The following is a 57671-nucleotide window of genomic DNA, read 5'->3' on the forward strand; positions in this document are numbered from 1 at the left end:
AATATCATTAGCTTTAAATGGAATGAGCCCGATAAAATATCGAGCTCATATCAATAATTAATTTTTTAACCGTCCAACTTTTTGGGGGCTGTCCAAAAATGCCTCCTTTTTTTATACATAAAACATTATTCAGAGAACTTCTAAGATTCTAGCAAATCATATAATATTTTGTTTCCTATCCATTTATCTAATTTTTTATCATCATCTAAAACAGAAGCAAAGCTAATTTTACACTGATGTTCTACTCCATCAAATTGGTTATTGTGATAAAGTTTAAATGGACTCGATGCACCATCACCTGGATACAGCAACATTACTTTACTCGTGTTCCAAAAACGAGCATAGGTGTACATTTGTCTTAAATCTTCTATAGATGGTTGACTGTTTTTTGGTTTCTTCCATTTGGTATCAATAATAATGGTCTCCTCTCCTTTTTGAATTACAATATCTGGTCTGATAGTCCTATAAGTTCCCCAGAACTTTTTAGATGCTTGTCCTTTTACTATAATTTCGGATCCTCTACATGTTTTCTTTAACATAGTTAAAACATATTCTTCCCAAAGAATGTTCATGTCAAATAATAACGCTAACATCTTTTCTTTACCTGATTTTATGTCTGGAGAATAGTTCAATAATATTAAACGAGCTAATTCTAATGCCTTGGTGTAAGCGATTGTTTTCCTATTTAAGCTTACATTGTTTAGAATCTTCTCATTTATTTGTATTCTAGAAACTGTTGGGAAATTCATTTTGATACGCTTACAAGCATCACTTAAACGAGTTCCTTTGGTAAATTGATCTACCACACACAAAGCTTCGTTTAGTACTTGATGTAGTTGATGATTGGTATCATATACTTGATGTGTGGTGTAAAAACGTTCTTTATGAACTAAATTATGACGTAAGTTCCCAGCAAATTCTAATTTTCCTTTGAGTACCGTACTGTTAGAGGTGTTTTTTCTATACTGTTTTACCAAACCACTGTGAATTAAGAACTGTAGTTCCTTTAAGTATATTTCAAAATAAATTTCTAATAAGTTTAAATTTTGTCTATTTACATTGGCTGCTCCTGTGCTTTCTACTTTTAAACGACCTGTGGTTTTTAGCATTTGCAACAATACCTCTCTCCACAAGTTTTCTTCTTTATTTTTATCTACTTTGGGAAGTATTTCTATGGTTAAATCTTCTACCTGAATGATCCCTACGAATTGTTTTAACTTAATTCCTTTGGCAATTCCATCAAAATATTTGTTGTCATGAAATTCATTGAACCTTAATAAGGCATCTAGTTTCTCTTGATTCATGTATTGATGAGTCAAGGTTAAACGATCATGTTCAAATAAGGTTATTTGTTTCATTAGGCCAATAATTTAGCTATTGCCTCTTTAAAATCAATTTCATCAAAAGGGATGATTTCATATGACTGGCTTACTAAACTTTCTCTGCCTTGGTATTCAAAACTAGAGAAGATGGCATCATCGTTCTCTACAATTTTGACAAAACCTTCTCCTAAGACCAATCCTATTTTACCATCATCTCCATAAAAATATTCTTGTAACAATGGAATGATACAGTCTTTAAAGGTGGTTTTTAATTCCTCAAGGGAAGTAACATTTATAAAATAAGAATGACCTATGGTATGATCTCTATTTATCAATGCCTCTACTCTTTTGTTAATCTTTTCTAAAAGTTCTGAAAGATTGATATCTTCTATTATTTTGTCTTTTAAAAGTAATGTATTAGGCATCATTTCTTCAAACACAAATCTACGTCTTAAAGCCGTATCTAAAGCTTCTACCGAACGATCTGCTGTGTTCATGGTACCAATAATATGTAGGTTGTTAGGCACTCCAAAAGTTTCTTTGCTGTAAGGAAGTGTTACCGTTAAGGCTTCTTTGTTTCCTAAACGTTTGCTAGGTTCTAATAACGTAATAAGTTCTCCAAATATAGCGGATACATTTCCTCTGTTGATTTCATCAATAATTAGTACTATTGGTTTTGCTGTAGCATCTTTATAATTTTCAAAATGAAAATTATTTACCATTTGTTTTTTATCATGATAAGATGTAATGTTAGGCTCAGTAGTATTTGTTTGAATCATCAAATCTCTAACCTTATTTAATACCGCCCAAAAAACAGTTGCATTACAACCTCCAATATAATTAGTGATTTCTTTGTGCAGGTTGTCTAACTCATTTAATTCACCAATATTTTGATGTAATTTTAATAATCGAGTTTCAGAAACTGTGTATAAAGTTTTTCCGTTTTGATGTCTTAAACGAATATTTCCTTGGTCTGTAATATTTTCTACAACAACTGTATTTCCATTTTTTATAATCAACTCTACTGATTCATTATTTGAAAAACTAACTTCTATATTTTCTAATAATTGTTTGTACGCTTGAGTAAAACTATAAGTTTCTTTTACTTGAGTACTATTAGATTGTTTTACAAACTCATAAGATGCTTGGTAACTTAATTTTTTAAATAGTCCATCTTCAATTTTATAAATTACCTGATTTTCATCAGTTGTTTCTGGTTTTATTCCTTCTACAAAATCTTCATAAGCCATGGATTGATGAAAAGTGGTAAATACAATTTGTCCTTGGTTTATCAATTCATCATATCTTTCTTTTAAAGTTTTTCTGCCTTCTTTGGAGGTATCATCTATGATAAATGAAGGATCTGCTATTGAAACCGCTTTGTTAATGGTATTGTAGGTTTTACCTGTTCCTGGAGGTCCGTAAAGGATTTGGTTAAGTGGATGCCCATAATCTACTGGTAATTTACCTGAGAAAAAAGCAACAAAATACTTTAATCCTTTTCCTTTATGTTCAAAGGATCTAGATGATAATTTTTCATATTCTTTGAATTTTAAGTTCGAAAAATATTTAAAATCCTCTACCTCAAAATATTCTTTTACTTTATGTTTTGTTAGTATTAACTTTAAATTATTTGCATAAATATTAATTGTAGTTTTACTTAAATCATTTAATTCTAAATAAGTTAAATACTCCTGATATAACGAATCTATTTGTTCCGTTTTATTCCTAACCATACTCTTGTTAAATTTTTCTTTTAAAAAAATAAAGTAATTATTTTTACCCATTATTGCTTTAGGTCTTCCATTCCCTTTTTTATTATTATAGTCATAAAAAGCCTTATTTTCAACTTCCAAATCACCATATAGCAATACTTTCAGAAAATCTATTTTTTTATTAAAATTTTCTTTTGACACTTCAAACAAATCAATTTCAGAAAAGTAACTATTAATTTCTTTTAGTTTTTCTAAAACACCATCTAATTCGTCACCATAATAATCTTTATAAGTTTTTGGTCCATTTTTTAATAACCACCTAGCAAATTCTTGTTTTATATCAACGGTAGATGAATTCATTTTATTAAAATAATCTAACACTTGCCATGGGTATGAAATCAAATCCATTTTGTTTGTGTGAGTTATATTTTTTTGAAAATAATTAGCCATTGTATGGCTATCATGGAACCAATTTCCTGTATAATTTTCTATAGGTTCTTCAATATTTTCTTTTAGATAACTAAAAAGTTTCTTTAAATCTTTTTGACTTACTACCGTACTTAATAAATTAGGCTGTAAGCCTGCTAACATCCTAAATGTAGCAGCTTTTCTATCTTGACTAGTGTATTTATTTATAGTCTCTTTTAGTTTTTGATAAGCTTCCCAACTTGGTACAAATTGATTCTCTGCAACAACTTTTAATAAATAAGAAATTTGACCCCAATTATTTTTGATAGCTTCTTTTTCTAAATTGGTAAAATATCCTTGTTGCAAGGATGAAACACATTGATTGTTAGATTTTTCAAAAAACTCCATAAAAACATCATTATCCCAATCTTTATATTCTGCTTTTGTAATGGCTTCTGTAATAAATTTAGGAACAAAATTCTTATAGGCATTTATCCAGTCATTCCACACCTCTATTTTACCTATAACATCTACTAATTTCATTTTTTTCTATAGCTTTTTTATATAAAAACGGTTCAAGTGTTGATACTGAAACAAGATCAGAATACAAGAACTGACATTTACAAGTCCCCTTTAAAAGCTTGGTCTAACAAACTACTTTTTAAGGATTTTAAATGAGTTAGTTTTCTTTGAATTGAAGCTTCAAGCTCTTTTGTTTTTTCTTGAATTTTAACAATTCTTTTAATTTGTCTTTTTTGAACTGATAGGTCTGGGACAGGTATTAACCATTCTTCTAAAAAAGATCTCGGAACTCTTTTTAATCCACCTGCTCCAGTCATGTTTTCTTTTCCTGTAATCCTAAATTGCTCTGTTAAAACAGCAAAATAAATCCATTCTGGTAATACAGTTTCTTTAGGTCTTAAAACATGATATTCTGATGAACCAAACCCTATTCCATTCATTAAATCTTTTGCTAACCCTGCTTTACCATTTTCAAAACAAGGTGTTACTTTTGCTAAAATGATATCTCCATCAGCAAAATAAGTGTAACCTTTGTAGACTTCATTTATTTTTTTTAATTCATTTGGAACAAAATTAATATTATGTTCATTTAAATCTTTCATTGGTAAAAATGAAACATCTATAGTATCTTCTAAATTTCTAACTTCTGATTTTTTAGGCCCAATAAAACAAACTTCTTTAAGCGTTTTATCTCCTTTAGAATATATTTCATCCAACACTGACCCCATTAACGCTTGGGTATGTTGTATGTTTTCTTGTAACAGTGCTATGGCCTTGTCTATGTTGGTAAACAAACCATCTAATTTGGCTACAATGCGTTGTTGTTCTAAATGGTTCGTCGGAAATGACATTTTTACTTCCCTTATTTCTTTCAAATGTAGATTAGGAACACCGACACCTTTCAACCTATTATTAAACTGTTTTTTTGCATTCGGTGAGTTTATGAAATATAGTAAATACTCTGGTATAACTTCTCCTTTAGTTCTCAACCACGCAAGACTAACATAGATATTAAAAGGTACATCTCTATCAACCATTGCTGCAACTCCCGTAGTTCCATTTTTAGCTAACAAAATATCTCCAATTTTTGGTGCAATACGTTTTTGAAATTCTATATATTGCTTTTCGTCAACATATCTAACATTCTGCCAGTCTATTTTTTGAGATGTAACATTTTTAGAAGATAAAAATATATATCCCTTCTCAAAATAGGTTGGAGTTTGATGTGTTCCATCTGTTATTCTCTCACAAATATCTTGTAATCTTTTTTCTTTCCACTTACCCATCAATCAAGCTTTCTATTTGGTTCATTAATGTGTTTATGGCAGCATCGTTTTGTTTGATGGCTTTTAGCAGCTCTTTAGGCGTTTGGTGCACTACCTCTACTACTTTGTGTGGGTTTTTGGCGCTAAGGTCGTAGTCTTTTATGTCTGCTATATTTACTGTCCAGTTATAGCTTACTTCTACTCCGCTCTGTGACTCTTTTAATTTGGCATTGGTAGCATTGCGTTCTTTTGGGTGGTGAAACAGGTGTACAAACTCTTGTAAGTGCTCGTAAGCAATGGGTTTGTTTTTGGTGAGTTTGTAAGGAGGTGTAACATCGTAGTACCAAATATTGTTAGTGGCTCCGTTTCTATCAAAATAAATAATATTGGTTTTTACTCCACTATAAGGCAAAAAGACTCCTGCTGGTAAACTTACAATGGTGTGCACATTAAAGTTTTCTAACAAGGTTTGTTTTACCTTGGTAAATGCATTGTTGGTTTGGAACAAAACTCCCTCTGGCACTACAATGGCTGCACGTCCTTCTAATTTTAGCATTTTCATAAAATGCTGCATGAATAGAATTTCTGTAGCATTGCTTTCTACCGGAAAGTTTTGTTGTATTTGCTTTTTTTCTTTTCCTCCAAAAGGTGGATTTGCCAAAATTACATTGTGTCTATCCTTTTCTTGATAATCTCGTATGTTTTGGGTTAAAGTATTTCCTTTAAAAACGTTAGGACTTTCTATCCCATGAAGAATCATGTTCATCATTCCCATTACATACCCTAAACTGGTTTTTTCTTGCCCAAAAAAAGTATGGTTTTGAATGGTTTCCCAATCTTTTGCGGATAGATTTTCTTTTTTAGTTCCTGCTGTTAAAAAATCAAAGGCTTCTACCAAAAAACCACCCGAACCTACCGCTCCATCATAAATGGTATCTCCTACCTTAATGTGCGTTGTTTCTACCATGGCTTTTATAATGGCTCTTGGAGTGTAGAACTCTCCAGAGTTTCCACCATCAGACCCCATGCTTTTTAGTAGGTTTTCATAAACTTGAGATAACTCAAACAATTCATCATTGCTCTGAAAATCTAACTTATCAATAATATCTAATACTTCACGTAAAGTATGTCCACTAGCAATACGGTTGTCTAAATATTCAAAAATAGCCCCTATTTTATAGGTCAACGTTTTAGGATCGTTGGTGGTACTTTTAAAAGCTTTTAAATAAGGAAACAAGGTATTGTTGACAAAATCTATTAAATCACTTCCTGTTAAAGCTCTTTTTACATCTAATACTCCGTTTTCATCTTTAGGACAAGCCCATTGTTGCCAACGTAAATCTTTACGTAACACATGTGTGTATTCTGTCCCTTCTAAAAAAGCTTCATCGGCTTTGTTGTCTTCGTAATCGTTTAAGAACTTTAAAAATAGCACCCAAGAAATTTGTTCTGTGTAGTGCATGGCACCAGAAATTCCATCATCTCTACGGAGAATGTCCGTAATTCTATCTATATTATTTTGTATGCTCATTTATATATGGTCTCTTAGGTAATTGTACATTAATTCTATATCATTTGAAATCTCATCAACAGGGATTTCTTCAATCATTAAATCTAATTTTTCTTCATCAAAACCTCCATCTTTATATAATGGGTGTATTAATGTCTTACTGTCTAATTCTCTAATATCAGTGAAATCATCGAGATTATTATTTCTAGGAAAAGTAATGTGTCTAAATTGATCTTCTAACTCCTGTAACTTTTCAAAATAATTCAACATGGATGGAGATATTAAATAATTTTCTATTTCACGACGTTTCCAACTTAAAAGGTGACATGTTGTTGCATTTGCAACTCCTGCTACTTTAAATTTTTTGACATCCTTAAACTCATTATGAATTCTAACTCTTAAATCATTATTAACCTGACTTATTGGTAAGTCATCTTTATCACAAATTAAAAATAGATCTTCAGTTAATGAATTACTTGGTGCATTCGCTTTAAAATCTTCTACAAAACGTAGTTTTCCCTTACCAAAAACCTCTTCCGTAGTTTTAAAACTAGATGTTCTCTTTATGGGTATGATTTGATTAAATATTACATTAACTTGTTCTCCTATTTTTTTAAAGGCTAGTTTTCTAAAAATCAACCAATCTACATGATCATCGATTAAGGCTATTTTTTTTATTCTAGAAGCAACATTAAATTCATATGAATTTTTACCTACTATATTTGATAAACGTTTAGATAATTCTATAATTGTTAAATCAGCTTCAATTTTACCGTTTTCTATTAACTTAATGCTTTCTATTTCATTCTGAAGTATTGAATCAGAAATATGAGTAGTCGCAATAATTTTACCTGAAGCAGCTTTTAAAACAGTCCATAATTTTTCTATATTTTCATAATACAAATGAGAATCTATTTCATCAAATAGAAAAATAGTATTTTCTGAATCAAAAAGATCTAATATGGCATATGTGGATAATAATTGATATTCACCATCACTTAAAGAACTGAATTCTAAATTATTTTTAAACTTTAAACTGCATTCTTCTAATTCTGTATTAGAAGTCCATCCATTAGTTGCTAAAGCCCAAAATGTAAAAATTTTATTTATATTCTTATGAGTAAATACATCATATGCTTTTTCTGAATCAAATTTAAGCCAACGTTTTACTAGATTTGTATTGTTAGAAAAATCAAAATCAATATTGAATGTGGAAATTATTTTTTCAATGGTTTCATGAAAGCTTGTTTTTCTTAATTGATCTTCATTAAATACATACCCCTCTTCTTCTTGATCTGTATGTTCTTCTTCCTCAATTTCTTTTTTTATTTTATCTACATAATATTTTCTTATTCTAAATCTAAAATCTAGTTTCGATGAAATATCGTCACCCAAAACATCATCTATATCTATATAATTCTTTTCTACAAGATATTTTCTTACCAATCCATTAGGTTTAAAAATTGTTGACCAAAACACCAACATTCTTACCCAATTAGCATCAAAATAAAAAGAATTGATAGATGATTCCTCTCTTTCATTTAAATATCTTCTATTTATTTTTTTGTGATGATTAAAAAGTGATGAAAACAATTCATTTTGTCCAGATGAAAAACAAATTACTTTAAGAGTTTCATCTTCAATATATTTTTGAAATATTGCTTCTAATATTGAAGATTTCCCACAACCATTTTGACCAATAAATGTTATTAAACCATTTGTTAAGTCTAATGATTGTTCCGCTTCAGATAATTTACTTTTAAAATTTATAGTCATAATTATCCCGCTTTGTATATATTTTCTTGTAGCCTATAGTAGGCATTTAATAAAGTTTTCATGTCTCCAAAAGCCGTTTTGGCATCTTTGGGTGTTCCTAATTTTAGTTTTACCAAATCACCTAATTTATCACGTTGTAATTCCTCACTACCATACGCTTCGTAATGTTTTAGAACAAACTCTAAGAACTCACGTGCTTTTAAGTTTTTATAAATATTAAATAACTGAGGTTCTCCTTTTACGAATGCTACACGTTGTTTGCGTGTCATTAATTCGGAAGAAAAAGAAATATGAGATAATACATCAAAGATATCACATTCAGGAGAAGCAATCATGTTTCTTAAATCATTTAATTGTTCGTTGTCAAAACCTAGATCTGCTAATTTTATCAATAAATCAGCTCTGGTATCTGGATTAGACCATATTTCTCGTAAATGATTTTCATCTTTGTAAATGGCAGGTAACTCCCCTATTAATTTTTCTAAAAATTCACGAGCAGTTAAAGGTTTTCCGTGTTCATCTATGTAACGAGTATCAATATCTGTTACTCTTAATTGTCGACCATTAGAAAGTTCTACTATTAATTTTTCTTTACGTACATAATCTTCTTCTGGTTCATTTGTTTTGGGTTTACGAAGTGGTTTTTGTATTTTTTCTCCTCCCGTTCCTTCAGTATCTATTTCTTCAGGTTCACCATCCCAATCTTTATCGTAAAACAAATTGGTTGCCCCAACAAAATCTATAATATTAAAAAAATCTTTTCCATCAAACACACGTGTCCCACGACCAATGATTTGTTTGAACTCTACCATAGAACCAATGGGTGAGGTTAATACAATATTGCGTACATTTCTAGCATCAACACCTGTAGTTAACATTTTAGAAGAAGTTAAAATTACAGGAATGTCTTTATCATTGTCTTGAAAAGCCTCTAGCAACTCTCTTCCATTTTTTCCTTCATCACTGGTTATACGCACACAGTAATTAGTATCTACTACTTTTTTATGCTTATTGATGTAATCTCTTAGGTCTAAGGCATGGTCTTGATTGGCACAAAACACAATGGTTTTTTCCATTTTACCAATTTGCTGTAAAATGGTTTTTGCTACCAATTCAATTCTGTTTTTAAGTGTAATACTTTTGTTAAAATCTTTGATTTCGTACCTATCCTTGGTTACTTCTCCTTGTATGATTTTACTATCGTTAGTGTGTATGTATTCATCAATATTTGTGGTAATACGTTGTACTTTATAAGGAGTTAAAAATCCATCTTGAATCCCATCTTTTAGGGAATATTCGTAAATAGGTTTTCCAAAGTATTTATACGTATCTACATTGTCTTCACGTTTTGGAGTTGCTGTTAAACCTAGATGAATTGCAGGACTAAAATGATCTAAAATAGCTCTCCAGGAACCTTCTTCATTAGCAGAACCTCTGTGACATTCATCAATAATTATGATATCGAAAAAATCACTTGGATATTCTTTATAATAGCCACCAATGTCTTCGCGCTCTGCAATGGCTTGGTATATAGCAAAAAAGATAAAAGCATTGGTAGGTACTATTCCGTTACGTTTTTTAACTTCTTCACCATCAATTTTAATGACATCATTTTCATACGGATTAAACGTATTGATTGCTTGATCTGCCAATACATTTCTGTCTGCTAAAAAGAGTACACGAGGTCTTCGGTTTTCTCCTTCTATATTCCATTTAGCTGTTAATAATTTATGTACTATTTGAAATGAAATAAAGGTTTTCCCTGTTCCTGTAGCTAAGGTTAATAAAATTCTATTTTGGCCATCTGCAATGCTTTCCATTACTTTATTTACTGCAATTTCTTGGTAATAACGTGGTCCAAAATTCCCTGTTAATAGAAACGGAATGTTGTGTAATTGTTCTTTTAGTTTGTTCTTAGTTCCAAAAAGACGGTTATACAATTCTTTAGGTGTTGGAAAATTATCTATATAATCTCCTTTTCCTTTACTTCTATCAAATTCGTATATGCGTTTACCATTGGTTGCATATACAAAGTTTATTTTTAACTTTTCTGCATAGTCAAGTGCTTGCTGTAAACCTTTGGTTGGATGATCTCCTAGTTTTTTAGCCTCTACAATGGCCAAATTTGTATTATTGTACTTGAGTAAGTAATCTAAAAACAGTCGTTTTCCTCTTTTATTTCCTAACAGTTTTCTACCATCTGTAAAATAGTATTCTCTTACTATATGGATAGGTTCCCATTGACTCTCAACAAGTTTAGGATCGATGAAATTCGCTCTCGTATCAGATTCTGAAATATTTTTCTTACCCATTTAGCAATTCTTGGATTTAAGATATAAATATACAAAGACACTTTCTAAATTATTTTCATTTATTGATATTTGTTTTCATTTGTGTAGTTAGAGTACCCTTTTAAAAGATTAATACTGTATCATCTCAATTTGTTTTGCTCTATCTTCAATTACTTTTTTTAACTGCTCTTTTTTAACTATTGTTAAAAAACTATTATCTATCAACTCATTCCATTTTTCCATTCCTTTTTCTATACGCTTAAATAAGTTACTGATAGCTTTAGTGGGGATATGAGCTTTATTCATTGCAGTTTCAAAATCACTTCTATTTAATTTTCTTTTTTTTCCATTTAAATTTAAAGCTAATTCTTCTTCGTCTTCAGGAATTAGAAGATTTACAGCTACCATATCATACACAGGAGTTAATTGATAATTTTGTTGATCTAAAGCTATTACCGAAAAATTCTTTAAATGCATATCATTGTTTCCTATTAAAAAAGAAACTAATACTTGCTCATAAAATTTAACGACATGAATTAATGGGTTTTGCGTATAAGCTATAATTCCTTTTGCTATTTGCTCGTAAGATCCTTTATACTTATGCTCTGTAAGTCTATCTGTAAACTGACAGGCATCTTCCATAGGAAACTTAATATATCCTAATCCTCTATCAATCCTTCTTGTTAAATAAGCTAACGTACCATCTTTTAAAGGAATTAATAAAAAGGGAACGGTAGCAATACCACAAGCTTTAGCCAATAACATAGATAAAGCCTCAATTTCGGGCATTTGAGGATACAAATGGAAAGGTGGTTTTAAAATAAATTTTCCATTCAAAGCTCCTACGATAGTTAGTCTAGATTCTTTTTGTTCTTTTATAAACCCTAAAGATAATTTAGGCTGTACACCAGTTACAATGACTCTTTGAGCAACATTTTGTTTCGCTAGATCTTCAATCTCTGAAACTTCATAATTTAAATTAAATACAGATTCATCTTCTAGCCAAAACTCTTTTAAACATTTTTTATGGTAATTAGCAATTCCAGTATTTGGTTCTATTTTCTTTAAACAAGCTAAACAAATCATAAGTCAACAGGAATTATACTTATATTACCTATACAGTCTCTACAAGTGGTTAATAGCAAGCCCATTCTATCTCTAGGGTTTAATTTCCAATTTTTATGAGCGATTTCTAATAGCCAACCTTCAGGTATAAGTCCATCAAAAAAAGAAAACATATATCTACTTTCAAAAGGTTTAGATTGCAAAGGAAGTGTTAGACTAACAGCTTTTGCTGAGTCATTTTTTAGATAATCTGCATCATAACAAAACACATAACCATCTTCGTTTTCAATTAACATCCCTGCTAGTTGATTATGAACCCATACTTCTCCTTGTCTCATCGCTTATAGATTTGATAGTTAATGTATGACCAAAAAACAATAATACTTGATTGATTTTATCAGTCATTAAATTAGGTTTTCCTTGTTCTAGTTCTCGTAAAAAACGTAAACCAACTCCTGTTATATCTGCTAATTCAACTTGAGTTAAGTTTGCTTTTTTGCGGCTCTCTCTTACAAACAAAGCAATGTCATTATTTCTATTTCGCTCCTCCATAATTATACCTTTATGGGTGCAATATACTAAAATAAAACATAAATACACCCAATAGGGTATAAACTATAAAGTAAATTATATTTTATACCTTTTAGGGTATGAAACATGATTAGAAAAATACACGTTAACTAGTTATACTCTAATATTATCTATAGTAATTCATCATCATTTATCGCTAATTCTATCTAATAACTTCTTGAAGTTTTCATAGATCTGACCCTCCATCATTTTGGAATTGTATTGAATATTTAAATATTCAATAATAACACTTATATCATTAGATTTAACAATCCTTCCATTGTACTTTACAAAAGGACCATCTGTTTCTGTTAAAATTTTTTCTTTGGGAATACGACTTATTATCTTTTGTCCATTAATAGATTTTATCATCGATGTATTAATTGAAAAATAATACCCTGACTCTACTATTTCATCAATTAATTTTAATCCACCAGTATACCAATGAAATATTGCATTCTTTATTTTATGCTTTCTAAGCATCATAAGCACCTCTTTTTCAGCTTTTCTAGAATGTATACTTAATATCTTTTGTTTACTTGAAACAACCTGTAAAATCTTTTCAAAACTATCTAATTGAATATTTTTTGTATTTATACCATCTTTTGAGAAATCTAATCCAACTTCTCCTATATATGAAGTATAATCAAGATACTTCATAAACAGAGGTAGTTCCTGAAAATGGTTTGAAGCCAATAGAGGATGTAAACCTAAAGCTAATCTTATTTTTTTTAGATTTTTGACATGAGGGTATCCCATCTTAAAATGACTAGGCAAATTGGTCATTCCTATAGTTAGGATACCATCTCTTTCCAAATCATTTATTAATGATTTTGGGTTAGGATACAAATCTACATGGCAGTGAGTATCTATAATCATAAACCTGATTTAACTATTATCTGATTATTTCCATAGACTCTAACGTATTCTTTTAGTTCTAATCTTGTACGCATTACTAAGTCAGTATACTTATCTAACTTATTCATATCACAAACACCACTAACTATTAATTCATTTTGAATTTCTTTTTTAGAAAATGATTCATTTAAAAAACTTAAAAGAGCCGCAATATCTTGCCCTTTCTTCTTCTTAAAATCAAGATTATTTATATCATTCCCATATGATGTTTTATCATTAAAACCAATAACAGAAGCTCTTCTATATACACAAGGCATACATACACCACAATGAGTTCCAGAGAAATCCCAATGAGCACGATGCCCTCTTTTACCACAGGAATTTGAAGTATCTAATAAATTAAAAAGACTATCTTGGTCTTTACATTTTAAAACCATCTCTCCTTTTGTACAAAACTCATATGGATTGAATATAGAAATATCAAAATCTAATTTACTCCAAATAAAATTTAATACAGAAAGTACTCTAGGATGGGTGGTTCTTGTACTACATGCACTTCTTCTAGAGGAACTTAAAGGAAAATTTAAGGAAACTGACCCATTTTCTGGAACGACAATACTTGATACTTTTTTTGACTGTGCAATAAGGAATGACATACCACTAAATAATAATGATCGACTTCTTAATGTTGTCTCAGTTTTTCTTATAGATGATCTCTCAAGAGACACATTAATAGAAGGAACATGTACATATTGTTTTCCATAAATAGGATTAATCATTTTTAATAAATCCTCCTGATCTTTTTTAGGACCTCCCATTTTCCTATCATAGTGAGAAACTAATAATATTCTTTCATTAGTTTTTGATTTTAGGTGATCCAGAGCACCAATTAACGAATCTAAACCTCCCGAAAATAAGTTCACATGAGTAAAATCACCTTCATACTCTTTTTCTAACGATAGCTTGGGAAAAGAAAATTTATTATAATAAAAACTTACTCTCCAATAATCACCTGTTAAAAAAGACAGCATCTTTTCAATATCTAACTTGATTAATTCCCATAATTTTACATTTGATACTGGTATACTTATTTCAAAATCTCTTGACCAACCATCTACTGAATTTTTCCTTCTTTCAATAAACCTATCAATACCATAGACTGATGCCGAAAAAAAGAAAAAATCGACAGCTAAATCAGACGATAAATTCACAAAAGACAGCAAAGTATTAAAATCAATTTCAACATCAGCACACTCTACCTTATTTTGCACTATTCCTTTGAGTTCTAATCTCACTATTTGATTCTCCTGTTTTTTTTGTTTTTTTATTACCTCAAATGAAGGTCTACCAACTTCTATTCTAGTCATCATTGCTAATAATATTGATTATTGATTCAAAAATATTTTCTATTTCTCTATGCCCTTCTTTTCCACTCCAATCAATATTCTTAACTGATTTTTGTGTATTTAAAATTTCAATCCTACCTAAAATATCTTCTTTTATTATTGAAAAAGTCTCCATACTTATGCTTTTCCCTTTTTGCTGGTCAATTTTTTCAACAAATCGTTGTGATAAATGTTCAAATATGTAAAACCCAAAAAACCTACATAAAACATTCTCTAAAAGATTATTATCAACTACGTTCTTAATATAATCTTCAAATTTTTCAACATCGTCTCCTGTTTCTTCAATTATTTCATCAAAAACTTCACAGCTAGCTTTACTTGCAGCTACTTCATCCATACCTGAACTATCATCTGACATATACATCAAAAGATGATTGATAATATCATCTACAGACTTTCCTACTAATGAGCCAAAACCTATATTATTTAATTCTCTTTCTACTCCATGCTGAGATACTCCAGAAAAAAAACTTGAAATTTTAATTGCTGATTTTCTTCCCCCTTTTCCAAAAGATTTTGAGCGACCACTTATAATAGAAGATTTACCTCCACCAGTTCTAATCAAATTATCAAATGTAGATTGTAAATGCTTCTCTCTTCTTTTTATAATTTTAACAAATTGCTTAGATTCATTTTCAAGAATCTCAGGTGTCTTCTCATCTTCAACATGAGAGTCTAATTTAGATTCATCCTCAACTGTTTTAGCAAGACCCGTAATAGCTCTACTTAAACTTCCCCAATTAGGCTCTCCAGTTACTCCTGGTATAATTCGTTGTGTTGTCCCCATTAATTATTATTGGTTTAATTGTTTGTAAATTTTGGAATCCTTATCAAATAAATTAAGTATAATCTCAACATTACTATTATTTTTAATAGCTAGTTTAATCTGATTACCTATACTAAAAGGTATTTTTGAATTATCAACGTTTTTTATCAGTCTTGAATAATATTCAATAGATTCCTGTACATCTAGAGACATGAATTCAATAAATATCTTATGTACATTAGTTTTTTCTGGATGTTTAGACAATTCTTTAACTAACAATGTATATAACGACTCTAAATCAACAGGAGACAACTTATCTTTAATCTCGGTATTTATAGTATTAGATAATATTTTACCTGACCCATGAGTTATTAACTTTTTAAACAATAAACGAATATGTGCTGGTATTAATGACGCTCCACTAATTGTACCTGATAGTTGATCTCTAGATATCCAAAAGTAATCTCTCAAATCAACTTCTGATAACTTTGGTTCTGTTTTTAACCACATTAACATTTTAGATGTTGCCCAATCAGCTGAATATTTAGTTCTTAAGATTTCAATATTGGATTTTTCCGACAACTCTTCTAATTCTTGTAACTCTTTTGGTTCTCCTTGCTGACTTACTTGCCATTCATAAATTTTCCTAAACAAACCAGGAACTGAATATTCTAAAACCATCAATTTTGCTAAAATATCAATCCTAAAATCATTTATTTTTGCAATTTTAACAAGTCTATTTCTTAAAGTAAAAGTGTTTAAAAATCTTTTTATTTGTCTTGGGTTTCCATTCAAACCTTCAGTTATTATAGATGATAATGAAGCAATAAGGGTAATACTCCCTCTTAATTTTTCATATTTAGCTTCATTAATAACATTCTTTAAATCTCCAAATCCATATGTCCCATATCTATTTCCTTCTCTATAAGTATAAAAATTTGATAAAACTTTTTGAAAATCATCTCCTAATTCTTTTTTACAAAAGAGTAAAGTCATGTATGTTTCAACTTCATTATCTGACAAACGGGGAAGGTTATAAGGAACCTGAATAAGTTTTTCTAAATAATCATTAACTATTCGTTTATTTCTACTATTCGGATCATCTGATAATTCAATTCTGTCTGTTTTATACCTATATTCTATAGCATGTCTGACAATTCGAGGATCTGCACCAATAATAAAAGCTGTTTTCTCTACATTTAAAAAAAGTTTAATAGCCTCTAAATTTTCTATAATTCTTTCAGGTGTACATCTATCTAAGTCATCTATAATAACAACTAGTTTTTTAATTTTAGAATCCCTAATAAGCTCACTAAAACCATCTCTAAACTCCCTTACAAGCATAGATTTCTCTTCTGGTTCTTCATCTTTAATAATTGATTTTAAAAAATTTTCAGAATCCTCTCCTTTTAATTTTTCTAAGATAATAGACGAATCTAAACCTCCCAATTTATTCGCTAAATAAGGAATAAGCGAAGTACCTCCAGTAGAATAAGCTGATGCTATTGGTAATGCTACATTTTTGAAACCTAAACCCAAAACTCGCATCCAATCAACAGACTTAAGTAATTTTCTAGCTTTTATTTTAACTTCAGGAACAAATCTTTCGTTATCTTCGAAAGCTTTAACTATAGACTCTAATAATGCTGCTTTTGCATCATCATAGCCTTCAAACAGCCAACCATTAAAATATAGTACAAATGTTTCATCTTCTAACTTATCTAACTCTTCTTTGGTTATTTTAAGTATACTAGATTTCCCACTTCCCCAATCACCAAAAACACCTATTGTTATTGGTAATAATAAATCATCTTTAATAACTTCTGTTATTAATTCAGCATGTACTTTAAATCCTAGTAAATCTTCTGAGGTTTCATTATCTGACCACATATAGCTTTTTTTTCTAAAAATAGAGAAAACTTATTTATACAAATGTAGGTTACATAGCTTTTTTTAACTTTAGTAATAAATACTTTTACTTATTTATAACATCGACTAGCTTTATGAGTTATAGCTTGAAGTATCAATTACAAATTAAATCGATTTGTTAAATAGAATTTAACACCAATAAATAACTACAGCTATACTACACCAACAACTACACAAAACAACTACTAAACAGAGTGTTAACACTTACTGTATTGGTAAGTAAGCGTATCTAACAAAGGAGAACAAAAGAGCTTGTTAGTAGTTTTGGTACAGAAATAGTACAGCTCTACTCTGTTTGTTTATAGAATGGTATCCATTAATTATTATTTAGGGTTCATCAATTTAAAAAAATCATTTCTTATTGCTGTATCTTTAAAAACTCCAGCATATTCAATTGTGGTTGTTTTAGATGTTTTGTCATTAATACCTCTAGTAGATACACACAAATGCTCTGCTTCTACAACAACAATTACATTATCTGTTTCTAAAACTTTTTTTAGTTCACTAAATATTTGCATACTCATACGTTCTTGTACCTGAGGTCTTTTTGCATAATAATCTACCACCCTATTAATTTTAGAAAGTCCTATTACTTTTCCGCTTGATACATAACCTATATGGGCTTTTCCTACAATAGGCAAAAAATGATGCTCACATGATGAGTTAAAAGTAATATCACTTTCTACTAACATTTTATTATAATCATATTTGTTGTCAAATACAGATAGCTTAGGTTTGTTTACAGGATTTAATCCCATAAATAATTCTTTTACATACATTTTGGCTACTCTGTAGGGAGTTCCTTTTAAACTATCATCTGTTAAATCCAAACCTAATTCTTCCATAATTTTATGAAAGTGTTCTTGAATAACCTTTATTTTTTCCTCATCCGATTTCTTAAACGCATCGGGTCTTAAAGGTGTTTTTAAAGATGTCATTTGATGGTTATCTCCCATCTGTTCAAATTTATTATTTTCCATTTTTATTATTTTATTATTTTATTAATCAATTAGTTGTGCTTTGCAATCTGTTAAAATGTAATTAAAATGTTCAACGTTATCTGCATTTAATTGCAGTGTACCTGTAACCATTAATAGATCATCTGTTTTAAACTTAGCAACAGTTGTACTTTGTAACTCTATGGCAGTTTCAGGGCCACCACCTCCACAAAAAAAACACGAAGACATAGGCCCTTTTGATAAAACATATAACTTCCCTTTGGGATCTACATCTAAAAAATAGCCCTTTATACTTACTTGCTTTCCTTCTAAACTTTTTACAGAAACAGAAAAATGAGGATATAAAAAGGTTTCTTTATACACTGAAAAATATTTTTCTGTATATTTTATTTTTGATAAATCTTGCCAGGTAATCTTTTGTTGTCCGTAGTTAACAAAACAAATACCTAGAGTAAAAAAGAAGATGATTTTATTTTTCATGACTCAAAATAGTTGAAATATTCATTTTTATAATAGGATAAATCACAAGTAAAACAGAAGTAATAACTACGGTAAATATTAATCCCCCAACTTGTAAATAAGCTCTAAAAGAAAGTGCTTGTAAAATGTTTTGTTGGTCAAAAACATCTATTAGGTTAAACATAAAATAAAGTCCCCCTTTTGTTAAAATTACCCCCAATACAAAGGCTATAAAAACAATTATAAAAGCTTCGTAAGCCACCATTTTTAACAATTGAAAATTGCTAGCTCCATAGGTTCTAAAAAGAGCTAAATAAACAGAATGCTCTTTGATCATTTTATAAATACTCATAAAAATAATGATACTAGATACTAGAAAAATAATATAGGCTATGATAGAAATAACAGTAAAACCAATGCCTGTATACTCATATAATTTATCCAATTCGTATTTTGGCAATGCAGCTTGTAAATTGGTGTTTTTATTTACTTTCTTAGGCATTGTTAAGAATCCTAAAGGAGATTTAAAAGCAATTAACAAAGAGGTTATTTCTCTAATTTCTTTAGCATTCTGTTTTTCTTCTTTATGGTAATGATGAACATCCCATATCGTTTCTAAGTCTGTTACAATTAACCTATCTATTACTTTGTTAGCCTGTTTGTAAACTCCCACAACAGTTAACGGTTCTGTATGAACCTCAAGCTCATTTTCCATTAGTCCATGAGAACTTAAAAAAGTATCTCCTAATTTAAGTCCTAATTGTTTAGCTACATGGTACCCAAGTACAACTTCCATAGTCTTGTTTGCTTGTCTACCTTTTTCTAATTGTGCTTTGTATAAACTAGAGAATTGTTTGGTAGTTCCTATAATTCTATAACCTTTGTAATTATCTCCATAAGAAATAGGAATTGCTGTTTTTACAAGTGGACTTTCACTAATTTTTTTAGCATTATTATATAAAATATTTCCAGTAGGATTGTCTATATGTAATACTGATGACAGTACCAATTGTAACGGACTTCCTTTGGCTCCAACCACCATATCAATTTCTTGAACATTGTTTGTTATTTGATATTGAAATGTTTTTTTTAGTTGCTGAATTCCTAAAAGAAGCATCATACTTAATGCCAACGTAAAAATGCTAACCAATGTGTAGCCTTGTTTACTTTTTATATTTTGTACACTTATCTTCCAAATGGTCATAACAAAATGGTATTAGATAATAAAGATTTTACTCTTTGATCATGCGTAATTACAATAAGATTGGCCTTAGATTGTACTGCTTGTTTTTGCAACAATTTTACAACTACATTACAATTCTCATCATCTAAACTAGATGTAGGTTCATCTGCCAAAATAATTTTAGGATTGTGAATTACAGCTAGTGCAATACCTAATCTTTGTAGTTGGCCTTGACTAAGCTCATTTATTTTACATTTTTTGTATTCCATTAATCCTAATTCCTTTAACAAATCATCTATCTTTTTATTATTGATGATTTGCTTACTAAAAAAAAGACGAGCTTGTAAGTTTTGTAAAACCGTTAAAGATTGTACAGCATGATTGTTTTGAAATACAAGCCCTATATTTTGACCTCTAAACAAATCTAATTTTTGATGAGATAAAGAATTGATACAAACATCATCAATCATTACCTTTCCGTTAGTGGGGCTTAATAAACCTGCTAACAAGTGTAAAAAAGTTGTTTTTCCTACTCCCGATTTTCCTAAAACAAGTAAATTTTCCTGTTGCTTTAAATAGATGTTTGGGAACTTAAAAACATGTTCCTTTTTTGGATAATGAAACGTAAGATTGCTTGTTTGTATCATTTTAACTATTATTAAGGTTACACTGATCTAAACTATAGGCCACTGGTCTTTTTGAGGGAATAATTCCTTTTTCCACAACAATATCTCATCATCTGTAAGTAAGCATCTGTTTAATTGATGTATCATGTCTTGTTTATCCAAATTTTGTCCAATAAACACCAACTCTATTTTTCTGTCTCCAAACGCAGAATCCCAATTGCTTTCTATTTGATTTCTATTCTCATGAAATACAGCATGATTTATTCGATCACCATAAGACATAGATGCCCACCAAACTCCTGCAGAATCTGCCTTACAAGAACCACCTGCTGAACTCCAAACCAAAGCTTGATTAGATCTGGATGCCAACCAAAACAAACCTTTACTTCGTATAATATTTTGAGGAAAATTGGTGTTTAAATACCTTAAAAAACGATCTGGATGAAATGGTTTTTTACTTCTAAAAACTAGAGAACTTATATCGTATTCTTCTGTTTCTGGAGTATGTTCGTTTTCAAGTTCTTTAATCCACCCTGCAGAAGACTCAGCTTTGTCATAGTCAAACAAACCTGTATTTAACACGTTCTCTAGCTCTACTTTAGATTCTTTGGCTGTAATAATTTTAGCTTCTGGATTTAATTTGTGAACAATGGCTGTAAGTTCACTTAACTGTTCTACTGTTACCAAATCCATTTTATTTATAATAATAACATTGGCAAATTCTATTTGATCAGTTAATAAATTTACAATCGTTCTATCGTCTCCTTCTATATCTGTTAAAGATCTTGTTGCCAAATAATCAGAACTAGAAAAATCTTTTAAAAAATTAAAGGCATCTACCACCGTAACCATGGTATCTACATAACTAAACCTGCTTAAATCTATTTTACCATCTTCACTTTCAAACGTAAAAGTTTGGGCTACAGGAATGGGTTCACTAATTCCCGTACTCTCTATTAACAAATAGTCAAATTTGTTTTGAGAAGCTAATTTTTCTACCTCAACCATTAAATCTTCACGCAACGTACAACAAATACATCCATTAGACATTTCTACTAACTTTTCTTCGGTTCTAGAAAGTGTGTTTTCATTTTCTATGAATTGAGCATCTATATTCACTTCACTCATATCATTTACAATTACAGCGACTTTTAAGCCCTGTTTGTTATGTAAAATATGATTTAACAAAGTGGTTTTTCCTGCTCCTAGAAAACCACTTAATACGGTTACAGGTAATTTTTTCATCTTAGTTTTATTCAATAATTTTTATATCTATAGAAGTTCTGCTTTGCCATCCTGTGGCATCTGTTACAGAATACGCACAGTGATAATCACCTGTATCTATATCATTTGGAATTGTAATTGGAATGTTAATTTCATAACTAGTTAACTCCCCTTCTATAGCGTAATTTTCAATAATCAACAATGGATTTATAGCTTGTTTTATTTCTTCTAAATCACATTCTGTTACTTGATCGTCATGAGTGTGATGATCAAAATTGTGATGGATATTTAAACTATAAGAAGCTAGTTCTTTATTATCGGTAACTTTTGCTTTAAAAGAATACGTTTCGCCTCTGGAAAGTTGAGCACAACCTTGAGGAAACCCCTGTTCGTAATTAACTGTAATGCTTGGTTTTTCTTCATCTTTATCAATACTATTATCATTGGTACAGGAGATAATGAGTAACGTAAACCCTAAAAAATACTTTAATACTGATTTCATGTTGTAAGAATTAAACCGCATAGCCTATGCTACTATGCGGTATGATGATTTTTAATTAAGCAGCAGTAACATCAATATGAGTTTCATATTCTTTGATATTACCATCTTCATCTTCTACAGTAAACGTAATATGATATTCTCCTGCAGGTGCCGTAGCAGGAACGTCTATATGTTTATGGAATTCTACTTCTGTTTCTTCGTGGTATCCATCTAAGTATTCTTCTTCAAAATCCCATTCTACTTCACCTTCAGCCACAGTTAATCCGTGAGCGTGAATATCTACAGTAATATTATGTATTCCGTTAACGGCATTTATCATAAATTCTGCATGAAAGTCATCTCCTCTAGTAACAGAACTGTCTATTGAAACTTCACTTATATGTATATGTTCAATTAGAATATGTCCCTCTACCTCTGCTTTATTACCATTTTCATCAGTAACCACTAATTCCACATGATACTCTCCTGCTGGAGCAGTATCAGGAATATCTATATGCTCATGAAATCCTGGGTTTAGAACTAAATATTTCTCATCTTTAAATACTTTTTCAAAATCCCATTCTTCTTCTCCATCACCTGGCACTGCCTCGTGTGAATGAATACTAAGTGAAATACTTGCTATTTTTACATCTGAAATAATTGCTGCTTCTAAATGCATGTCTGATCCTATAAACGCATAAGCTTCCGTTTCTTTTTCTTCATGATCAGGGTCTCCACCCTCGTCATGATGACCTTCTCCATATTCAAAACTAGAAATAACTGGACCTACTAGTTCAATACTGTCATCATCCTTGTTACAAGATTGAAAAGTCAATGCTAAAAAAGCAATAATGGCTAAAAATTTAAATTTTGTTTTCATGATTTTTATTTTATAATTAATTGATAATACTTAATGGGATGGATAGCTTGACTGCTTCATTCTCTCCAGATTCTTTTACATATATATTTAACCAATAGTCTCCTACAGGAAGTTCTGTATCTACATCCATGTGATAATGAACGTGAGGTTTGTTTTGATTTTCATAAAGACTTTTTGGAAGTACTATAACAATAGTATCCCAATCACCAACAGCTACGTTTTGTCCTTCTCTCCATTCTTCAAACCACAGTTCGTATTTTACTTCACTAACCGTATTGGCTCCTGCATCAAATTCAAACTCGGTATGTAATTCATCACTACCATATTCAACTTGGTTGTTGTTCCCTAGTTTTACTTCTGAGAATTTTTTAACAATTTCAAATTGTTTGGTAATAGAACTTGTCGAATTATCTTCCTCTACTATTGTAATTTTTAAACTATACACACCTTTTGCAGGTCTTACTTTTGGAAACAATTCGTTTTCAGGATCAAAAAACACATGGTAATGTATATGAGAATTTAACTGTCCTGCATAGTAATCTTCATCAACTAAATGGTTAGAGACTTGCCATTTTACCTCTCCTGTATTGGGTTCTTCTACATTTACAGGATTGATGTCATAATAAATTTTGGTCACCTTTCTTTCCCCCGTATAATCAAACTGCGTGTGTAAGTCTGGATTAAATTGCGGAACTTTAAAATCGGTATTTCCTATTTCTATATTTTCAAACTTTTCTTGATTTAGATCCACATTCTCATCAATGTTGTTATCATCACTACTACAAGACTGTAAAGACAATCCTAAAAAAACAATGAGGGCTAAAAATTTAAATTTTGGTTTCATTCTACTTGTTTTCATTTTGTTAATTTGATTATTGATTATTTTTAAAAAGGCATGGTTAAGGATAGTGATAGATTTCTACCTGCTTCTGGCACATCTATCAATCGGTAAAAACTGGTATGATTAAAGTATTTGGTATTAAATATATTATTCAGCTTGATACGTATGTCTATAGGATTGTTGTTTTGAAATACATCTACTTTAGATAGAAAAGACATATTTAAAACCTGAAAACCTTCTGTTTTTTCTTCTGGAGGCACTATTTCTTCCTGAGCTGCTGTAATTCTATAAGAGGCTATAATTTGAGGGTTCTTAAAAAAGAAGACATTTTTAAATTGATAATTTGCCGAAAACAACGCAGACAATGGAGGAGCAAATGGTAAGGTAAATCCTTCTTTAGCACCACTGGTTTGTCTAGAATACACGTATTCTACTGATGCATCTAATTGTAAAAATTTAAAGATTGAAGTACTAGCTTTAAACTCTCCTCCTATTCTAAAAACTTTACTTTGTGTAAACTCATAAATCTGTAAGGTTTCAAAATAATTGGATGTAGGATTTAGATAAATATAGTTTTGAAATATATTTACAAACGGACTCACTCCAACACTAAAATATTTTGTGGTATGATCAATAGCTACATCTAATTGATAGGAGATTTCTGCATCTAAATTTAGATTCCCTTTTTCATAACGATACATGTGATAGTTTACACCATTAGAGGTTAATTCATTAGACAAAGGCATTCTAAAACTTCTACCAATATTTATTTTATAGGTAGTGTTGTTTTGAAGATAACTAACCCCTAAAGAAGCACTTAAACTTTTAAAATTTAAATTTTTATTTTGTGCTCTTTGTAAATATACCTCAGATGTAGAACCATTATTGTTTGCAACCGTTGATGGAAACCAATCGTAATAAGCATTGGTGTTTAACCAAACATAATCGTAACGAAAACCTGCTAAGAGGTGTAAATTAGAGTTCATTTCAAATTGATCATATCCAAAAACCCCCGCAGTAAAACGATGGTACGCGGGTATTAAAAATCCCCATCCACCAATATGATTATCTTGATGTTCTAGATTGGCCCCAAGTACCATGTGATGTTGATTATTGAACTCAAAAGCATCTCTTACATTTAAAGAATAAGTGCTTTTATCAAATAATCTTTCTTTGGTAGTAGATGGTTTTGGCATATAACCATGGGGTACAGGTTCTGAATGTTCTTCTCTTTGATTGTTTTGATAGCCTACATCTACATAAAAAGTGTGGTTCTCTTTTTCTATAGTAGTATTGTTGGTTATTTTAAAATGATTTACTTTATGAAAAGGCAAATCAATATCTCTACTAGAACCATCATAATCTATAGTAGATGTTCTTACTTCTAAACCATGAGCATTGGCAAAAAAACCGTTTTTTGCATTTACGTTACTAAACACAGTTTCTGATTTTATGTGGTTTGAAACATAGCCAATACCTATACTTGCATCTGCTTCTTTACCTGCTGTATTTCTTAAATTATTGTTGTGTAAATTAAAAATGTAATTTTCGTACTTAATTTTATCTGTGGGTACTTTGTAATCGCCATAATCTCTGTAAGTAATTCGTCCACGGTAAAACCATTTATCCTTTCTAGAGGTTATTCCTGCAGAAACTCCTAATAAATCATTGTTACTTTCTCCTAATAAATTAACCTCTCCACTAAAAGAATTTTGCAACGGAATTTTATTGGGTTGAATGTTTACAACACCCGCAATAGCATCAGACCCATATAACAAAGATGCAGGACCTTTAATAATTTGTATATGCTCTATACCGTATTGATCTATTTCCAATCCATGGTCGTTCCCCCATTGTTGTGCTTCGTGTTTTATTCCGTTTTGTACTACTGCTACTCTGTTAAACCCTAAACCTCTAATGACTGGCTTAGACTGACCTGACCCAATAGTTATAGTACTTACTCCAGGAATTTTACTCAAAGTCTGCATCAAACTATTTTCTCTGTTTCCTTCTAAAAATTCTTTAGAAACAATTTGAGAAACCATAGGATTTTCTTTTTGTATTCGCTCTTTTGATTTTGCCAAAACTTGAACTTCGTCTAAATTTGTAGAAGTCTGTTTTAAATAAATCTTAATGAAATCTTTATTTTCATCTGCACGAACAGTAACCATTTTACAAGCATAACCCAAACAACACACTTTAAAAGAACAAGATTCTTTGTTTGTATTGTTAATCATAAACTCGCCATTTGTAGATGATATAGACCATAAATTTTCACCAATAATATTAGCTCCTACTATGGGATCTAATGTATTTGCACTTACCACAACTCCCTTTACTTGAAAAGAATTTTGTGCATACGAAATTGAGTATAGACTAATAAATAGCCATACACTCAGTATTTTATAAAACATAATGAGCTATTATAAATTTTTAAAATAATGTCCCATAAAAGGGATGACTCTAAAACTTATACATGAAAAGATTAAGAAACTAAAACATTAATTTCTTTAAAGACTGATTTTATAACCATTCATTTTAAATATTGAATTAACAAATCAACATGTATAAGCTATTTATAATAAAAAAGGTGGGGGTCTAGAAAAAAGTTGATTTGTATTTAACCTACTTAAAACAGCAAAATGATAATTATTAACAACCTTATCAATATTAAAATTCTCAATATTATATAATCGAAAAATCAAAAAGTACAAATTTTTAAATCAAAACGTGCATTTTTTCCAAAGATAACAATACATTTTAAACTGCTTTAAATAGTCTTTTAAAGCAGTTTAAAACAAACTTAAACATTCAGACTGAATCTAACACTATCTCCTCTTAGAAGCCTCTTTGTATTGGTTAGATTATTCTCATATATGTGTACATTAGCCAACATCAGCGTTATGTTGTTTAAAGGCAAGCCTATTTTACGACTTATAAGCCACAAATGATAAATATCTGAAGGCAAACCTAGACTAGCATCAGAACTACGTAAATAAGCCGTAATAGACAGCCCTCCATTGTTTATTTGGAACTGTATCAAGCTCACACAGGGTTGCTGATTAGTTTCTACTCCATTTTCGCCTAGGAACAAAACGTAATTCTTAGAACTTCTTAATTCATCATTAATTTTATCAATGAGTTCCGGGAGTTTTTCAAAATATTTTGGATATGAATTTTTAAGCCTTTCCCCGCAGTAATTCCACCAACTTATACCAGCTTCGTTGTACTCCTCAACTCGCTCAACTCCTAGAGTAAACAAATCTAGTTCTTGTTTTAATTTATTTCTTGCTATTGCATGATCTTCAAACACTTCTAACAAATCTCCTTTTTGAAGTTCTAATATTTGATTTAAAAGATACTTTATTGCACCTTTTTTATTTGTTTGCAACTCTCCTTTAGTCACAATTTCACTAAGTAGTTTATGATATTTATTCATATTTTAAGTTTATATTTGTTATTCCTACGTTTAATGCATAAAAGCCCACAAGCACTTGAAGACTTTTAGTCCTCCAGTAGCCTGTGGGCTCTGTGTTTATATAAGCGTAGGAACTTTTTATTTACAGCTGGAGGACTTTTATTCACTCCAATTGATTTTCAAATTACTTAATCAACCAATAAATCGGTGTTGAAATTCTTAGTAATGCGTAACGTATTTGTGCTACTCTTTCGTGCTTTATTTTTCCGAATCTGATAAGATTATTACAATATTGCTTATCATACGTTTTCTTAGCTTTAAACCAACTTTTACCCGAATAACTAGGTAGATAAACTAAATACTGATAATCATGTAGCATTGCCGAAACCTCTAGCTTAGGAATGTCGTAAACATCTTTTACAATGGTTGCTCCATCATATGCTGTTGGATGCTCTATGAAATAATCATAAGCTGATAAAAAAAGTGAAATTTCATTTTTATGAAATTTCTTAATTTCTAGCAATCGTTTTAATACAAAGTATTTTGCTTCTAACCTTTGAAATCTTTGTGTTAATCCCTCAAAGTGTTGCTTTTTAAAAAAATCGTTTTTACTCCAAAACATAGCTTAACTAATTACATATTTAATATATTCTCCTACGGTTGTATCTACTGTTCCTTCTACAATCTTATTTAACACGTCATTTAACAAATCTGTATCAGTTTCAGAATCTATTGCGTTAATTAATGCTGTAGCATCTCCTGTGGCTTTCCAATCCTCAATTAAATCTTTATAAGCTGTATAAAACTTAGTGTACATAATTGGATTTGATGCCTGCATTTTACTTTCCGCATTAGAACGTTCTTTTTTTAAAAATTCCTTTGATGCTCTGGATACATAGTTTACTACTTCATGAGCATCATTATGTACAGGCTCTAATTCATGTTTGTAAAAATCTGTAGCTTTTTGTTTTATAGGATTTCCGTTTTCATTGTAATACAGAATTTTTTTACTAGTACCTATAAAAACATTTTCAACCTCTTTGTAGGTAGCATAGTGCTTCTGATAAAAAATAGTAACTACCTCTTTATTTTTAAAGGTTCTCTTTTTATACTCTTTAACTCCTTTAGGATTTATAAAAGGCTCGTGTTCCATTAAAAAACCTAATTGGTCAAATGGGATAGATTCTACATTTGGATAAATATTTAATAGCCAATTTGCTTTTTCTGATATGATTTTTTCTAAGTATGTTTTCATTATATTATTTACTGAATTATTCGTATTTCTAAAATTTCAATTTTTAAATTACCAGTATTAACACGTATAAATAATTCATCCTGAATACTTTCAGGTAAAGTGCTTAGAATGACAAAACTTTCTGTTTTATGTGATATAATACCATTCGATCTTTCTATGTAAAAACTTTCATTGTAAGGTGATCTGAAAGATGTATTATTTAAACCTATACCTAACCCTCCTCTAACATCTAAATATACTTCAGAGATATCATCTATTGTTACTAGTCTAATAGCATCAGAAACTCTAGTTGGGGCAGAAGCCTCATATTGAGAAGTAAAAACTTGAAATTTAAGTCTAAAATCAGTAGACGCAGGTAATGGTATACCAGATATATTATACTTATAATTAGTGTTTTCAGAAATAGGTGATATAACTCCATCTTTAGTGATATCACCAATACCCGAAATATGTTCCCAATCCCCAGCAGGAATATCAGTAGTTAACCCCGCTTTAGGTATATAAATATCTCCATAACTAACAGTAAAAGCATTGGAAAATATACGTGTTGCACCGTTGTGAAGTAATAACCAATACACGTTATTTATTTCAGTTGTTCCGTCTAATTCAAACGCATCTGTACCATGGGTTGCTGTGTCATGAATATTAACCCCTGTTATATTCACTTCCATAGAACTATCATTAATAAAAGTTAAGGAGTTTACTTGTAGTTCTCTTATTACTTTAGTTTCATCATGGATAGGTAGTCCATTTGCATCTAACAAAGGTTCTTGGGAATATCTAACAAAACGAGCCAACATATTTTCGACTGGCTCTTTAAAAAATGCCCCGTTGATAGTAATAGTTCTACTTTGTGTAGGTGGTACAGATAAAGGTGATAAATTATTAAAATATGGTTTTGGATAAGAACTAAAACCTGCTCCTTCAACAATATCTACAATGTTTTCACTTGTTAACTGTACTGGTAATGTAGAACCTACAACTCTCCAACAAAATTTACTTGCATCGTTTTTAAAGATGATTACAGACATATTTCTATCGGTAAATACAATTTTACTATCGGTTAAAGAATTATATTCTAAATTTTCGGGGGCTCCTGTAAATCTAATTTCTGTGTTTAAAGCTTCTGTAGTAATTTCTACTTCAAATAAGTCTTCTGTAATATTTGTCTCATCAATAGTTACAAAAAGGGTAGCCTCCGTTATGGTTACAATTTTGTTGTGGTGTGCATTGGTAATATCTTCTCCTGCTGAATTGGTAGCGGTGGTAACGGTGGTTGTTCGTTTTGCTTGTTTACCATTAACTAAAGTTTTTAATACCTTTCCCTGTGCTGCGGATAATGCTTCTGTTGTGCTATCAGAAGTTAGCGTGTTGTTTACTGTTGTACTAGCTCCAACCTCTGTCCAATTACTTAAATTTGTTTGATCTTGTCCGTTCCATTTATAATGTGTTTCCGTTTCTAAAACTCCAACAATTATTAAAGGATAGCATTTGTCTAAAGTTTTTAAGTCATTTAAAAACTCAACAATTTCAGAATCATCAAGCGGTTGAGATGCTTGACGTTTTACACCTGTAGGGAATTCAAACCCACCACTATATACTTTTCCCATAATTAACTAATTCCAAAGTTTATACTTGCATTCACTGTTTGTCTAGTAACATATAAATACATATTTGTTGTTGTGTTATCTGCTAATTTTACAACTACTGTTTTCTTTAAAAAGAAGGCTGTTGTACTATTAAAATCGCCAACGGTTAAAGCAAAGCTAGTTCCGTTATCTTTTAAAGTTGCATTGCTTTTGGTAGATAGAAATGCTACGTGCTTATTATTTACTGTAGCTGCATAATTTTGAGTAGCACTAGAACTTATTGTTTTTGTTAAAGTTGATAAAGTTGTGTACTCGTAATCTGTAGGTTCTTGAGCATCTAATTGACCTCTGTATTGAGGGACGTACGCTGTAATACTTTTTGTAATACTAAGCATTGTTGTATTAGCCTTAGCAGTTTCAATACTAGCAACTGTATTTGTTCCTCCTTTGTTGTCGGTATAGGTAGTTGTACCCGCATTGTTGTAAACTTCAAATGTATAAACATTGCTACCTGCAGTTAATGAGTATGCTGGGATAGATTTTTGTACGCTGTTAGATCCTGGAGCATTGTCATCAATCACCGTGCTATTATCGGGAGCTTTTACAACAACTCTATTTAAGTTTCCTGTTAAATTTCCTGCAGTAGATCCGTCTCCGTTTTTAATTTGTCCTGGAGAAAAAATAATATCAACTAAAGCATCTGTATAACTGGTACCTGCTTCTTTTGTAGCGGTGTCCATGTTGTTAACTGTCAAACTACGATTGGAACTTATAAAAGCTAAAATAGTAGATACAAACGCTTGATCTAATATTGAACTAAATTCACGCTCTTTCAAAGTTGCAATATCTGTACCTACAGGAATGTTACCTACAGGACTAGTTGTTAAGATTCCATCTGCAATGGTGGTGGTGTATTTACCCGTAGCACCCCCATGTAACTCTTCGTCTTCTATATGGTTTTGAAAAGCTTCAGCATCAGCTTTAGAACTAAGAAGGTTATCAATGCCTTCTACTTCAGCAACAGGCACTTTATCTTCCTTATGTCTAAAAGACGAAAAAGATTGTGCAAATTGGCTTTGTGTTGGTTTTAAACCTGTTTTAAACCAATTTAAAATTGTGGTTAAATTTGCCATAATTATTATTTAGCTTATTGTTCTTTTAATCCAAAGTCCAACCCTATAAGGTTGTAAGTTGTTATGAGATTCGTTATTCCCTATTTCTTCAATAGGATACCTATCTATATCCCTACTATTTCCATTATGATACCCATCATCTTGATCTATATAACCAGTACCATCTTGTGCTGATTCAGTTTTAAACTTAACACCTTTTGACCATTTCCATTTAGGGGTGTGCTTAGGTAATTGCCCAACCGTTAAACTTTGTGTTTTAGACCCTCCAGTAGCGTTTAAGGTGTTAAAATTAGAATCTCCTACTTGTTGACCTACTGGCACTAATCCTCTCATTGTAGTGTCTTCTTCCCACCCGTCTGGTATCGATGCCAATGTTCCTCTCCACCAAACAGAACCTAATCCACTATTAAAAACTGCATTCGTTTTCTCTAACTCATCCATTCTGGACATTAGTGTTAAAATAGGATCTATTCTTTTAAAGTCTGCCCAATCAATACTATTGGTAGTATTTCCAAAAGTGGCATATCTTGTATAGTAAACAGGTTTAGTTACTAAATCTGCAAATTCAACATTTTGAACATCTTCTTTAATGTAAATTTTAGATTGTAGTGTTCCTCCTTTAAACGATATTAGTTCATCGTTTAAATAAATATAACCATCACTAACATTACTCCCTACAACGGTACAGCCACTAACAATGACTTTATCACCCATGGCTTTTCCATAAGCATTAAAAATACTATAGGCTTTTTGAACCTCTAGCAATGTTTCCGTTTCCAATGGAAAACCTCCTATTTGCTGAAAATTAATATGATTCATAATCCAACTACTTTAAATCTTTTAACATCTTGTTTATATTCATTCACTAAAGCTTCAATAGCATAGTTGTTTTCTGTAATTATAGAGCTTGGTGCATATACAATAAAATCAACTCCTGTATCGGCATAATCAGACCTACTATGAAGCGTTAACTTTCCTAAATACTTAGGGTTTTGTTCTACTCTTGTGTATATATAAGTTCGGTCATATTGATTCCCATCCGCTATTTGTATTCTGCGTTGAGTGCTATCAAACCTATCATTCAAAACTTTCCTTAAATAACAAACCTGTCCACTGTGTTCAAGGTTATATAACCTAGCATCTCTGTTAATTATCCAATCATTATATATAGTTTTTATAGGCTCTAAAGAAACAGAGACAAAAACCATAAATACTTTTTTTTGTAAAAACGGAGGTGTTATTAATTTTAGCAGCTTATCAAAGTCAATATTATACCACATAGTTAATTCCATTAAAATCAGGAGTAGCAAAATAACCGCTCTCTAATACTTTTTTCACTTCAATTTCCTGAGGGGGACCATAACCATTAATCTCTGGAACTATATAACTAGATCTAACTAATTTTCTATGTGCAATTTCAACACCTTCAACTGCTTGAATTTTATTATCTAAATCTTCCAACACAAGTTCACCATCAAATGAAAACTCTCTTTTAAATTCCTCTATTGCATCCTCTACAGGCTTTCTACCTGTTTTACTACTTACTCCAGAAACATCTAAAACCAATGGATTTATGTAAATATCATAGTCTAAATAAAGAATATCAGGCAATGAGTTTACAACAGAGATTCTATTTCCTGCAAATTTGATTTCTTTAAAATATGCCTCAATAGAAGGAATGGTGTCTAAAGGAACTGGTGCTAATTCTTCATTCTCTTCACCTGCAATTTTTACAACGATTGTTCCTGGTTTCTCACCATCATTTACCGAAGCATTTTTTATAATCATAGAAGCCGTAATTTGGTCCTGTGTTGCACCGGTATTATCAAAAACATCAGAATCTGTTACTAAGTCAAAACCATGTTGATACTGCAAAGCCATCGTTCGGTACCAGGTTAATCTACCTCGTTTTTGATCTCTAAGCTTTTCTGTCATTTCTTTTTCATGCTGATCAAATAAAAGCCCCATTAAATAAATAGGATAGGCGATCACATCAAATAAAATATTTTCAAAACTCACCAAAGAAAACTCATCTTCAAAAGTCTTACCTTCTGTTAAACCATATAATGTTTTTACCACATTATAGCTCACAAACTTGGTGGTCATTTCTAATTTTATGTCTTTTAAACTCTTTGCCATTATCTTACTATAAATGTGGATCCTATTTCCATTTCTCCAATTCCAAAATCATCTGATTCTTCTTGCTGGGCTACACTAATAGCTGTTGCAGGTTCATCATGTGATTTAAAAAAGCTTACAACTCCCGTTTTAGTAATTGTACTTGCTTTGTATTCTGTTTTTAAAACAGCATCATCGGTTACACTTACATTATTTAACAAAGCCATTTCTAAGGCATTTTCATAACTCCCTGTTAATTGAGTTACTTTATCTAAAAAAGACTGTCCTTGTTTTACTTTACTCATAATGTGCTTCAATTTTTACACTACCAACACTATATAGATCCAACTCCGTTATCTTTAATCCATCCTTAGAAAATTGCTCCCTAATTTCGTGTCTGTAATCCAATAAGTCAGAATCTAAAGTGATATCTCCAATACCAACACCAAGAGTTGGATTTGCTTTAAAATCATTAGGATGAGCTATTAAAATCAAAGCCTTGTTTTGTTGTAGTGTATCTCCAATTACAATTCCTTGAATTATTTTACCATTAGCATCCCTTACTGGTTGTATTTTTACATCCATTAATTCACCGTTACTATCGGTGTTGTCTACTAATTGTATTGCTATATCTTTCATATCAACTTAAATTACCTACAAAAGTTCCTGTAACCGTACCCTGTGGTGTTATCAAACCTGATGTATAATTTATTTTAGCAGTTTTTATATATGCATCCATTAAATTGGCAAACCTTTCTGCAAATTCATCATCTGCGTTTTCCTCTCTGGTTCGCATATCTGTAAACAAAGCCTTAAAATCTTCTTTTAACTGTACTTTATCTAATGCCATTTTAAACTACTTTAAAAGCTTTTTAAAATTATTTTCAAAAAGCGTTAATGATTGTATTGTTGGAGGTAGTGGAGTTCCTGAAGGACCTACACCAGTACTTACTGTTATTTTACTTATTAGCTCTTTTAATTCTCCAAATAGATCAAGCAAAGAAGTGTCATTGTTTTTAACAGAAACTTTACCATCAGAACCATCTACCAAGAACTCTAACCCATTTTGTTTAAAATGAATAGACTGTACTTCATCTATTTTTACAACTGTTAAATTGTCTAATTCACCAGTTAAACTCATTAGTAGAACGTTGGTACCTACTTTGGGAGTGATTAATAAATGATCTGTATTATCACTAATAGTTGCTTTTAGTTTTACATCTGTTAATACAAGGCCATCAATTTCTACAAAACAAGAATCTCCATCAACTTCAACAACCTTTGCAGGTATTGGTAAACTATTCTGAAAACCAACAATTACACGTAATAGTTTTTTTAGTTCTGCAGCTTTATCCATTAGCTCAATTTTATTCCTGGTGTAATTGTTCTAACAGCCCCTTGTGAGCTTATTTTTGTGGTTACCGAAACAACATAATACCAACCCAACTTATTTAGATAATCTTCGTCTTTTATCCTTGCTGAATAACCAGGAGAAACATATGGAATAAGCCATGTGTCAAAAGTTCCTTCAAACCGTGATTGAGCTTCTTTTTTTAATGCTGATTCAGCAATTTTTTTCATAGATTCCTCACTCATGGGACCTACTTTTATACTGATCTTATTTCCTCCAGTTGTTCCTGCAGTTAGCTTTTTAACTTTACCATCTTTACCGGTACTTTCTATAATTATTTCGGTGTTGTCATCAACTTTGTTTTTAAATTCAAGTGAGGAATTTTCAATATTTTTTTGCATCGAATAAAAAACTTCTCCAGTCTTGGCTACATATGGAGGATGTATATGTAGCACCTTATTATTGGTATCAAAATAAATATTGGCTTTTGTTTCCTCCTGGAGCTTTTTCAATACATCATAACCAGTTGCATTATGTATCGTAAACTTTTCATAAGTAATACCGTAATCACAATCAACTGTGTAACCTTCATCTATTTGATCAACTATATATTTTCCTACTTCTTTTAAAGAGGTTGGTTTTAGTTCAACACTTTTAATTCCTTTCCTAAATAAAAACAAAGCATCTTCACACTTAATTTGTAAAGAGGAATCTTTATTTACTATTTCCTGTACATAACCAACAAACTCAGTTTTAAGATCTGAATCATAACCTAACTTTATTAATACCTTAGAACCTCTCTTTATTTTACCTTCAAAATTCAAAGCAGTATTCATTACGGCTTCTGGTAAACTAATAGTGGCCACATCTGTTAAATTGTCTACGGATGCAATAATTTCTAATTCGTCCAAAATAGCGAGTTGAGTTCTTTTACCTTCCGTTTCAAACTCTACATACCAATTAATTGCATACATAACATTACTTTTAATATTCTCTACTTTAGCTTTTGTTTGTGGCAGGTTTGCTGAGTTTCCTGTCATACTTACCATTCCGATAAACATGAATAATCCTAAAATAATTGCTCTCATAATTAATCTTCTATATCTAATAACAGTTTAAAAGAACTGTCACTATACGCTTTAATCTCATAAGCCTGAACATTTTCACCTTTGGTAAATGGCCAACTAAAATCTTCTATTACTATATTATTAATCCCAGACAACTGTAGTAACTCACATTTTACCTGTATACTCTTAGCGGCTGTCATACACTGTTTAAGACTTTCAAAATCCTCTTTAGGAAAACATTCTGCTACATCTCCAACTTCTTTATCTCCTAAGAGCACTCCAGTAATGGTAATTTCATAATCTCCACGAGACCAGTGTTCTTTTACAGTTCCTTCTCCTTTTTTAGTTTTAGCAACCTTTCTACGAATGATATTGTTCTTACTACTAAGAGATATTAAAGGCTCATAAGGAAGCATAAACCATGTAATTCCTTCATCTATGGACATTTCTAAAGGGAAAAACTGTTGGTCTTTTGGAGTGGGTGGGTTTGATTTCCACAACTCATCTTCAGAAACTACAGAACCATTGTTACTATTAACACCCGTTTGTCTTGTAAAAGGCAAAAAGTTAATAGGCGGAATTACATGTTTCATTAATTCGTTTTGAACCGCTGTTAACCTAGGTAACTCTTTTACAATCTTAGAACCAACCAAAGAAGCATATAATATGTCTGTGTCTTTTAATGCCATAACTAACTACTTGCTGTTGATGCTAATGCTAATACACGTAAAAGAGCATCGGTTGTTTGATCTTCCATTTGACTAACACTTTCTTTAAATCCTTTGTTTTCTATATTTAAAACCCCTATTAAATCATTCAGTTTAATGTTAATGGTTGTATTCTTTCTTCCTCCAGTAACAGCTTTACTATTACTTTCAGAATTCTGTGTGTTTTTATTGTTAGATAAATTTGTAGTAAGTGTTTTACCTCCAATAGTAGGTGCTGATATTCCAAGCTTTGCAGACAAATCATTTTTTAGATCTCCTAAGTTTTTATCATTAAAACTTAAACTGGCTCCAGCCTGTTTAAAATGGTCTAAAGCAGACTTACCTTGTTTGATGATTTCTTTACCTTCATCAACAATTGCTTTTTTACGAGCTTCAGATTGTTTCTTTATTTTTTCAAGCCCTGCATTTGCTTCATCTGCATTCCATAAACCTTGAAGTTTATACCAACCAATCATAATGGATTCAATACCCGAAAGCAACAAATGTTCTAGTCCTAGCCAAGCTATTTTAACATAACTAACATAACCACTCCAAACAGCTTTCATACCTTTCATAGTATGATCCCACATTTGACCCCATCCATCAACTCTATAAATCAAATAACCTATAGCAGCAATTGCAGCAATAATACCAGCAACAATCCAAGTAGTAGGATTGGCCAACATAGCTGCGTTTAATTGCCACCAAGCAGCAGTTTGAAGCTCTAAAGCATAAAACTGAATGGTTGTCCATGCTGACATTGACATTGATGCTATTTTTACAACCCCCATAGCAGCTGCAACGGTAAATAATGTTCCTGCAATTACCATCATTACCGGGTGTCCTTCTTTAAGCTTATCGTTTAAATAAGATACTCCTGAGCTAACAGCTGTTAGCGTATAATTAGCCAAATCTAACAACAACATAGCAACTGGACTAATAGCCCCATAAATAGCGATAAACTTATCAGTAAAATTATCCATGACAGTACTTGCACGACCTCCTAATGTTCTGGACATTTTTTGAGCCATATTGTGGAACTTTCCACCTTCCTGAGTTACTGTAATAAATGCATTTTCAACCATAGAAGTAGTTACAAGTCCTTTGCTCATGTCTTCTTTTAATTGTCCAATACTTTTACCTGTTTGTTTGCTTATTTGGTCTAATGGGTTAAACCCGGCATTAATCATTTGCAGTAAATCTTGACCCATTAATTTACCCGTACTACTCATTTGAGAATAGGCAAGGGCTAAAGATTTCATTCGCTCCTGGTTCCCTCCAGCAATATCTCCAATCGCTCTCAGCGTAGGCATTACTTTTTCTGATTCAATACCAAAACCAAGCATCGTTTTAGCAGCATCTCCAACTCCTAATTTTCTAAAAGGGGTGTTTTTTGCATACTCTTTAACTTCTTTAAAAAATTGCTCACCAGCAGCTTCACCACCTAACAATACATTAAAAGAAGTTTTTTGCATTTCTTCCTCAATACCTACTTTAATAGCTTTTGCTCCAACAGCTCCAGCAATCACCAAAGGATTAGTGATTAAATTAGCAAAGGGAATTTGTCCAAATGCCTCTCTAAAATATCTTTTGGTACGAGATCCACTAATGGTCTCAAACCTTCTTACTCTTTGTTCTAGTTTTTGAATCTCCGTATTGTACCTACGAATACTTTTAATATTACTTGCAGGAATCCAATCACGTTCAGATTTTAAATGCTCTAACTTTTGTCTTAAGGCTCCAACAGCATTACCGGTACCTCTCATAACACGATCTACTTCTTTGCTTTGACCTTCCAGTCTTGCAAACACATCTAACGCCGCACCAGAGTTTACACCAATCTTTTTAAGTTTGGCACTCATGGAGTCGTTCAGACTTAGTGTGTATTCTAGTAAATTCGACATTATTGTTAGGTGTTATTCTCGTTTTCTGATTTAGATTCTTGTTGTCTAATCCATCGTAGTTCAACTACATTCCGTGCCCATTCATTAATGGAAAGTTGATCAGGATCTATCCTGGCATAATACTTAAGCATAAAGCTCTCTTTCCTAATCCAGCTCGTCCATTCAAACATCAACTTACACCATTCACTCTCTGTAACTGTTTGATGTTTCTTTTGAGGAGACTTAGGCTGAGATTGTTGAACTTTGGGCGAATCCCACTCTAAAGAAGCCTCCTCTAAAGCTTTTCCATTTCAGAAGTAACTACTTCTATAGACTGTAACATTTTATCTGCAGCTGCAGATAATTCAGCTTCATCTACTGGAATATCATCACCTGCTAAATAGCAAAGCTTAAATAAGAAAATATTATAAGTGATAAACTTTCCTTCCTTTAACAAATACTGAGCACCTTCAATCTCTTTAATTTTAGGAGATCTTACAATGAAGCTTTTCCCTGTACCAATAGTGATTTTAAAAATATTCCCATGAGCGTTTTTATACGCTTGTATTTGTTCTGGTGTAATGTCTTTAATAGCCATAATTAAGCGTTGTTTTTAATTCTTAAACAAACAAAGGGTAGTGTAATTTCTTGGAATTTACTTCCTTGCTCATCACTTACCTCTTCTTCTAAAAATCTAATCCCCGAAGCTCTTGTAGTAGTCAAAGCATTTCCTTCACTTGGATTACCATAGTTAAATAAACCATCTAATGAAAGACCTAGAACGGTTCCGTTACCTGATTTTACTAAAGCCTCATATTCTGATCTTAACAACTTAATCTCCCCCTCGTACTTAATATTTCCACTCTGAACAGAGTGAGGATGACGACCTTTTGCGTACAAAGGCTCACGCTCTATACTTGTTTTGTATTTTACAGCTCTAATACCTGTTATATCTCGACCTCCTAAAATTAAAGTAAGGTCTGCCCATTCGTATTCTCTTGAATCAAAATTTGCCATTGTGTTAGTTGTTTAAGTTTACGTTAAAGCCTAAGTTTATTTTAAACCATCGGTTTGTACCTTTAGGTCTAACATATAAATCCATTTTAGTAGTACTTGTAGTGGCAACATTTACCGTTGTGTCAAAAGTTGCTTTTACTCCTAAATCGTTGTTGTCTGTTTTATCTCGAGACAATTCACCATTTGCGGTCATTTGGTTAAAAATAGCTTCCTCTACCAATCCCTCAACTGTTTTTGCATAAAAAGGATCAATGGTACCATCATTTTGCAAATCAAAATCTTCATTAATTTCATTGGTAGCAATACCGTGAGCAATCCTATAAGCCTTATCAATAACACGCCTTCTGGAGACATATCTATAATCATCATCTGGATTGGTCGCTAAAGGATCATCTGTAATATAATACCCTGCTTTACCCACGTGAGTTCTTAATGTGATATATCCTTTATCATGTAAAGCTTCTACATCATATTCTTCCACAGGAGAATCAACGATGTAAGCATTTAAAAGCTCTAAAGCTCCATCCTTTACTTTACCAGGATTAGAACTTACTGGGATTCTAGCCAAACGCCCCATAATTACATGAGTTACACAACCCAAACTAGCAGGTACACCCGTTCTTTTTTGACCAGAACCAACAACAATACCTACACGGTTATTATCTTCTAATTCTAAGTCTGGTAAATCTGCATGTACTCCTGTAAATGCATAAGCCTCAATCAAAATAAAGAAGGGAGCAAACTTACTATTGATATAGTTTTCAGCAAATAGTTGTGCTTTTTGCTTTGCTAAAACAACATCCTCATCCATTCCATCAGCAACAGTAATAGCTTCTGTAGGATCATAACACGTAAACAAAGCATTGATTGCACCATTAGCCACATTTAACAATGTTTCTGCAGGTACTTTACCAGTTCCTGCATCTGCAGTAAACCAATCACTAACCTTTGTGTCTTTAGCAAAAGCATACAAATACAATTCAGTACCTTCTCCAGCTTCCTCGTAAAACTCTTTTAAAGTGGTGTATAATTTATGATTGTCTAAGTCAGGTAAAATACCTAACGCTGCAACATCTGTCATTCCCGTTAAGAAATAGCTTGTTTCTAATTCAAAGGTATTAGCAACTGCAACGGCTGATGCTAATAGTCCAAACAAACCATCTGCACTAGCAACTACAGAACCTACATTCCCGTTACTAAATTGTATATCCGCTCCTGGTAAAGCCATAGTTTTTTATTATTAAATTAATTACTCCGTTTCATCAGTTCCCGCTCCAGAACTAGCAGCGGTTAACTCCTCAATTCTTTTTGCACCTGCAGCTAAAACTGTTTTTGCTTTTTCATCCTTTAAAGCATCTTCTACAGCTTCAATAGTTTCTAAAACTTCCACCGCCTTAGCTCTATCTTCAGCAGTTAATTTCACCTCTTTTTCTTTCTTTTCTGGTTTATGATCTTCACGCTTGTAAGATTTTACTTCTTTCTCTTTTAAACCTTTTGCGTGGTTTTTAGCCACTAACACATCAAAGAATCTATTACCATCTGATGTCTCATGGTACTCTTTTAAATTCTTATGTTCTTGGAATACTTCTACTGGTGTCATATGATTTAATTTTTATCGTTTTCTTTTTTTGTTTTGTACTTGTTTACAACTCCTTCAATAGCTCCACCTCCAAAATAAAAGGAGACAATTACAAGGACTATTGTTCCTAACCCCTCATTGTTGTAATTATACAATTCAATAACATGTTCTGCATTTTGCTTCATTAGGACTAAAATAAAATGAGCTATAGATGTGATTAAGTGAACCATTAAATAAACCCCTGTAAACATTAATGCTAAGAATCTTTGAGCAATCTTATACGGCTCATATAGCTTTAAAAATTCCTTGTGATAATCAATACCTTCCTCTGATGTTAATATTGATTTATCAACGCCACTAATGATACTTTTTCCTAGTTCTCCAGGAGAAAATATTTTACCTACGGTGCTAAAGAAATTTTTAAACATGCTATTTGGTTTTATTCATTCTACGGTACTCTAGTAATCTCTCTTTTGGATAAGCTGATACTTTAACCTGGTTAGATTGATTACCACCTAACACATAAACAAAGTCTTTAGTTTCTCTAATAAAAAAAGCAACATGACCTTTCCAACTTTGCTTAGATTCCCTCCAAAAAACAACAACATCACCCAACTCTGGAGTTTCTACTTTTTCGCCAATTTTTAACCAACTTCTAGCGTTTAGTTTTTTAGAACTTTCTACACCTGCTTTTAAACAAACCCAATTTGCAAATGCTGAACACCAAGCGGTTTCATCTTTTAATTTAGTTCCATCAAAACCAATCTCATCAAAGTATTTTACGATCTCTAGGTTGTCTTTTACTCCCTTTATCTCTTTAATTCCGTATTGGCTAAATGCTACACTTATAACAGCTATATTCATTCTATTTTCTCTTTTCGTAATTGTTTGTATTTCCTCAGCTCATCAATCAACTGTCTGTTAATATCAATAAGCTCCTTTCTTTCTTTATCTAAAAAACCAATCTCTTCAATGGCTTTTTCTAGTCTCTTAGCTAAATCATCAACTAATCCTTGATAATACTTAGCAGATTTTTCATCGTTCTCTATTTGTAAAGCTCGTATCTGCTGTTTTGTTTTGCCTTTTGCAAAACCCCATGTAGTTAAGGCAGTCAAAAAAGATGCAATAACTGGATATAAAAAAGTTTCTAACATGGTGTGATTTTGTAAAAAAAGCCACTACTACTTTTGTAGTGGCTTTTTATTGTTTAGTATTATTCTGTTGGATTAAATAATCGCTCCAATTCTTTCAGTCTTATAAGGTGTTACAATAAAGTAATGTCTGTAAGAAAGGTCATTTGATTGACGAGTAGGATTAATTGCTGCAGGTGTAAAATACTGAGTAGTAATACCTGTTTTCTTTGCAATAGCATCTTTAACAAAAGCTACAGATGCCGTTTTATCGGTTGGATCTGCAACAACACCATAAGGTCTCTTTGCACCAGCTGCAGTAAATAATGGCATTGCAATATATGTATGCAATTCAAAACCAGCAATTACAGGGTTTGGCTTTCCTTTAGCATAATCAATTAATTGATTACCAAAGTTTTTACGATCTAACAATAAATCATTCCAGTGATTGGTACACAAAACTAATCTACGGTCTTCAGCAGGCCACTCACCATCATCACATTTTCTTTTAAAAGCCACTAAATCCTCATAAGTCAATAATTTTCTACCATCAGGATCTGTTAATCCTTCAGTTCCTCCCGTAGCTGCTAAAACAGGTGTTTTAACTGTATTCGTTTGTGGAGCAATTGCGTGAATTGCTTTTTTGTTCTTAGTGGTTAAGATAGGTCTTGTAGTACCTTTAGTAGCTGTATCAATAATATCATAACTAGAACCTAATGTTTTATCATCTGGTAACGTAATTACTTTGGTTTGATACTTATCTAAAGTGATTTCAATAGTACCATCTTCGTACTCCTGAAAAGGAATAGGATAAGTAGTATTGTTGATTAAAATTTCTGCTTCAAACTCAGTTGTAGGCACATAAATTTTATTCATTTCTGTAGGTGTACCTCCGTTAATTTGTGTAACGTTTACATCTAGCTCCATAATACCTTCTAAGAAGGTAGCAACATCTGCGGTGTTTAGGTTTTGAATTACTCTACCTAACCATATTTCTGGAAAATTTGCTGGCATTTTATTTAGTTTTTAGGTGTGAATATTTTTAAATACTGGCTCAGGTTTTCGTTTTTAAACGACAATTGAGCTGCAGCATCTAGCTTAAAAAAGTCTTCAGCTGTTTTTACTTCAGAAGGATCTTGTGCTCCTTCATTAATTTCAGCATTCAAGCTTTTTTTCTTTGGAATAGAGGCTAGAGTATTCTCTAACAATGTTGGGTTTAAAACTCCTAGTTGCACAAATTCAGCTTCTTTGTCAGCAGTAATTTGTCCAGCCAACACAGCAGCAGATACTTTTTCTTTTACCGCTTTTAATTCCGCAGTTTCCTTAGCATCTTTAAATACTTTGAGGTCCTTTTTGTTTTTTTCATTTTCGGCACTCAACGCAAGTACTTTTGCATTAATAGCATCAACATCAACCTCTTCAGTTGTGTCTTTCATTCCTAGCGCTACAAAAGCAGCTGCGGATAAGGTTACTTTCTTCATATTATTTGTATTGTGATTTTCTAATTGTGAAGCGGTTTGAATAGACAAACACAGTTGTTGAATCTTTTCTTGATCCATTAATTGTGCTTTTCCATTTTCGTCTTTTATATAAAGAGCTACTGAGTTTGAGTTTGATGGGACTGGAACTATAGAACATTCGTATAACTCACATTTAGTAAGCACTAATTTTCCATCAATCAGCTTTAAGTCTTTAGGATCAAAGAAGAACCCCATAGAGCAAGATTTTATAAATCCACGCTCTACCTGACCCGCTATTTTTTGTACTGATGGTTCCGCAGTGTCAAATTCAGGTTCAGCCATTAACAGATCACCCTCAACACTAATATTTAACCACCTACCTAAAACGGTATGATTACTCAACCTATGGTCATCCAACATAATTGGGTTACCGTTGAATCTTTGTAATGCAATACCCGATGTTAGCACATAAAAACCATAGCTGTTTTTTTGTGAAGGGTCATTAAATACAAATCTTAATTTCTTGTTTTCTGGCATCCGTTTTTATTTATGTTCTGCATCTATCGAGCACAAATATTGGCAGTAAAAACGGTGTAAAAAAAAAGTTGAAAAGGGTGTTAACACCTTTGTAAACAAAGCTTTTAACACTATAAACCCGCTTTACACTTTTTTGATTTGGAGGTATGGTTAACTCAACTTTGTTCTTAAAATCAAAGAATGGGACGTACAAAAACAGACGAAAAATCACATGCTAAAGAACTCTATTTAAGAAGTGAAGGAAAGCCTGATGTTGCTGAAATAGCAAAACGTGCTGGAGTATCATTAAGAACTTTACGAAAATGGATAAAAGAGGAAGATTGGGACAAGCAACGTACGTCTGTTTTAATTACACGTCCTAAAATTATAGAGGGCTATTACAAGCAATTAGAACTATTAAACGATCATATTGCAGATAGGCCTATTGTATATGATATTCCAGATGCTTTGTTAAAAGGAACAAAGCTAAAAGATAAAAAAGGAGTTGAGTATGTAACGTACCCAGACTACAACCCTGAAGACTTTCCTATTAAAGTAGGAAACTTTCCTACTTCAAGTGAATCTCACCAGATCACCTCCATTACCAATGCCGTAAAAAAACTAGAAACGGAGGTTTCTTTGGCTGAAATATTTGAAGTATCAACTGGTGTTTTAGAAATGGTTAAGCAATCAGATTTTGAACTTTACAGAACACTATTACCTGTTTTTGATGATTACATAACGCTTAAGTCTAAAAAGTAATGACTATTAAAACAGAGAATAAAAAGTACCTAGAGCTCTGGGAAGAGTACAAAGCAAATGCTTTTAAATCTAGTCCTGTAGACAAGAGTGAAACGCCTTCAGAAAAAAGAAAGCGTATTGCTTATTTAGAAGTACATCCTGAAAAGTGGTTTAAATACCATTTTTCCAACTTCTATACTTCTGAACCTGCACCTTTTCACTTAGCAGCTACTAAGCGTATTCTTAAAAATGCAGAATGGTACGAAGTACGTTCATGGTCTCGTGAGCTTTCCAAGTCTGGACGTACCATGATGGAAGTATTGTTTTTAGTTCTAACAGGTAGAAAGAAAAACGTATTAATGGTTTCTAATACTAAAGACAATGCAGAACGTTTGCTATTGCCTTATAAATTACTGTTAGAAACTAGTGAAACTATTATTAATGATTATGGTGTTCAGCAAAAAGTAGGGAAATGGGAAGCAGATGAATTTGTTACCAAAAAAGGAGCAAGTTTTAGAGCTTTAGGTGCCGGACAATCTCCACGTGGTACCCGTAACGATGCTGTTAGACCAGACGTTATTTTAATTGATGATATTGATACTGATGAGGAATGCAGAAATAAAAAACGTATCAAAGCCAAAGTAAAATGGATTAACGAAGCTTTGTATGCTACACGTTCAGTGTCTGAACCTTTGTTGTGGATTGCTTGTGGAAACCTAATTGCAAAGTTCTGTTGTATTACAGAAATGGCTAAAGTGGCTGACAAGCACGAAATAATTAACATTCGTGACAAGGAAGGTAATAGTACATGGCCACAAAAAAACACAGAAGCTTTAATAGATAGAACACTTTCAAAAATACCGTGGTCGGCTCAACAAAAAGAATACTATAACAATCCTGTGTCTGAAGGAGACACTTTTAAAGAAATAACATGGGGTGTTTGTCCTCCTTTAAAAAGTTGTGACCATGTAATTATTTATGCTGATCCATCTACCTCTAATAAAGACAGAGGAAAAAGTAAACAAGCCTCTCACAAAGGAGTTGTGATTGTAGGAGCAAAAGGACGAAAACGTTATGTATATAAAGTTTGGTTAGATCAAACAAACAATGCAAATTTTGTGGATTGGCTTTATGAAGCCTACGAATACATTAAAGAAAAAGGAGTAGATAGTGCAAGGGTTCATGTTGAAAACAACTCTTTACAAGATCCGCATTATACACAGGTCCTTTTACCATTAGTATATCAAAAGGCTGATGAATATGGCTACACCGTACCAATAACTCCAGACACCCGTAAAAAGCCTGATAAATTCTTTAGGATAGAGGGAACACTAGAACCATTAAACAGATTAGGAAACTTGATTTTTAACATCGCTCAAAAAAAAGAGCCTAACATGGTTCGTATGGTGGAGCAAATGTTAGGAGTATCAGAAGATGCAACTGTAATGGATGGACCCGATGCATTAGAAGGAGGTTGCTGGTTATTAAACAAAAGGACTGTAAGAACTGAAACAAGTTATGCTATGGGTGCCATAGCTAACCGAAAATATTAAGACTATGTTTTTAAATAAAGAAGATTTAGGAAGTGTTATTTACAACTATCAGATAGATCAAATAACAGAAGGGAATGATGACTTAGTTCTAAATGCCATTGCTGCAGCCATAGACCAAGTAAAGAGTTATTTAACGGGGAACAACCAAAGGGAATGGATAGACGGACGTATTGTTTATGATGTTGAAGCCATTTTTAACAGCGTAGGAGCTGCACGTAACCCTTTAATATTAGCACACACTAAAACCATTACCAAGTGGTGGATTGTTGAGTTATGTAATGCCGATGTGATTCAAGAACAGGCAGAAGATCGTTATGATAAATCTGTAGCATGGTTAAATCAATTAGCAAAAGGAGAAGTAACGTTAAGCACTTTACCAGTATTAGAACAACCCAATACAGAAGACGAGGAACAAACAGAACCTTTTAGAAGTGGTTCAAGAAAAAAATTTAATCACGAGTAATTATGGCTAAGAGTAAAAAAATATACAATCCTCAAAAGAATCAAAATTTAAGTCCGGGTGCTGTTGTGACTAGTTCTTCGAATTTAGCCAACCAAATTGCTCCTAAAGCGGTTTCTCAAACTCGTAAAGACATTAAGGACTGGAAAAAAGGAGAGCAATTGGCTAGTATGATTGACAATCCTAAATGGTACCTGTTACAACAATTACTAACAGAGGTTAGAAAAGACCCTTTGTTATTGTCTCAAATAAAGAATAGAGATCTAAAGTCTCTATCTAAAAGAATACTTCTTAGAAAACCTAACGGAGATATTGACGAGGAACAAACAGACTTCATCAACAACGCCATTTGGTCTCGTGAAATTAGTCAACACATACTAGATAAAAAGTATCATAAAATATCTTTGATTGAGTTTTCTTTTAATAAAAACAAAGAACTTGAAGTTACTTTAATTAACAGAGACAACTTAGATCCTGTTAATGGGTACCTATACAAAGATTACTATGATGTTCATAAAATTGATTACCGTAACGCTAGAGAATACGGTACATGGGTTTTAGAGTTTGTAGAAAAGGAAGGTTTTGGACTGTTAAACAATGCAGTACCTCATGTATTATTTAAAAAGTTTGCTCAAAGCTGTAATTCTGAATTGTGCGAAATAGCTGGTATTCCTCCACGTGTCATGAAAACCAATACACATGATAAAGGAATGATGAACCGTGCAGAAAAAATGATGCGTGATTTAGGTTCTGCAGCTTGGTTTATTATTGATGAAAGTGAAAGTTTTGAGTTTGCCGAAAATGTAAAAACAAACGGAGACCTTTACACCAATTTTATAAAACTTTGTGACGATCAAAACTGTTTGTTAATTAACGGAGCTATTATTGGCCAAGACACTAAAAACGGAAGTCGTTCAAAAGATGAAAGTTCAAGAGAGGTATTACAGGAGTTGGTAAATGCTGATTTGGTTGATTTAAAACAAGAATGGAATAGCAAGGTTATTCCGGCATTAATTAAGCTAGGAATACTTAAAGGAGATGTTGAGTTTGATTTTGAAGATGCTGAAGATTTAGACCAGTTGTTTGAATGGACTGAAAAACTATTGCCGTATAAAAACATAGAAGATAAATGGTTTATAGATAAGTTTGGAATCCCTGTTACTGGAGATAAAAACCAAAGCAATCCAGATGGTAAAGCAAAACTACATTTAGGTGTTGATTCAAACGACCCAAACAATTTTTTCGTTTAAGCCCTAAAAGTTATTTTGGGGCATTACACAACCGTATCGATTATTTGTATGATTGTGAGTGCGGAACTTGTAAACATCAAAAAGAGCAAATCACACTTGCTTTAGAAGATAATTTTAAACCTGTTTTAAATGCTGTTAAAAAGGCTTTAAAAACATTACATACAAAAGGAAATTATCACCCTAAAGATTTAGCGGACACCAAAGAATATATCCATTTAATTGATGCAACTAACAATGTGTTTAATTATGCTTTAAAGCAGGTAGATTTATCGCCCACTATGTTAAAACATCTACAAAATGATGTATATACATTTTCTGCCGTAAAAACACATACACAATTGTTAGAGCTTTCTCGTGAGCTTTTAACCACTGAGAAACAAATTAAACCTTTTGCAACTTTTGAACATGATGTTTCTAAAATAGTAACAGCATATAATAGTCACTATTTAGAAGCTGAATATGAATTTGCTGTAGGAGGATCTCAAATGGCTGATAGATGGGAAAGCTTTAGTGATGATGAACGTTATTTATTACAATACCGTACGGCCAATGATGACAAGGTAAGAGATTCACATGCTGTATTGCACAATATTACGCTACCTAAAGATGATCCTTTTTGGGATAAGTATTTTGCTCCCAATGGGTGGAGGTGTAGATGTTTAGTAGTACAACTATTAAGAGCATTACATAAAACATCTGACAGTAAAAAAGCTATTGAGTTAGGAGAAAAAGCTACTACTGCTATAGATAAGAATGGAAAAAACAAACTAGAAATTTTCCGTTTTAATCCTGGGAAGAAAAAAATAATTTTCCCTCCAGACCATCCATACAATAAAGTAAAAGGAGCTGATTTTGTAAAAGAAGAAGTAAGAAAAGGTAACATTAAACCAGAAGCTTCTAATTTACCTGCAGGAATAAGTGATTATGAAAATAAACTAGGGATAACTGTTGATAGATCCTTCTTTAATCACATTCAACCAGACACAAAGTTTACAACTACAAATGTAGGCGGACAAACAGGAAAAGGAGCGTATTATTTACCAAGTGAGAATACTGTAAAAATACCTATAGACCGTAGAAGAAAAAAAAGTAAATGGAAAGCAGAAAGTGTTGTTTATCATGAGTTTGGACATGCTATAGATTGGCAACAAAACTTAAAGGATAATCCGTTAGTTAAAAAACTAATGGACAAATACAGAAAGCTATATGCTAAAGACAGTAATAAGTTGTTTAAAGATTTAGCGGAAAAAGCAAATGATAGAGGTGTTCAGTCTTATATTAAAAGTGACTGGAACACTATGGAACAAACAGGAGGATTTGATGACACCTTAATGTCTTTAAATAGCAATTTTGGTAGAGGACATACTAAAGCGTATTTTAAAATCAAAGGTCGTTCAGAAGCTGAATTTTTAGCGCATGCTTTTGAAAATAGATTTGCAGGAAATAGTGTTTTTAAGGAATTAGCACCTGACTTGTACGAAGATTCTAAAAAGTTAATTGATGAATTACTAAAACTAAAATAGTTATGAAAGTAAAAATTGGAGATACCGTTTACAATGCAGAAGAAACACCTATAATGTTGATCTTAACAAAACAAGACAAAGAAAATATTATAAACATGGATGCAAAGGACACTAAGTTTGTGATTTTTCCAGATAACAGTGATAAAGAAGAAATAATAAAATGGTCTAAAGAGACCTAAACAAGAACAATATCCTCAACTGTATATTCGTCAAGGTTCTCAGAATTTTTAACAGCTAGTTTTTTACCAAGCTTTTCAGCTTTTTCTAACAAATTAAAAATCTCTGAATGAACATGATTAAAGAGAGTACCCAATAATTGAGCATACTCATCCTGTGAGCTACCTGAGTAGTCACGCTTAGAAAGTTTTAAGTATAAATTTTGCCCGTTCATAAAAGCAAAGATATGGATTTCAAACAAATAAGTCAACAAATATTAAAAGATGCTAACACAGAGCTTAGTCAGGAGTTTGACAGAAACTTTGAACGCAAGGCTTTTTTTAATGAAGCATGGAAGTCGGACAAGTACCCAAACAGTAAAGGATCTACTTTGGTTCGTTCTGGTAAAGGACGTAGAAGCATACAAAACCCTACTACTACAGACACAGATATTACCTGGTCCAGTAATTTGCCTTACATGAAGATTCAGAATGAAGGTGGAGAAATAGAAGTCACTAAAAAAATGAAAAGTTTCTTTTGGGCAATGTATTATAAGGTGTACGGAGGCATACAATTTAACGTGAGAAAAAAAGCAATGGCAAATACACAACGTAATAAAAGGTTGTCTGCAGAAGCTCAAAAATGGAAAGCGATGGCCATGCAACCCGTAGGAACTAAAATGAAAATTGAACAAAGGCAGTTTATTGGAGAACACCCAGAAGTACACCGTATTTTAAAACAGGTGGTAGATGTTAATATGAAAGAAGTTGAGCAAAACCTTAAAAATAGTTTAAAAAGATGATACATTTTATTCCCGAAATACAAACCAAGTTATCAGAAATACAAAGCATTGCTTATGTTGATGAAGACACGGGACAATTGGATAATTACAGTCCTAACTTTCCTGTTAAATGGCCATGTGCATTGATAGATATTTCTAGTGTTGTTTTTAGTGACATTGGTAAAGACCGTAAAAAAACACCTATAAATAGACAAAACGCATCTGGAGATATTGTAATTACGGTAGCTAATTTAAAACTAACCAACACTAGCAAGCTTGCTCCTGTAGGACAAAAACAACACGCTTGGAGTATTCACGAAGAAATACAAAATATACACGAGAAACTTCAAGGTTTTAGAATTCTTGAAAACACAAGTAGATTGGTGCGTAAACGCTTTAGAAGAACAAAGAGAGATGATGGTGTGCAACAGTATGAAATTACCTACGGAATAGAAGCTACAGATGTTTAGAACAAACTTAATTGAGACTTTTCAAACTCATCTAGCTTTTTTAAATCACCTTTAATATTGGTATTTAAGACCGTGTACAGGGTTTGTTTGCTAATACCAAACTTAGGATATATAAAATCACTATGTATTTTTGTCATCGTGATATAGCCTTTAAACTGATCGTAAATTTCCTGATAGTATTCAGCTATCAAGTTGTATCTGTACAACTTGTTACGTTCCGTTCCAATTTTCTGTTTGATAGCCTTACACATAAGACAAAAATAAACCCGATTTGCTAGATTTGCAAATCGGGTTTTATATGGTTTCTAATTTAATGGATTAGGTTATTCTTGACTTATAATTTCAGTAACATTACCACTGAAATCAACTCTAGCAGAAACAGTGTTTATTACTTTTCCTCCAAAAGCGTTTGATCCTCTAAACTTTGTTATTACATAAATATCATCTCCGTCATCTCTGAAACGAGTTTCAATATGTTCGTAGCTATCAGGATCATTCATACTTTTCTTAATTAAAGCGGTTAAACCTCTGTGTGAACCATCCCAAGAACTAAATTGACTTTCTACTTTAATTTGTTGTTCGGTTTTTGGTGTTCCATCTTCATTTATTTTACTTCCATCGTCATCACTTCCAAATGCAATAAAAATAAAGAAGCAAACTGTTAAAACAGAAAGAAGGTGTTTAAGTAAATTTTTTGTTTTCATACGTTTTTTGTTTTTATAGTTTTAAATTGTGTTTGTGTTATAAATGTTAGTGGGAGAAGAGCAGCTATAATAAGTAATATTAAATCTACTCTATCAAATGTACCAGGTACAAATCCTAAAAGTTGACCTAGTTCAGAAAACAGTCCTATTATTGGAGCTAACATAATCCAAAATACAGATTGCTTGTTTAATTGACACCTCCATATAATTAATGTGATGTAAGTGAAAGAAAACAACCACAAAGCATCTGGAAGGCTATACTTTATCCAATTTGGCAACTCTAAATTTAGTAATTGTTTGTTTGTACGTAGAACTACTACATATTCAGAAAGTCCAATTTTATCAAACCAATCAAACATAATTAAAGATTTAGTTCTGTATGTAATATAAATTAGACCACCTAAGAAAACTGGTAAAGCTCCTATAATTATTCGTTTTATCATTTTTTACTTTTAGACATCAAGAATAGTGTTTATTTAAAAATAAAAAAAGCCATCCAAACAAATTATGTTTAGATAGCTTTAATTTTTATTTATTTTATAGCTTGAACACGTAAAACAAAACGAACACTACGTCTCATATAACGTTCTCTATTGGTTAAGTTTTGAGTGTCTACATGAATATGTTTCAATACTTCATCTGCAAATTGTCTTTTGCAATCTTCAATTTGTCGCTCCAACCTCAAAGGATCTCTTTGTAACTCTCTATTATCAATATCAATAGAAATATCTTGCTCCATTACTACAGTTTCAAATTTCAAATTATCAACTTTAAACCTATCATTTAATGACATGTATGGTATTCTATGATTATAGCCTATATACTCCATTAGTTCCTCTCTAAGAAAGGCAGCCAAGGCTCTTTTAATTCTTTTTTTAATTTTTTTCATTCTGTTAACGATTAATGTTTTTTTAATACTCACCTACATTGTGAAGTTTGTTAAATGTTTTAGAGAGTTCTTTATGTACTTTAATATCTTTTTTTGTTCTGTTTACATAAATAATTCCTTTTAAATGCTCCCAACCTTCTTGCTCTAGCCAAATATCAAAGTCAGTCTTTTTGGTTGTTTTTTCAAATATCTCTCTAGCCTTGGCAAATACTCCTTGCATTTGCTCATACGTAAACTTAAATTCTTTTAGTTCTTTTATCCATTTATCGGCTAGTTGTTCCGGTGTTGATTTGTTCATGATTCCTCAATTTCTCCGTTAGCTACTAATTCTTTATACTCTTTACCCAGTACAGGCTTTAATTCTTTCCAACAACCAGGACAAAAATAATTGTCGCCTGCATCTGTAAAAGAAGCTTCAATATTTACATCATCCCTACAAGCTTCACAGGTTACTAAACAAGGTTCTTCTATGTCATCAATAACTATATAGTTAGGATCTGTTACTCCTATTGGTTCAACATTACAGTTACATTTGTGTTTGTCATCAAAATGATGAAAGCTAGTTTCAGATTTTCCAAAACCCCTTAAAGGTTCATTCAAATACTCCTTTCTAAAAAAACGTTCACTAGTTGACTTATCCAAAGCTTCTAAAAGTTCTTTATGAAAAGTGAATGATTGTTCTTTGCTACAAAATTTAGGCGGCATTGCTGGTGTATGTTTAAAGTTTGGAAGCTTGTTAGTATAACTTTTTTTATTAAACCATCTTCTTAGCACGTAGCCTCTTAAAATACTTGCTACGGTGTAAATTGCTGTAATTCCTAAATTCTTAACTGGAGTACTTTCAAAACCAAAAGAAGGCATTACTATAAAAGTTAAACAAAGACTAAAAACAAAACCAACAAACGTATTGGTTAAGGTTTCTATAAATGATTGTTTTTTAGTTTGCATATTATATTATTTTTTAAACATTGTTATTTCTATCCAAACATTCAATCATTTGCACAGCTACAGCAGCTATTTGAACTACCTCTTTTCTGTAATTATTTAAACGTTCTTTCTGTGCAATTCCTTGAACTAAATCACAAGCTTTTTCGCCTTCCATATCCAAAGCAGGATGGTTAAAATGATGCTCAAGAGCTTCTTTAGAAGCTTCGCCTACTTCCTCCATAAGAATCGGCATCCATTCCATAGGCGAATGATTTTGTTCTCCCCATTTCTTGTCTTGTTTTTTTCTTTCTAAAACAATTTCTTTTAGTATTTTTTCCATCACTCTATTTATTATAATTATTCCAATAGCTCTGTGGCTCTAATTCTTCTTTTGAATGGTACGGAGTGTCAAATCCTCCAAATGTTACCCAGTCTTTTCTCATTTTCTAATCTCTTTACGTTTTACAATTAACAATCTTACATAAGGCCTTAACTCAACACTTCTTTCCCAAGTCATAATTAAATCTTCTAACATTTGCCTGTCACAATTTTTTGTGGCTTCATTAGCAAGTTTTGTCATTTTTTCATATTTCTTTTTAACAGCCTTTTGTTCGTAGTGTTTTTTATAAGTTTCAATAGTTTTAGCTTTATCGGTAACCATTGTTAAATGCAAGTCTTTTTTGTGAGACACCATTTGCTCTCTTAATAAGGTTTTTGCTTCTAAGTACTGTGGCAACCAGTCACCAAGAATTGTATTACCATCAACTCCTTTTTTAGCTACACCATAAAGTCCGTTTCTAGCGTTTTTAAAGAACAGTATCAAATCTTCTAAACTTTCATACTTACAAGCCTCTAACAAGTCAGATGTTATAATTTGTTTTTGTGCTTCAGACAATTTGGTAGCAAAACCAAAGCCATCTAAAAAACGATTGGTTAACGAAAAAACCGTTTTATAACCTACACTACTAAAGGGCCCTTTGTACACTTCTCCTAAGGTGGGTTTAGAAAACACATCAGTAGGCTGTAGTTTTCTTTCTAATGTACCCAACTCATTAGGTTGCTGTAATACAATTTTGCTAATATGTAAAGCTTTCTGCTGCTTCATTGGTAGAACTGTTAGATCCATCTGATCCAACACCAGTAATTCTTTTGATTTCATCTATAATTACGTTTAAGCGTGAATTGATATATTTTAAATCGGTGTTCTTTTTATGGAAAGCATCTAACAAATGCCATTGATTTAAAACACCTTTCCATATTGCCAAAGCTTCCTGATCTGTAGCTGATATAGATTGTAAGTACTTTATAATTGACTTTAAAGCGTTTCCATCAGCTCCAGTAAACTTTGGTTGTATTTTTTTAAAGTCCATATAAAACACATGCCAAACATCATTAAACTGTGTGTACAATGTTTTTTCTTTTACTTCTAAAGAGTAGGTCACCCTACCTGTGTACTCTTTTGTTTTGGCAGTAACTTCATTTTCGTACACAGGTAATATGGCTCCCAAATATCTGATCACAAATTCATCAAACGTACCAGACAAATGTTTAATGGCTGAAAAACGTTTGTTTTTATAAGTTAACCTAAGTTTCATATTAGGTTTTACAACTGTTATGATGTAATGATTAGTCATAATGAACACTTATAGTATTAAAAATGTCGCAGCAATATCTTATTTGCCCTTTACAGTCTGATATTGGATCGTGTGCCACTCCATGCTTATTTAAGTAATCATCTTTAATTTTAGGATTAAACATTACTAAGGTTCTTACATCTCTCTCTCTTTTATGCTTCCAAGGAAGATCAAAACCTATGGTGTCATAAGCGTTCTCTAGTATTCCCAAATCAAACCTTGCAGAATTACCCCAAACTTGCACATCTGGAGGACAATTGTCATAAACAAACCTCCCTAAATTCAATAAGGCTATTTTTAAACTCCTGTCAGATTTATCCTTTACAATTTTATCCTGAGCTTCTTTAGATTGCTCTAACCACCAATAAAACGTGTCTGCGTTAATTTTTAACCCGTTTTTTACACAATCATATGCAGATACAGATGTTTGGAATATAGAGCCTATTTCACCAGTTTTTAAATCAAAACAAACAGCTCCTATACTTACAATTACTGAGTGTGATTTGTTTCCAAACGTTTCTATGTCAATCATTAAATGTTCCATGTTATCTTCTTTTTTTGTATTTACTTGCTACTACACCTCTAAGGGCTACTATTACTTTTTCTAACTCTTTATCTTCCATCTTTTTTAAAGGCTTTTTAACAGGACTTTTACCGTCTTTTAAAAAGCTAGAAAATCTCTCTAAATCTGCCACACATCCATGTCTCTCATTGGGTACCGTCCAATTGGCTTGTCTTAATAAAGAAAGGATTGTTTTGTGCTTTGGGTTTTTATAATCAAAATAAGCCCAGTTGTCTGCAGTATTGGTTTTGCCAGTTTGGACTGATAATATTTTGTTTGCTTGGTCAAAGGTTAAATCATTCAAACTAGTTTTATTATTATCTTCTGTAGCCCATTGCACAAATTCCTCTTTAATATCCACTTTGTACCCACAGTTTTTACGGATGAGTTTTTTTTGTTCCTTGGTTGCTAACATGATCTAATTTTTATTAATTAATGATTCATCTTTACACTCACCAATTCTTGAAATAACAGATAATACCAAAACAAAAAACATGATTGTTAAGACTGGATAAAACACATATTGGGGAGCTTTATAAAAATGCATTACATGAATTGTGATAGCCATTTTAAAAATTGGAATTCTAACTGGTAAATATTTATTAGGTATTACTTTTTGTTTCTTCATTGTTTTAAATTTTATGGATTAGTTCCCTAGACAGGACTCGAACCTGCATCCATAGATATTAGACTTCACTGTACTCTATAGTTCTACCTTTGAAACTTACTAGGGAAAGCTTTGTTTATACAGTAAATCGGAATTCCTTTTTTACCTTTTTTCCATTTTCATCCTCAACAAACTTCCAACCGCTTACATAAATAGAGTTACGAGTTCTAATTTGAGAATCCATAATAATATCTAAACCTTCATTAAATAGCTCGCTATTAAAATCTTTTCTTAAACTATTCAATTCAATGATTTTACTAGGACTTAAATCACCTGTTTTAGCATTTCTTTTTAAATAAATGTCAATAGCTTTTTTAAGTTTTTGAAAGTTTTCCTCATCACTTGCTAATGAGTTTAGATACTCATTTATCTTTTTAAGTCCAGCACTTTCGTTACCATTAAACTTAATGGACACATTGTGACCTATGGTAATACTTGCAGAACCATCTTGTAAGGTTGATGTATGACTATCTTGATCACTTGGTCCATAAACTTGCTGCTTTAGTTCTTTGATAACACTATAGTCTTCAAATAGCTCCCCAACTTTTTCCTCAACAATGTTTTTAAATTCAACAAGACTATCAATGTTAGCTAGCACAAATAATTTGGTTAAGTCTTTAAAAGACTCTTTATCTTCTTGTGCTTTTCTCTTAGCTTCACGTTCCTCATCGTGTAGTTGCTTTCTTAATTTTTCTTTGTCCTCTGGACTTAATTCGTCTAAATTCATGGATATATAATTTTTTATAATTGTTGTAATATTTTTTTAGAATAGTTGTAGTTAACTTTCCGTTTCAGGATCATGTACATCCAAAAACTCTCCTGGTTCTTGTTTAGGAATTTCTTTAGTACTATCAATATCCTCATCACCATCAAAAAATGGGAAAATGTCAATAATTGGAGATTCTGCAATGCTTGGAATTGAATAATCAGAAACGGTATCTGCAAATTGTTCTTCAATCCATTCATAAGCATCTTTTACATCTAAGGCTTGTACCAAAACATAAGTATTGGTTCTACGCTCTAATCCTTTATCTTCATCTAAAGTCACTAAAGAAACTTTTGCTTTAAACCATCT

The 57671-nt window shown here is 31.8% G+C and carries 69 protein-coding genes (1 of these 69 running past the window's edge); 8 read left to right on the plus strand and 61 right to left on the minus strand.

Features of this window, described 5'->3' with window-relative positions; genetic code table 11:
- Window positions 1-140 precede the first annotated feature (140 nt).
- From GGR97_RS11825 to GGR97_RS12050, 46 genes are all read right to left on the minus strand, one after another.
- Entirely contained in the window at window positions 141-1358 is a 1218-nt protein-coding gene (locus GGR97_RS11825) for an McrC family protein (RefSeq protein ID WP_209272374.1), read from the minus strand.
- A complete protein-coding gene (locus GGR97_RS11830) occupies window positions 1358-3988 on the minus strand; it encodes an McrB family protein (RefSeq protein ID WP_209272375.1) in 2631 nt (876 codons plus the stop codon). Before GGR97_RS11830 ends, GGR97_RS11825 begins: the two co-directional genes overlap by 1 nt.
- A 77-nt stretch (window positions 3989-4065) precedes the next feature.
- Window positions 4066-5253, minus strand: coding sequence for a restriction endonuclease subunit S (locus tag GGR97_RS11835; RefSeq protein ID WP_167898733.1), 1188 nt, complete (start codon window positions 5251-5253; stop codon window positions 4066-4068).
- A complete protein-coding gene (locus GGR97_RS11840; protein WP_167898734.1) occupies window positions 5246-6763 on the minus strand; it encodes a class I SAM-dependent DNA methyltransferase in 1518 nt (505 codons plus the stop codon). Before GGR97_RS11840 ends, GGR97_RS11835 begins: the two co-directional genes overlap by 8 nt.
- Window positions 6764-8518 (minus strand): AAA family ATPase, encoded by a 1755-nt coding sequence (locus GGR97_RS11845; RefSeq protein ID WP_167898735.1) that lies wholly within the window; start codon window positions 8516-8518, stop codon window positions 6764-6766. It abuts the gene before it with no gap.
- A 2-nt stretch (window positions 8519-8520) separates the two neighbouring features.
- Entirely contained in the window at window positions 8521-10830 is a 2310-nt protein-coding gene (gene hsdR / locus GGR97_RS11850) for an EcoAI/FtnUII family type I restriction enzme subunit R (protein WP_167898736.1), read from the minus strand.
- 108 nt (window positions 10831-10938) lie between these two features.
- The gene (locus GGR97_RS11855; protein WP_167898737.1) at window positions 10939-11895 is read right to left on the minus strand and encodes a HipA domain-containing protein; all 957 of its coding nucleotides are present in this window, start codon (window positions 11893-11895) and stop codon (window positions 10939-10941) included.
- Complete coding sequence (locus GGR97_RS11860; RefSeq protein WP_167188107.1) at window positions 11892-12212, minus strand: HipA N-terminal domain-containing protein; 321 nt, start codon at window positions 12210-12212, stop codon at window positions 11892-11894. Before GGR97_RS11860 ends, GGR97_RS11855 begins: the two co-directional genes overlap by 4 nt.
- A complete protein-coding gene (locus GGR97_RS11865) occupies window positions 12184-12426 on the minus strand; it encodes a helix-turn-helix domain-containing protein (RefSeq protein ID WP_167898738.1) in 243 nt (80 codons plus the stop codon). The genes GGR97_RS11860 and GGR97_RS11865 overlap by 29 nt, the downstream gene beginning before the upstream one ends.
- A 165-nt stretch (window positions 12427-12591) precedes the next feature.
- Window positions 12592-13323 carry a Qat anti-phage system TatD family nuclease QatD gene (qatD, locus tag GGR97_RS11870; RefSeq protein ID WP_167898739.1) on the minus strand — a complete coding sequence of 244 codons (732 nt, stop codon included), beginning with the start codon at window positions 13321-13323 and terminating at the stop codon, window positions 12592-12594.
- Entirely contained in the window at window positions 13320-14672 is a 1353-nt protein-coding gene (gene qatC, locus GGR97_RS11875; RefSeq protein WP_167898740.1) for a Qat anti-phage system QueC-like protein QatC, read from the minus strand. Before qatC ends, qatD begins: the two co-directional genes overlap by 4 nt.
- Window positions 14662-15495 (minus strand): hypothetical protein, encoded by an 834-nt coding sequence (locus GGR97_RS11880; RefSeq protein ID WP_167898741.1) that lies wholly within the window; start codon window positions 15493-15495, stop codon window positions 14662-14664. Before GGR97_RS11880 ends, qatC begins: the two co-directional genes overlap by 11 nt.
- 6 nt (window positions 15496-15501) lie before the next feature.
- Window positions 15502-17364 carry a KAP family P-loop NTPase fold protein gene (locus tag GGR97_RS11885; protein WP_167898742.1) on the minus strand — a complete coding sequence of 621 codons (1863 nt, stop codon included), beginning with the start codon at window positions 17362-17364 and terminating at the stop codon, window positions 15502-15504.
- A 362-nt stretch (window positions 17365-17726) separates the two neighbouring features.
- Complete coding sequence (gene folE / locus GGR97_RS11890) at window positions 17727-18383, minus strand: GTP cyclohydrolase I FolE (RefSeq protein WP_167898743.1); 657 nt, start codon at window positions 18381-18383, stop codon at window positions 17727-17729.
- Window positions 18384-18404: 21 nt separating this feature from the next.
- Entirely contained in the window at window positions 18405-18842 is a 438-nt protein-coding gene (locus GGR97_RS11895) for a hypothetical protein (RefSeq protein WP_167898744.1), read from the minus strand.
- Window positions 18832-20025, minus strand: coding sequence for an ABC transporter permease (locus GGR97_RS11900; protein WP_167898745.1), 1194 nt, complete (start codon window positions 20023-20025; stop codon window positions 18832-18834). The genes GGR97_RS11895 and GGR97_RS11900 overlap by 11 nt, the downstream gene beginning before the upstream one ends.
- Window positions 20022-20651, minus strand: a complete 630-nt coding sequence (locus GGR97_RS11905) for an ABC transporter ATP-binding protein (protein ID WP_167898746.1) — start codon at window positions 20649-20651, stop codon at window positions 20022-20024. The genes GGR97_RS11900 and GGR97_RS11905 overlap by 4 nt, the downstream gene beginning before the upstream one ends.
- Window positions 20652-20678: 27 nt before the next feature.
- On the minus strand, window positions 20679-21875 hold the full coding sequence (locus GGR97_RS11910; protein WP_167898747.1) for a GTP-binding protein: 1197 nt from the start codon (window positions 21873-21875) through the stop codon (window positions 20679-20681).
- Window positions 21876-21882: 7 nt separating this feature from the next.
- Window positions 21883-22356 carry a DUF4625 domain-containing protein gene (locus GGR97_RS11915; RefSeq protein ID WP_167898748.1) on the minus strand — a complete coding sequence of 158 codons (474 nt, stop codon included), beginning with the start codon at window positions 22354-22356 and terminating at the stop codon, window positions 21883-21885.
- A gap of 55 nt (window positions 22357-22411) precedes the next feature.
- Window positions 22412-23215, minus strand: coding sequence for a DUF4625 domain-containing protein (locus GGR97_RS11920; RefSeq protein ID WP_167898749.1), 804 nt, complete (start codon window positions 23213-23215; stop codon window positions 22412-22414).
- Window positions 23216-23231: 16 nt separating this feature from the next.
- Window positions 23232-24074, minus strand: a complete 843-nt coding sequence (locus GGR97_RS11925) for a hypothetical protein (protein WP_167898750.1) — start codon at window positions 24072-24074, stop codon at window positions 23232-23234.
- A gap of 26 nt (window positions 24075-24100) precedes the next feature.
- A complete protein-coding gene (locus tag GGR97_RS11930) occupies window positions 24101-26470 on the minus strand; it encodes a TonB-dependent receptor (RefSeq protein ID WP_167898751.1) in 2370 nt (789 codons plus the stop codon).
- A gap of 389 nt (window positions 26471-26859) precedes the next feature.
- Window positions 26860-27495, minus strand: a complete 636-nt coding sequence (locus tag GGR97_RS11935) for a thymidylate synthase (protein WP_167898752.1) — start codon at window positions 27493-27495, stop codon at window positions 26860-26862.
- 163 nt (window positions 27496-27658) lie between these two features.
- Window positions 27659-28096 (minus strand): hypothetical protein, encoded by a 438-nt coding sequence (locus GGR97_RS11940; protein ID WP_167898753.1) that lies wholly within the window; start codon window positions 28094-28096, stop codon window positions 27659-27661.
- Between the two features lie 3 nt (window positions 28097-28099).
- The gene (locus GGR97_RS11945) at window positions 28100-28729 is read right to left on the minus strand and encodes a DUF2400 domain-containing protein (RefSeq protein ID WP_167898754.1); all 630 of its coding nucleotides are present in this window, start codon (window positions 28727-28729) and stop codon (window positions 28100-28102) included.
- Between the two features lie 8 nt (window positions 28730-28737).
- Window positions 28738-30339: a hypothetical protein gene (locus GGR97_RS11950; protein WP_167898755.1), complete on the minus strand. Its 1602-nt coding sequence runs from the start codon at window positions 30337-30339 to the stop codon at window positions 28738-28740.
- A gap of 2 nt (window positions 30340-30341) precedes the next feature.
- Entirely contained in the window at window positions 30342-31451 is a 1110-nt protein-coding gene (locus GGR97_RS11955) for a hypothetical protein (protein WP_167898756.1), read from the minus strand.
- A 9-nt stretch (window positions 31452-31460) separates the two neighbouring features.
- Window positions 31461-32270, minus strand: coding sequence for a hypothetical protein (locus GGR97_RS11960; protein WP_167898757.1), 810 nt, complete (start codon window positions 32268-32270; stop codon window positions 31461-31463).
- The gene (locus tag GGR97_RS11965) at window positions 32267-32659 is read right to left on the minus strand and encodes a hypothetical protein (RefSeq protein ID WP_167898758.1); all 393 of its coding nucleotides are present in this window, start codon (window positions 32657-32659) and stop codon (window positions 32267-32269) included. The genes GGR97_RS11960 and GGR97_RS11965 overlap by 4 nt, the downstream gene beginning before the upstream one ends.
- Before the next feature lie 61 nt (window positions 32660-32720).
- A complete protein-coding gene (locus GGR97_RS11970; RefSeq protein WP_167898759.1) occupies window positions 32721-33590 on the minus strand; it encodes a nucleotidyltransferase in 870 nt (289 codons plus the stop codon).
- Window positions 33590-33874, minus strand: a complete 285-nt coding sequence (locus GGR97_RS11975; protein WP_167898760.1) for a hypothetical protein — start codon at window positions 33872-33874, stop codon at window positions 33590-33592. Before GGR97_RS11975 ends, GGR97_RS11970 begins: the two co-directional genes overlap by 1 nt.
- A complete protein-coding gene (locus GGR97_RS11980) occupies window positions 33867-34208 on the minus strand; it encodes a hypothetical protein (protein WP_167898761.1) in 342 nt (113 codons plus the stop codon). The genes GGR97_RS11975 and GGR97_RS11980 overlap by 8 nt, the downstream gene beginning before the upstream one ends.
- Window position 34209: 1 nt before the next feature.
- Complete coding sequence (locus GGR97_RS11985) at window positions 34210-34419, minus strand: hypothetical protein (RefSeq protein WP_167898762.1); 210 nt, start codon at window positions 34417-34419, stop codon at window positions 34210-34212.
- A 6-nt stretch (window positions 34420-34425) separates the two neighbouring features.
- The gene (locus tag GGR97_RS11990; protein ID WP_167898763.1) at window positions 34426-34926 is read right to left on the minus strand and encodes a HypC/HybG/HupF family hydrogenase formation chaperone; all 501 of its coding nucleotides are present in this window, start codon (window positions 34924-34926) and stop codon (window positions 34426-34428) included.
- The gene (locus GGR97_RS11995; protein ID WP_245229499.1) at window positions 34926-36008 is read right to left on the minus strand and encodes a hypothetical protein; all 1083 of its coding nucleotides are present in this window, start codon (window positions 36006-36008) and stop codon (window positions 34926-34928) included. Before GGR97_RS11995 ends, GGR97_RS11990 begins: the two co-directional genes overlap by 1 nt.
- Before the next feature lie 2 nt (window positions 36009-36010).
- Complete coding sequence (locus tag GGR97_RS12000) at window positions 36011-36676, minus strand: DUF6046 domain-containing protein (protein ID WP_167898764.1); 666 nt, start codon at window positions 36674-36676, stop codon at window positions 36011-36013.
- Window positions 36677-36678: 2 nt separating this feature from the next.
- Complete coding sequence (locus tag GGR97_RS12005; protein ID WP_167898765.1) at window positions 36679-38598, minus strand: tape measure protein; 1920 nt, start codon at window positions 38596-38598, stop codon at window positions 36679-36681.
- Window positions 38599-38872: 274 nt separating this feature from the next.
- Complete coding sequence (locus GGR97_RS12010) at window positions 38873-39175, minus strand: hypothetical protein (RefSeq protein ID WP_167898766.1); 303 nt, start codon at window positions 39173-39175, stop codon at window positions 38873-38875.
- Window positions 39176-39177: 2 nt separating this feature from the next.
- Window positions 39178-39594 carry a hypothetical protein gene (locus tag GGR97_RS12015; protein WP_167898767.1) on the minus strand — a complete coding sequence of 139 codons (417 nt, stop codon included), beginning with the start codon at window positions 39592-39594 and terminating at the stop codon, window positions 39178-39180.
- Window positions 39595-39598: 4 nt separating this feature from the next.
- A complete protein-coding gene (locus tag GGR97_RS12020; protein WP_167898768.1) occupies window positions 39599-40822 on the minus strand; it encodes a DUF2586 family protein in 1224 nt (407 codons plus the stop codon).
- A 21-nt stretch (window positions 40823-40843) separates the two neighbouring features.
- A complete protein-coding gene (locus GGR97_RS12025) occupies window positions 40844-41194 on the minus strand; it encodes a hypothetical protein (protein WP_167898769.1) in 351 nt (116 codons plus the stop codon).
- A 5-nt stretch (window positions 41195-41199) separates the two neighbouring features.
- Window positions 41200-41601 carry a hypothetical protein gene (locus GGR97_RS12030; protein ID WP_167898770.1) on the minus strand — a complete coding sequence of 134 codons (402 nt, stop codon included), beginning with the start codon at window positions 41599-41601 and terminating at the stop codon, window positions 41200-41202.
- Window position 41602: 1 nt separating this feature from the next.
- Entirely contained in the window at window positions 41603-42037 is a 435-nt protein-coding gene (locus GGR97_RS12035; protein ID WP_167898771.1) for a TIGR02594 family protein, read from the minus strand.
- On the minus strand, window positions 42034-42327 hold the full coding sequence (locus GGR97_RS12040) for a hypothetical protein (protein ID WP_167898772.1): 294 nt from the start codon (window positions 42325-42327) through the stop codon (window positions 42034-42036). Before GGR97_RS12040 ends, GGR97_RS12035 begins: the two co-directional genes overlap by 4 nt.
- Window positions 42328-42399: 72 nt before the next feature.
- Window positions 42400-43317 carry a hypothetical protein gene (locus GGR97_RS12045; protein WP_167898773.1) on the minus strand — a complete coding sequence of 306 codons (918 nt, stop codon included), beginning with the start codon at window positions 43315-43317 and terminating at the stop codon, window positions 42400-42402.
- A gap of 5 nt (window positions 43318-43322) precedes the next feature.
- On the minus strand, window positions 43323-44300 hold the full coding sequence (locus GGR97_RS12050) for an HK97 family phage prohead protease (protein ID WP_167898774.1): 978 nt from the start codon (window positions 44298-44300) through the stop codon (window positions 43323-43325).
- A 180-nt stretch (window positions 44301-44480) separates the two neighbouring features.
- Between GGR97_RS12050 and GGR97_RS12055 the strand changes: the two genes are divergently transcribed.
- From GGR97_RS12055 to GGR97_RS12080, 6 genes are read left to right on the plus strand one after another with little or no spacing between them, the layout of a single operon-like run.
- Window positions 44481-45041: a phage terminase small subunit-related protein gene (locus GGR97_RS12055; protein WP_167186199.1), complete on the plus strand. Its 561-nt coding sequence runs from the start codon at window positions 44481-44483 to the stop codon at window positions 45039-45041.
- Window positions 45041-46573 (plus strand): hypothetical protein, encoded by a 1533-nt coding sequence (locus GGR97_RS12060; protein ID WP_167898775.1) that lies wholly within the window; start codon window positions 45041-45043, stop codon window positions 46571-46573. Before GGR97_RS12055 ends, GGR97_RS12060 begins: the two co-directional genes overlap by 1 nt.
- A 4-nt stretch (window positions 46574-46577) precedes the next feature.
- The gene (locus tag GGR97_RS12065) at window positions 46578-47036 is read left to right on the plus strand and encodes a phage protein Gp36 family protein (protein WP_167898776.1); all 459 of its coding nucleotides are present in this window, start codon (window positions 46578-46580) and stop codon (window positions 47034-47036) included.
- Between the two features lie 2 nt (window positions 47037-47038).
- Window positions 47039-48283 carry a phage portal protein family protein gene (locus GGR97_RS12070; protein WP_167898777.1) on the plus strand — a complete coding sequence of 415 codons (1245 nt, stop codon included), beginning with the start codon at window positions 47039-47041 and terminating at the stop codon, window positions 48281-48283.
- Between the two features lie 44 nt (window positions 48284-48327).
- On the plus strand, window positions 48328-49806 hold the full coding sequence (locus tag GGR97_RS12075) for a phage head morphogenesis protein (protein ID WP_167898778.1): 1479 nt from the start codon (window positions 48328-48330) through the stop codon (window positions 49804-49806).
- A gap of 2 nt (window positions 49807-49808) precedes the next feature.
- Window positions 49809-49985, plus strand: a complete 177-nt coding sequence (locus tag GGR97_RS12080; protein WP_167898779.1) for a hypothetical protein — start codon at window positions 49809-49811, stop codon at window positions 49983-49985.
- Here the strand turns inward: GGR97_RS12080 and GGR97_RS12085 are convergent.
- Entirely contained in the window at window positions 49982-50197 is a 216-nt protein-coding gene (locus GGR97_RS12085; protein ID WP_167898780.1) for a hypothetical protein, read from the minus strand. The genes GGR97_RS12080 and GGR97_RS12085 overlap by 4 nt on opposite strands.
- Window positions 50198-50209: 12 nt before the next feature.
- Here GGR97_RS12085 and GGR97_RS12090 point away from each other — a divergent pair, with 12 nt between their 5' ends.
- Together GGR97_RS12090 and GGR97_RS12095 are read left to right on the plus strand one after the other, a co-directional pair.
- Window positions 50210-50764: a hypothetical protein gene (locus tag GGR97_RS12090; RefSeq protein ID WP_167898781.1), complete on the plus strand. Its 555-nt coding sequence runs from the start codon at window positions 50210-50212 to the stop codon at window positions 50762-50764.
- Window positions 50761-51213 carry a hypothetical protein gene (locus tag GGR97_RS12095; RefSeq protein WP_167898782.1) on the plus strand — a complete coding sequence of 151 codons (453 nt, stop codon included), beginning with the start codon at window positions 50761-50763 and terminating at the stop codon, window positions 51211-51213. The genes GGR97_RS12090 and GGR97_RS12095 overlap by 4 nt, the downstream gene beginning before the upstream one ends.
- Here the strand turns inward: GGR97_RS12095 and GGR97_RS12100 are convergent.
- From GGR97_RS12100 to GGR97_RS12165, 14 genes are all read right to left on the minus strand, one after another.
- Entirely contained in the window at window positions 51210-51464 is a 255-nt protein-coding gene (locus GGR97_RS12100) for a hypothetical protein (RefSeq protein WP_167186175.1), read from the minus strand. The two genes, GGR97_RS12095 and GGR97_RS12100, sit on opposite strands and share 4 nt — an antisense overlap.
- A 72-nt stretch (window positions 51465-51536) precedes the next feature.
- Window positions 51537-51917 (minus strand): hypothetical protein, encoded by a 381-nt coding sequence (locus GGR97_RS12105; RefSeq protein WP_167898783.1) that lies wholly within the window; start codon window positions 51915-51917, stop codon window positions 51537-51539.
- Complete coding sequence (locus tag GGR97_RS12110; protein WP_167898784.1) at window positions 51914-52360, minus strand: hypothetical protein; 447 nt, start codon at window positions 52358-52360, stop codon at window positions 51914-51916. The genes GGR97_RS12105 and GGR97_RS12110 overlap by 4 nt, the downstream gene beginning before the upstream one ends.
- 89 nt (window positions 52361-52449) lie before the next feature.
- Window positions 52450-52806: a hypothetical protein gene (locus GGR97_RS12115; RefSeq protein WP_167898785.1), complete on the minus strand. Its 357-nt coding sequence runs from the start codon at window positions 52804-52806 to the stop codon at window positions 52450-52452.
- Window positions 52807-52828: 22 nt separating this feature from the next.
- On the minus strand, window positions 52829-53104 hold the full coding sequence (locus GGR97_RS12120; protein ID WP_167898786.1) for a hypothetical protein: 276 nt from the start codon (window positions 53102-53104) through the stop codon (window positions 52829-52831).
- Entirely contained in the window at window positions 53101-53754 is a 654-nt protein-coding gene (locus GGR97_RS15265) for a DUF7220 family protein (RefSeq protein WP_209272376.1), read from the minus strand. Before GGR97_RS15265 ends, GGR97_RS12120 begins: the two co-directional genes overlap by 4 nt.
- 13 nt (window positions 53755-53767) lie before the next feature.
- Window positions 53768-54073 carry a nucleoside triphosphate pyrophosphohydrolase family protein gene (locus GGR97_RS12130; protein WP_209272377.1) on the minus strand — a complete coding sequence of 102 codons (306 nt, stop codon included), beginning with the start codon at window positions 54071-54073 and terminating at the stop codon, window positions 53768-53770.
- Window positions 54074-54172: 99 nt separating this feature from the next.
- The gene (locus GGR97_RS12135) at window positions 54173-54838 is read right to left on the minus strand and encodes a hypothetical protein (RefSeq protein ID WP_167898788.1); all 666 of its coding nucleotides are present in this window, start codon (window positions 54836-54838) and stop codon (window positions 54173-54175) included.
- Window positions 54810-55367 (minus strand): hypothetical protein, encoded by a 558-nt coding sequence (locus GGR97_RS12140; protein ID WP_167898789.1) that lies wholly within the window; start codon window positions 55365-55367, stop codon window positions 54810-54812. The genes GGR97_RS12135 and GGR97_RS12140 overlap by 29 nt, the downstream gene beginning before the upstream one ends.
- On the minus strand, window positions 55360-55911 hold the full coding sequence (locus tag GGR97_RS12145; RefSeq protein WP_167898790.1) for a 3'-5' exonuclease: 552 nt from the start codon (window positions 55909-55911) through the stop codon (window positions 55360-55362). The genes GGR97_RS12140 and GGR97_RS12145 overlap by 8 nt, the downstream gene beginning before the upstream one ends.
- Window position 55912: 1 nt before the next feature.
- Window positions 55913-56344: a hypothetical protein gene (locus tag GGR97_RS12150; protein ID WP_167898791.1), complete on the minus strand. Its 432-nt coding sequence runs from the start codon at window positions 56342-56344 to the stop codon at window positions 55913-55915.
- Window positions 56345-56347: 3 nt separating this feature from the next.
- Entirely contained in the window at window positions 56348-56557 is a 210-nt protein-coding gene (locus GGR97_RS12155; RefSeq protein ID WP_167898792.1) for a hypothetical protein, read from the minus strand.
- A gap of 115 nt (window positions 56558-56672) precedes the next feature.
- Window positions 56673-57323 carry a hypothetical protein gene (locus GGR97_RS12160; protein WP_167898793.1) on the minus strand — a complete coding sequence of 217 codons (651 nt, stop codon included), beginning with the start codon at window positions 57321-57323 and terminating at the stop codon, window positions 56673-56675.
- A 51-nt stretch (window positions 57324-57374) separates the two neighbouring features.
- Window positions 57375-57671: the 3' portion of a DUF4494 domain-containing protein gene (locus tag GGR97_RS12165; RefSeq protein WP_167898794.1), read on the minus strand. It continues 213 nt past the right edge of the window; the window shows 297 of its 510 coding nt (coding positions 214-510); the start codon falls outside the window, past its right edge; it ends in the stop codon at window positions 57375-57377.

This window comes from Wenyingzhuangia aestuarii (genome assembly GCF_011927765.1).
In the GTDB taxonomy this organism is placed as follows: Bacteria; Bacteroidota; Bacteroidia; order Flavobacteriales; family Flavobacteriaceae; genus Wenyingzhuangia; species Wenyingzhuangia aestuarii.

Bases quoted from the DNA above. Each gene is read 5' to 3' on its own strand.
- GGR97_RS11825 (WP_209272374.1), bottom strand. From the start codon at position 1,358: ATGAAACAAATAACCTTATTTGAACATGATCGTTTAACCTTGACTCAT.
- GGR97_RS11830 (WP_209272375.1), bottom strand. From the start codon at position 3,988: ATGAAATTAGTAGATGTTATAGGTAAAATAGAGGTGTGGAATGACTGG.
- GGR97_RS11835 (WP_167898733.1), bottom strand. From the start codon at position 5,253: ATGGGTAAGTGGAAAGAAAAAAGATTACAAGATATTTGTGAGAGAATA.
- GGR97_RS11840 (WP_167898734.1), bottom strand. From the start codon at position 6,763: ATGAGCATACAAAATAATATAGATAGAATTACGGACATTCTCCGTAGA.
- GGR97_RS11845 (WP_167898735.1), bottom strand. From the start codon at position 8,518: ATGACTATAAATTTTAAAAGTAAATTATCTGAAGCGGAACAATCATTA.
- hsdR (WP_167898736.1), bottom strand. From the start codon at position 10,830: ATGGGTAAGAAAAATATTTCAGAATCTGATACGAGAGCGAATTTCATC.
- GGR97_RS11855 (WP_167898737.1), bottom strand. From the start codon at position 11,895: ATGATTTGTTTAGCTTGTTTAAAGAAAATAGAACCAAATACTGGAATT.
- GGR97_RS11860 (WP_167188107.1), bottom strand. From the start codon at position 12,212: ATGAGACAAGGAGAAGTATGGGTTCATAATCAACTAGCAGGGATGTTA.
- GGR97_RS11865 (WP_167898738.1), bottom strand. From the start codon at position 12,426: ATGGAGGAGCGAAATAGAAATAATGACATTGCTTTGTTTGTAAGAGAG.
- qatD (WP_167898739.1), bottom strand. From the start codon at position 13,323: ATGATTATAGATACTCACTGCCATGTAGATTTGTATCCTAACCCAAAA.
- qatC (WP_167898740.1), bottom strand. From the start codon at position 14,672: ATGATGACTAGAATAGAAGTTGGTAGACCTTCATTTGAGGTAATAAAA.
- GGR97_RS11880 (WP_167898741.1), bottom strand. From the start codon at position 15,495: ATGGGGACAACACAACGAATTATACCAGGAGTAACTGGAGAGCCTAAT.
- GGR97_RS11885 (WP_167898742.1), bottom strand. From the start codon at position 17,364: ATGTGGTCAGATAATGAAACCTCAGAAGATTTACTAGGATTTAAAGTA.
- folE (WP_167898743.1), bottom strand. From the start codon at position 18,383: ATGGAAAATAATAAATTTGAACAGATGGGAGATAACCATCAAATGACA.
- GGR97_RS11895 (WP_167898744.1), bottom strand. From the start codon at position 18,842: ATGAAAAATAAAATCATCTTCTTTTTTACTCTAGGTATTTGTTTTGTT.
- GGR97_RS11900 (WP_167898745.1), bottom strand. From the start codon at position 20,025: ATGACCATTTGGAAGATAAGTGTACAAAATATAAAAAGTAAACAAGGC.
- GGR97_RS11905 (WP_167898746.1), bottom strand. From the start codon at position 20,651: ATGATACAAACAAGCAATCTTACGTTTCATTATCCAAAAAAGGAACAT.
- GGR97_RS11910 (WP_167898747.1), bottom strand. From the start codon at position 21,875: ATGAAAAAATTACCTGTAACCGTATTAAGTGGTTTTCTAGGAGCAGGA.
- GGR97_RS11915 (WP_167898748.1), bottom strand. From the start codon at position 22,356: ATGAAATCAGTATTAAAGTATTTTTTAGGGTTTACGTTACTCATTATC.
- GGR97_RS11920 (WP_167898749.1), bottom strand. From the start codon at position 23,215: ATGAAAACAAAATTTAAATTTTTAGCCATTATTGCTTTTTTAGCATTG.
- GGR97_RS11925 (WP_167898750.1), bottom strand. From the start codon at position 24,074: ATGAAAACAAGTAGAATGAAACCAAAATTTAAATTTTTAGCCCTCATT.
- GGR97_RS11930 (WP_167898751.1), bottom strand. From the start codon at position 26,470: ATGTTTTATAAAATACTGAGTGTATGGCTATTTATTAGTCTATACTCA.
- GGR97_RS11935 (WP_167898752.1), bottom strand. From the start codon at position 27,495: ATGAATAAATATCATAAACTACTTAGTGAAATTGTGACTAAAGGAGAG.
- GGR97_RS11940 (WP_167898753.1), bottom strand. From the start codon at position 28,096: ATGTTTTGGAGTAAAAACGATTTTTTTAAAAAGCAACACTTTGAGGGA.
- GGR97_RS11945 (WP_167898754.1), bottom strand. From the start codon at position 28,729: ATGAAAACATACTTAGAAAAAATCATATCAGAAAAAGCAAATTGGCTA.
- GGR97_RS11950 (WP_167898755.1), bottom strand. From the start codon at position 30,339: ATGGGAAAAGTATATAGTGGTGGGTTTGAATTCCCTACAGGTGTAAAA.
- GGR97_RS11955 (WP_167898756.1), bottom strand. From the start codon at position 31,451: ATGGCAAATTTAACCACAATTTTAAATTGGTTTAAAACAGGTTTAAAA.
- GGR97_RS11960 (WP_167898757.1), bottom strand. From the start codon at position 32,270: ATGAATCATATTAATTTTCAGCAAATAGGAGGTTTTCCATTGGAAACG.
- GGR97_RS11965 (WP_167898758.1), bottom strand. From the start codon at position 32,659: ATGGTTTTTGTCTCTGTTTCTTTAGAGCCTATAAAAACTATATATAAT.
- GGR97_RS11970 (WP_167898759.1), bottom strand. From the start codon at position 33,590: ATGGCAAAGAGTTTAAAAGACATAAAATTAGAAATGACCACCAAGTTT.
- GGR97_RS11975 (WP_167898760.1), bottom strand. From the start codon at position 33,874: ATGAGTAAAGTAAAACAAGGACAGTCTTTTTTAGATAAAGTAACTCAA.
- GGR97_RS11980 (WP_167898761.1), bottom strand. From the start codon at position 34,208: ATGAAAGATATAGCAATACAATTAGTAGACAACACCGATAGTAACGGT.
- GGR97_RS11985 (WP_167898762.1), bottom strand. From the start codon at position 34,419: ATGGCATTAGATAAAGTACAGTTAAAAGAAGATTTTAAGGCTTTGTTT.
- GGR97_RS11990 (WP_167898763.1), bottom strand. From the start codon at position 34,926: ATGGATAAAGCTGCAGAACTAAAAAAACTATTACGTGTAATTGTTGGT.
- GGR97_RS11995 (WP_245229499.1), bottom strand. From the start codon at position 36,008: ATGAGAGCAATTATTTTAGGATTATTCATGTTTATCGGAATGGTAAGT.
- GGR97_RS12000 (WP_167898764.1), bottom strand. From the start codon at position 36,676: ATGGCATTAAAAGACACAGACATATTATATGCTTCTTTGGTTGGTTCT.
- GGR97_RS12005 (WP_167898765.1), bottom strand. From the start codon at position 38,598: ATGTCGAATTTACTAGAATACACACTAAGTCTGAACGACTCCATGAGT.
- GGR97_RS12010 (WP_167898766.1), bottom strand. From the start codon at position 39,175: ATGGCTATTAAAGACATTACACCAGAACAAATACAAGCGTATAAAAAC.
- GGR97_RS12015 (WP_167898767.1), bottom strand. From the start codon at position 39,594: ATGGCAAATTTTGATTCAAGAGAATACGAATGGGCAGACCTTACTTTA.
- GGR97_RS12020 (WP_167898768.1), bottom strand. From the start codon at position 40,822: ATGGCTTTACCAGGAGCGGATATACAATTTAGTAACGGGAATGTAGGT.
- GGR97_RS12025 (WP_167898769.1), bottom strand. From the start codon at position 41,194: ATGACACCAGTAGAAGTATTCCAAGAACATAAGAATTTAAAAGAGTAC.
- GGR97_RS12030 (WP_167898770.1), bottom strand. From the start codon at position 41,601: ATGTTTAAAAATTTCTTTAGCACCGTAGGTAAAATATTTTCTCCTGGA.
- GGR97_RS12035 (WP_167898771.1), bottom strand. From the start codon at position 42,037: ATGAATATAGCTGTTATAAGTGTAGCATTTAGCCAATACGGAATTAAA.
- GGR97_RS12040 (WP_167898772.1), bottom strand. From the start codon at position 42,327: ATGTTAGAAACTTTTTTATATCCAGTTATTGCATCTTTTTTGACTGCC.
- GGR97_RS12045 (WP_167898773.1), bottom strand. From the start codon at position 43,317: ATGCCAGCAAATTTTCCAGAAATATGGTTAGGTAGAGTAATTCAAAAC.
- GGR97_RS12050 (WP_167898774.1), bottom strand. From the start codon at position 44,300: ATGCCAGAAAACAAGAAATTAAGATTTGTATTTAATGACCCTTCACAA.
- GGR97_RS12055 (WP_167186199.1), top strand. From the start codon at position 44,481: ATGGGACGTACAAAAACAGACGAAAAATCACATGCTAAAGAACTCTAT.
- GGR97_RS12060 (WP_167898775.1), top strand. From the start codon at position 45,041: ATGACTATTAAAACAGAGAATAAAAAGTACCTAGAGCTCTGGGAAGAG.
- GGR97_RS12065 (WP_167898776.1), top strand. From the start codon at position 46,578: ATGTTTTTAAATAAAGAAGATTTAGGAAGTGTTATTTACAACTATCAG.
- GGR97_RS12070 (WP_167898777.1), top strand. From the start codon at position 47,039: ATGGCTAAGAGTAAAAAAATATACAATCCTCAAAAGAATCAAAATTTA.
- GGR97_RS12080 (WP_167898779.1), top strand. From the start codon at position 49,809: ATGAAAGTAAAAATTGGAGATACCGTTTACAATGCAGAAGAAACACCT.
- GGR97_RS12085 (WP_167898780.1), bottom strand. From the start codon at position 50,197: ATGAACGGGCAAAATTTATACTTAAAACTTTCTAAGCGTGACTACTCA.
- GGR97_RS12090 (WP_167898781.1), top strand. From the start codon at position 50,210: ATGGATTTCAAACAAATAAGTCAACAAATATTAAAAGATGCTAACACA.
- GGR97_RS12095 (WP_167898782.1), top strand. From the start codon at position 50,761: ATGATACATTTTATTCCCGAAATACAAACCAAGTTATCAGAAATACAA.
- GGR97_RS12100 (WP_167186175.1), bottom strand. From the start codon at position 51,464: ATGTGTAAGGCTATCAAACAGAAAATTGGAACGGAACGTAACAAGTTG.
- GGR97_RS12105 (WP_167898783.1), bottom strand. From the start codon at position 51,917: ATGAAAACAAAAAATTTACTTAAACACCTTCTTTCTGTTTTAACAGTT.
- GGR97_RS12110 (WP_167898784.1), bottom strand. From the start codon at position 52,360: ATGATAAAACGAATAATTATAGGAGCTTTACCAGTTTTCTTAGGTGGT.
- GGR97_RS12115 (WP_167898785.1), bottom strand. From the start codon at position 52,806: ATGAAAAAAATTAAAAAAAGAATTAAAAGAGCCTTGGCTGCCTTTCTT.
- GGR97_RS12120 (WP_167898786.1), bottom strand. From the start codon at position 53,104: ATGAACAAATCAACACCGGAACAACTAGCCGATAAATGGATAAAAGAA.
- GGR97_RS15265 (WP_209272376.1), bottom strand. From the start codon at position 53,754: ATGCAAACTAAAAAACAATCATTTATAGAAACCTTAACCAATACGTTT.
- GGR97_RS12130 (WP_209272377.1), bottom strand. From the start codon at position 54,073: ATGGAAAAAATACTAAAAGAAATTGTTTTAGAAAGAAAAAAACAAGAC.
- GGR97_RS12135 (WP_167898788.1), bottom strand. From the start codon at position 54,838: ATGAAGCAGCAGAAAGCTTTACATATTAGCAAAATTGTATTACAGCAA.
- GGR97_RS12140 (WP_167898789.1), bottom strand. From the start codon at position 55,367: ATGACTAATCATTACATCATAACAGTTGTAAAACCTAATATGAAACTT.
- GGR97_RS12145 (WP_167898790.1), bottom strand. From the start codon at position 55,911: ATGGAACATTTAATGATTGACATAGAAACGTTTGGAAACAAATCACAC.
- GGR97_RS12150 (WP_167898791.1), bottom strand. From the start codon at position 56,344: ATGTTAGCAACCAAGGAACAAAAAAAACTCATCCGTAAAAACTGTGGG.
- GGR97_RS12155 (WP_167898792.1), bottom strand. From the start codon at position 56,557: ATGAAGAAACAAAAAGTAATACCTAATAAATATTTACCAGTTAGAATT.
- GGR97_RS12160 (WP_167898793.1), bottom strand. From the start codon at position 57,323: ATGAATTTAGACGAATTAAGTCCAGAGGACAAAGAAAAATTAAGAAAG.